We start from the raw sequence: 57290 nt of genomic DNA, 5'->3' as shown, positions 1-57290 counted from the left end.
GATGGTCTCCAATGAAAGAACGCAAGGGGCAAAACACCTTCAGTTGGCGGCCCTTCCTTGGGTTCGGTTGTGTTTTGACCGGCGTTTGCGCCGATCGGCTAAATCTCTTCCGTCCGCAGGATGGAGTTGTCCTTCGGTTATTGAACCGATCTCCACCTGTAGACGCGCCGGTGAATGCGGGAAGAGTTTCGGGCCGTATTACGCGCCTAGTCGGGTGCTGACGTCTGTCCGGCCTTTTGCGCGACCGTTCATCCGTCGCTGGCCCGTATTGGAGTTCTCCAAATCAATGCGGCGCTCGAAGCACTCCGGAGCATACTGGTTTTCCCGACCCCGTCTCATCGACTGTTGCGCCATACCTTCCGTTTGACCTTCCTACATCTCGACGACCTCCTCTGGCCGGGCGGTTATGCCGCCACAGCTGGAGCTTTATAGACGCGCCCCTTTGCCATAAGTGCCCATACGATGCGGGCCATCTTGTTGGCGAGAGCGACTGTCACAAGCATGGGTGGCTTGCGGGCAAGTATGCGTAACGAACCTTCTGGAGTGCCGAGCTCGCGAGATCTGAGCTGACATCCATCGCATCGCGAACACCAGCCTCGACAAAAGCGTCGAGATGGACGCCCTTATCAAGTTGCCGGCAACTTGTCCGAGACCACCGCGGGCAAACGCTGGGTCTGCAATGCGATCGCTTAGCGCAGCAATCTTCACTGCAGAGAACGTAAGGCTGTCGATCTTGCGTTAGCCAAACCTAATCGCGGGTTCCCAATCCGATTATTGATTGGCGCTGGGACAGTCGCTCTAATCCTTTTGTCTGTAATACCATGCCGTCGGTTGCCGTGGCACAATGCCTGCCGGGGCAACGGTGTATGCAGAGTGGTTCGTTCCGTCCTAAGGTTCCTAATAACGCAGTTCCGCCCGGGAGAATGGCCTCTCCCAATCCAATGCTGCCGGGGACAAACTTCACCCCAAATACAGTTCCGCCCGGGGCAATGGCTTCCCCTCCGCCCGGGGCAATGACATATCCTACTACGCAATGGACTCCGGGACCGCAAACAAGATTTCCCCCTCAGCCCAACGGCCAAGGGTACAGCACTGGCAATCCAGCGCAGGGTTACGTTGGGCAGTGGGCACAGGTTCCACCTGTTCCAATGCTACGACAGTATATTTGCTGGATTAGCCAAACACAATACTGTAGGTTTCGAAGTTCTTCCGATTATTATAGTGGTGATGATTGCTATTGTCCTGACGCGTATGGTCAGGAATATTCCGGTTCGGTACAATGAGGCAAGTCTGTCCGTTTTATTTCGCACGAGGATCAAAGAACAGAAAATCGTTGAAGGAAAATAGGTGATGAGCGGAGAGGTATTGCCGCAATGCACGGGCGAGATTGTTAAAACCGTCGGGCTAGATGGCGATAAATTTCAGATCCTAGGTTCCGCGCTTAACTATTGCTATGCACGCAGCTATTTTGAAGCTGAAATCAGCCGCGAACAGGTCAGGCAGGCACTCTATCTTCGCCAAATCTTTGAGAATGAGGTAATGCTCTGGATGGTTGTCATAATCACCCTTTCCGGCGTGGTCTTGGCAGCCTTTCAACTACTCGCATCATACAAACTAGCGGTTCTTGGAAAAGATTCACTCAGTTCCGCTAGCGACTTAACAATAGAACACAATAAGATTGCGCTAAAATCGTCTGTGACAGGGTTGCTTATACTTACAGTTTCGCTAGCTTTCTTTGCTATATACGTCACGTTCGTCTTCACGCTGAGGGATCCGACAGCCGATGCGCACCAATCCAAGGCCGCCGAGCACCAAAGTTTGGTACAGCTTCCGGACGGCGCTGGCGGTAGCATTCAACCTGGTCGTGGGGCAGATGCGGCCCGGGGCGCCAAAGTACCTGACACAACGACTGTAAAAGCTACAGGCTCGCAGTGAGGGTGCCAATATCCGGTTTGAGTTTCGTCGCTCATAGCAGCGTCGACTCCTGACTAGGCGCCGACGCCATGACATCTCCTGGCAGCAACAGCAATTCGTCATCCGGTAACGGCCGCTGCAGCCGTTTCGCTTCCTCCCACGGCATGGTCATCCATAGTTCGAGTTCTTCCACGTTCCGAAGTATGACTGGCATCGCCTTTTCGTGAATTTCGCCGACGACCCGGTTGGACTCGGTCGTCAGGAATCCGTAGAGATCGATCGTTATCTCTCCCTCCTTGACCTTCCGAACCGATCGCCATTGCGGCACCCATATGCCGGCGAAGAACATGAGCGGCTGGTCCTCGCTTGCAGCAAACCAAGCGTTCGGAACACGGCTGCCTTCTACTCGGCTCCCGTAGTCCGGTTCAGCAAAGCGCGTGAACGGTACAACACAGCGGTTTTCGACGCCAAGCCAGCGCGTCCAATGTTTGCTGTCCGTGCGCCGGACGTTTGTCGTTCCGCCGTCTGGCTCCATCCTCAACAACTGGCCGAAATCAAATGGTGTGCCCTTTGCCTGGAGCTTGTCGGCGCGTTTTTTGGTGGCCTGCATGAGCGCCTGTTGCGAGCTGGGCAATCCCCATCTCACCATTGCCATTTCGCGGCCGGCCGAGGTGTTGCGCACGATCGGACCAAAGCGGTCTGGATAGACATCAAGCGATGGCTCAAGATTACCGATGCTGTCGATCATCGCTCTGGTGAACTGTCGGATGGCTTCTTGGTTCGTCGTGACGTTGTAGAGATTACACACTGCTTCAAGCTCCTCCGTTCGTTTGGGCCATCATCATCAAAAATGGTAGATGGTGTCTAGGATGACGCTCGGCTGCGTTATCGCTTTACGTCTTTCCAGACAGGACGCCTGAGCGTCTTGATCCTCACAAGGCGCCGGACGGTAATGCCGACAGCCCCCGGGCCGCTAACGGATTGCAGATCCGACGCCAGGTATTCTTTCTTACCGCATCGACTGCACCGAAACTGTCGCTCGATGCCCATGATCGGAAGATCACCGAAAATCTCGATGAGGTCGGCCGGCTCATATAGGTGCCTAATCCGGCACCATTTACATTTGATCTCTACATATTGGCGATCTTGGAAACTCGAAAGTTTCGGAAGCAGTGCGAGCTTCGAAGGCGACAGGTAGGCTGGTGGATGCGTTTCGGGCACTGACGTGTCTCAAGCTCGGCCAGCCGGCTGGCCTTCAGCGTCCTTCGACATGTTTTGTATCGATATCATGCCAGGCTCCATCACGCTTCTCCTTCAAAACTGGGCTTCCATCCTCGGGTAAAGCCGACGCTCATTCCGGATTCCACTAAGGCCAGCTGGCCACGGACGAATTGCAGCTCTTGCAACAGCGCGCCGATCGTCGCGCGGGCATCTCCGCCGCAAAGGGCAAGGGCTGCTTCAATGGGGTCGAATTCAGATTCTTCCGTCTCGACGGATACAGCGGACATTGGGCAAACATCTTCCTTCTCCTCTGTTGGCAGAGGAGTCTTCATAGTTGAAACAACTGGTTGGCGGAATTGATTGGCAGCGATTGCTGCCGTCAATATGTTCTTATTATGTTCTCGTTTGCCCCAGAGTCAAGGCTACTTGTTGAGCCGTGCTATCAAGTCGCCAACTTCCCCGTTTTCGATCATCATGAGCAGATGACGTCGGCCACCTCAATCAGGGCAGTCGTCATCTCCATCTCCTCCCAGGCCGGCGGCCACGGCCGCGCTCACGAGATCCCGCATTGCGACATGGATCGCGCCCTGGCATTCGAGGCGACGGTCGGGACCGCCGTGGGGTAGGGTAGGTGGAGGGACTCTGCGCATATGAAATCCGAATTGTGCAGCCACCGAGCGCGTACTTGGGTAAGGGCATCGGCGGCTGCTAGCGAGGAGGTCAAAACTCTACTCCCCATTACTGAACGTCGCGTGCGCGCCTTCGGGGCGGATTGGCATACCGTAATGGGGAAACGGGTTGCCCTGCCTGTCTGAACGGGTGGCACGTCCCATGGGAGTCGTACCCCTCTTCCCAGATTGAAAATCTAGTGTCCCAACGAACGGCGGATCGGCGCGCGGTCATCAACTAGACCACTTTGTTGCTAGCGTGGGGGCGAAGGTCGGCCACGAGGGAGTGGTCCACACCCGTGAGAGCATGCGGACGGAGGTCGGCGAGTCTCGCAGTTTCGTTGCTGCTCTTCGGACCGAGGACGGCAACTCCTGCGAGGAGCGCCAACCCGCTGACAACAGCAATGATTGCGTTGAGCGAAATGTTATTTGTCATGATTAGTGTCCTTTTCTTCTTGGTTTTAGCCGCTGATTCCTGCCTTTTCTCATCGAGCCACGATCGAAAATCATCATAGTCGTCGTCGCCCTGGTATTGGACATATTGCTCGAACTTGGAATTCGCTGCGACGAGCGCGTCGAGCAGCTGGGGGTAAAGATCACGCCTTCTAAAGCGTGACGCTACCCCGAGAGCGTTGAATGCCGCGGTATCGAGTTTGGGAAACAGATTCACCTGTTCCAAAGCCCATTGAAGATAGCCGGAAGTCTCCTCACGCTTGCGCATTTCTGCACCGTCGCGCTGATTGCGCGGCGTGGCATTCCAGATGACGACGAAGATGTTGCCGGAAGCCTTGCCTTTGACCAGCAAGGCACCAGGGGAGGCGTCATGTCGGAGTTCGTCGATAACGCATTGGAAGTGATGGCAAGCAGCCTCGGCGGCGATAGCCTTCCGCTTCGCATGCACGGATCTCGTCGAACTGGCGATCGCCATTTCGTAGAGGCCCGAAAAAAAGCGTGCTCCAACCTTAAAAGCTGGGTCCACGGTCGGCGCGCCCTGTTCAAGGACGATCTTTGCAAGATCGGCCATCGCACCAAATTCATGCTCGACAATGGATGTCTTGCCCGCATAAAGCAGGTCGTACAGCCTGCTTATCGGAAAGTGCCAGTCGTCACCCCAGGGCAGCATCCCATTGCTTGACAGAATACGCATCAGAGACTGCTCGTCTTTGACCCTGTATTCCGGATCCTCGTTAAGAATACGCCGCTGAACCCGTTCGCAGGGCCCACCTTGTTCTCGGATATCTACTTGTGACCACGTCGGCTTTGCCATCTCGATGATGCGAAGCACTTGATATGGAATGGCGAACAATCTCGACCTCCCGCCTACGCGAGCTTCTGTTTCGACAAACATAATATAGGTCACGATTGTGGCGGCGTCCCGGACTCAGACTCCGTCAAGAGTCCGGTCATGTCGACAGGACTGATGTGTGAGTTTGAATCGTCGATCCACGGGGTCGAAAAATGCCAGAAAATAGACGTTCTGGCGGATGCGCCGTCGGAATGGCGCCGGGTGACCGGCGTGAGGCTGGCCGGGGCGGCAACCCCGGCCTTAGACCCCGAGACGGCTGACCGACCCGAAATCCATTGCACCTTCAGGTTACCGCCTGTCGAGGCGTCCGGCAAGACGTTTCGACAACCGTCTCGGACCCTTTGGGGGTTCGATCAATGCAATCTGTTCTCGCGCGCTTCATCCTGCTGCTCGCCCTTAACGTTCTGCCGCCGAGCGCCTTCGTTTCCAGCAAAATTCTACAAGCGAACGATGGGCACCTCGCCATGCCTATTCTCGATTACCTCGCGGAGACCGAGGGCACGGACAAGGGTCGTGGCTACGAGGAAACACTGGGATACGGCGCTTATACCGGAGGCCCTGTTGTCCTCACCACACTTTCCATCAACGAGATCGACCGGCTCCAGACCCTGATGTTGCAGCATCCTGGGAACGTCTGGCACTCATCGGCAGTCGGAAGGTATCAAATCGTTCGAACGACGCTGCGAAGGCTTCGTAAGGACCTTCATCTTCGTGGCACCGAACGGTTCGACGCAGCGCTCCAGGACCGACTTGCACAGCGCCTTTTGGAACTGCGAGGTTATCGCGAATGGAAGATGGGTCTGATCTCGGACGCCGCTTTCCAAGCCAATCTCGCTCTTGAATGGGCTTCCTGGATCAATCCGCACACCAAAGAAGGTGCCTATCGAGGCCAGCGTTCTAACGCATCGCTCGCGAAGCAGCAGGCGGCTCTCAACGCTGTACGCACTCGATAATTCAAGCCGGAGTTTGACAAGAAGCACGCCCGCCCTGGTCAAATGGGAGGGCGTGCTCACTTCGATGGGCCCAGCTGGACCGCCCGCGCGATCGGGCGGGGTCGCACCCATCTTCCCAGAATGCCTAAGGGTTAGCCGGCGACGTGAACCGCAGAGTCGACTCTTTTAGATATCTCTGTTGAACTCATTGGATGACAAGGTCTCCGCGTAAGTCGTCTAAGCCGCTGCTCGCTGATCCGGATGCAACGGCTCAGAGCCGACCCCGCAAGCCCAGAGATCCGAAACAGCCGCGCTTGCCGCTCGATCCCATGCCGAGCCGCATAGAGCCGTGCCTGGCACTCTCAAGGAGCAAGCCGCCGATCGGCCCCGATTGGCTCTTCGAGATCAAATGGGATGGCTACCGGCTGGCCGTGCATGTCGAGTCGACCGGTGTCCGGATACTAACCCGCGGCGGTCTCAACTGGACGCACCGTTTCCCGGCGATAGTGGCCGCTGCGGCCGAGATCGGCACGACAGCGATACTGGACGGCGAGGCAGTAGTCTTCGACGAACAGGGCAGACCTGATTTCGGATTGCTGCAACAGTCGCTCGGCGGCCGCGGTGGAAAGCTGAGTTCCGGCTCGGCCATCTTCATGGCGTTCGATCTCCTGTATTTCGATGGCCACGATCTTCGATCGATGGAACTGTCGTCACGTCGACACCTGCTCGAAAGCATCGTACCGGCTGGAAGCTCGAGTGTTCTGAGATTGTCGGAAGTGTTTGATGGCGATGGCGCTGCGCTCTTCGATGCCGCGTGCGAGAATGGCCTTGAAGGGATCATCGCCAAGCGGACCGATGCTCCCTATCACTCCGATCGCCGCGGCGACTGGATCAAGGTCAAATGCGTCCAGAGCGCCAGTTTCATCATCGTCGGTTATGAGCCGTCGACGGCCGCGTTGGGCGGCATCGGACGGCTGCTGCTGGCGGCTTATAAGGGCGACGAGCTCGTCTATGTCGGCGGGGTAGGGACCGGCTTCAAAGAACGCGAGACGATGAAGCTGCGCAAAGATCTTGATAGCCTGAAGACTTCAAGGCCCGCGGTCGCGCTAAAGCGCAAAGGGGTCGTGTGGGTGCAGCCGACGCTCATCGCTGAGATCGAGTATCGTGCCTGGACACATGATGGAATGCTCCGTCATGCGTCGTACAAGGGGCTGAGGGAGAGGCAGGACAACGCCGAGGTGCACAGGATCTAGCCAAACCGGCGACGAGGTTTTGCCTGCCAGACGGAATTCCGGAACGGAGAAATTCTGGGATGCAAACCGAGGTGACCACCATGCGTAATAGAGCTGAGGCCATCGACCTGATAAACGAACTACTGACCATCCCTCGTTGCCGTCAGTGACGAATATAAGGTACAATCTGCCCAAATATTACTCGGAGAATTACATCGATGGGCAAATTTTTTATTGAGTTTGGAAAAACGCTCCGGGAATTTATTACGCACTGGGTAGTTGCTGGATTAATCGTGGTGGCGACGGGTTTTGCGCCAGAGGAATGGGTGGTCGCAATCATTCACGGAACCGGCGTTCCGGAGGCAGTCGCACATACCGGGCAGCTGGGAATTGACATTCGTACGGTTTGCATTGTTGTTGGGATGCTGATTGTAATCGCTAGCGTTATTTTCACTGCCGGGAAAATAATCCCAAAGTCTATTTCAGGTTATAGTGAGATCGTAGGCACGGGCCCGCATCACGTATACTATTCTGTTCCCTTTCAGTTTATTCCCACATTGGACTTACAAATCGAACCAACAAAAAACGGGACCAGCTATGCCGTCGATTGGAAAGATCTCATTCAGAGGGCGGATGGATTTTCATTGGATGTAACCGCTATATCAAATTCTCGACAGACCCTACGGTGGAGGGCGACGGGTATACCACTATCAAAAGTCAAACTTAGTCGCGCAGAGCAATCCGACTAGCATTGCCGCACCCACTAACACTGCGGCATCTCCCTGGGACAGATGCCATCACTCGCACGTTCTTCAGCGGCAGGAATAGCAACTCATCATCCGTCTTCCCCTACGCCGAAGCCCACACCGGCACCACAGGCACTCGCCAATGCCGGCCTTCATCGCCTCTGTGAGCCGCGGTCGGCGACAGACCTTTGCGGCGTACCAGCCTTGAAGCTGGCCATCCAATTGTCAACGTCATGCACGTCATAACGCTGCATACGAACTCCGTCTCCGAGAGAGATCGGACGCACGGGGCAAACGCCACCAAACGTCGCGACGCTCAGGCCGCAGTATTGTGCGGCCTGGCTTTTGGTCAGGAGGCGAGGGGAGTTGCGGTTATTCCTGGGGAGGCTCATTGTCGTGTTCCGCCAACATCTTCTTTATGCGATCCACATTCGTACCGCGGCTTTTTACGGCCCAGTATTCGCGCTCAGCTCTGTCGAGCCATGGCTGCATTGAAGGACCATACCGGTCCACCAGTTGCGCGGCGATCAAAAGGAGCGACCCGACCTCTTTTAGGTTCGGTGGGTCGGAGATTTTTGACATCTTAACCTCCAAGCAAGAATGAACACTGCGTCGACGGCACTGATGGACAAGATCTTTTCGATGTCGGCCATGGTGGCGTGAGAAGCTTGTCGAGAATGTCTGAAGAGTTTGTCATGGATCTCCCCGCTTTGATTTGACCTTCTTTGTGCGGTCACGTTTCCACATGCCAAGCCTTTCTTCTCCATCCGGTGCAGCGGCATTGAAACCAGCCGTGATCCCGAAATACCCGTCATAAAATCTCTTCACTAGCGGTACGGGCCGGCCGTCGTGAAGCGGATCGATGCGAGGGAAGCCTTTGCGCTCGAGTTGCGGGATGACAGCTTTCACGAACATCACGGCTCTTTCCTTGCCTACGATGGCAATGGCAATTTCCCGGTCGCTCGCAAATAGGGGAAGCTTGTCAAGTAGATCCGTCATTCACCTCGCCCCCACTTCACATGCCGCCGACTGTGGGCAAGCGGATCTTCCCACCATGGCAATGCGCGCCATATGTCCGGCACCGGCAGCTTGTTTATTGCTTCGATAAGCGGCGCCTGCGGCACATTGGTGTAGTGCCGGCTCATGTCGTTGGCTGCGTGCCCCAAGATCTGGTCTTTAATGTGCGGGTGGACGCCAGCGACAACAAGTTCTGTCGAGCAGGAGTGCCGGCCGGTGTAGGGGGACACATCGGTTATATCCACTCCCTTTCTAGCAAGACGCTTCCGTGCGCCGACAATGCCATTGCTAAGTTGGCCACCCCACTCCGGAGAGATTGTGTAGGGCTGCCCCTTGAAGGTCCGAAACACTTTCTGGATGCGATCTTTCCGGGGCAGGAGAGCCTCGAATAGCGGGACAAGAAACTCGTGCATGGGGACGCCCCGAGGCTCACCTACTTTGCTATTGCGAATGATGATCCAACGGCCAGCGATGTCGACGTCTTTCTCCTCCAGTGTGAAAAGCTCGATCGGTCGCATGCCGGTGTAAAACAAGGTCGTCATGACCATGGCAGGAGCAGGTGACATGGCGGCCACGAAGTGTGCTGCACGGTCATAGGGCACGGGTCTAGTGCCGCTCCGAGTCTCTGCTCGGTGACGTGTCGTTCCTTTCGGTTTACGCGGCCGTGACCATTGCCGAATATCAGCCCAATCGTTCCTGACTGCATGGTTCCACACAGCAATGAATGGCGTGTAGCATTGCCGATTTCGCGTTTCCGGTTGCGCATTCGGATGAAGCGTGCGAGCGGCCTCATCGAGATCGTTCTGTCGGAGTTTTCGAAGATGCTTCATGCCGAGGTGCTTGCGGAGCGGTGATAGGAACCTCGGTGACCCGCCGCCCTTCAGGTACGATTCCGCCGCTTGATCAAACGTGGCGTTGACTTTCCTTCCGAATATGCTCTCGTCGAGGACCTCTTTGCTGCGAACGGTGAGAATGAGTTCGGCGGCTTCCCGGTCGGCAATTCCAGTGCTTTCATAAACCGAAATGCCACGTATCGTTCCGCGCAGCCACCAGTTCGGAGAGTCTTTTCTCCTGATAAGTTTGAGGACCACTGGACACCTCCGAGCAAGAGAAAACCAGTTGCCGCCGGCACGAATGCCGACCGCTTTGTTACTAGTCTCCTCTTTGTGGTGGTGTGCGGGTTGGTGAGGCCGCAGGTAGAAGCTATTGGCACGAGATGGCGCGGTCAAGACGCTGAGCTCAATAGAGTTATTGAACGGCCACGTGATCTCGTGGCAGCAGCGTGACGTCAATCGGCCACCCGACCCCGTTCTAAAACTAACGGCGGTCGCGTTCTGCGCTGGTCTGTATAGTATCGGTGGCGACAATCAAGTCCGACCGATCACTGAGAAAAGATTGCCTTTAGCTTCTCAATGTCGGCTTGCCTTATATCAGTCGGCACTTCGCTTGCTGGATGAGCCATGAACCACTCCCGTGCTATCCGCAAACGATCGCCATGCGGCGCTGGATAGGCACCCAGACGCAAGATCCATTCGCGCACGGTCTCTCGCTCCGTGAGACCCCTTTCGTATCGGTCGCAGACGGTTTTTGCTGATGCTATCAGATCGTTGATTTTCGACATGTCGGCGGCTCTCGTGTCAGCCACCACTGCCCGGCCCACCGTCACCTTCCAAGAATTCCGGATATTGAATAACTTCTGAGTCATCGGTGTCGACCGTGGAGCCTGACAGCTGCACCAATCGTACGCCAGGGCCGCCAGATCCGGAGTAAGCCCCGTCGAGAAAAACCACGCCGGCAGATGCTAGTGCGCGCACCACTGCGGCCACGTTGTTTGGCATGCCGCTGATTTGCGCTGCGCTGGCCTCCATGCGCCGCAGCGTGGGTGCGGAGACCTTAGCCAGTTCGGCGAGTTCGACTTGGCCAATGCCGAGCAGAGCTCGCGCTGCCGCAAGCTGTCGGCCGGTAATGTGATTAAAATCGCTCACTGTGATAAATTTCGCTTGACGCGTCCTCTGTTGATGGTATTAGTTATCACCGTGAGCGATTTTAATCAACATGAAGGAGCGCCTACTTTGACCACTCATAAGCACATAAGCGCCGCCGACAGAACTCTCCTGCCGCGCGGTCTCATTCAGAGACAGGCGGCCAAAGCCGCTTCATACGAATTTCAATTTGAGATCGGCGAGCAGGTTAGGCTGCTGGCCACAAACGAGCTCTGCATCATCTCCGGACGGATACAGGCAATGGATTGCCAAGACGAGTATGTCGTCCAGTTGGCGGACAGCGATGCTGCGCCGTTGTGGGTGCTGGAACATGAGATCGCGCGCGTTGCCACCGATCGCCCGCGGCGCCTGTATTGCGCGACGTGGAAATTTGAGATTGGCAGCCGAGTTATGATGGGTAACGTTCCTGCCATCGTTGTTAGTCGCCAACGCTCAGCCTTTGGGCGTGAAATCTACCAAATTGCAGTCACAGGTAACGCCGAGGGCAGGCCGTTCCGGCACGTCTTGGCTAGTGGCTTGGAGCCAAACTGAGCGCGGCGCCATGGATTGGTTGACTTACAAGACGTGGCGCAGGGGAGAGTTTTACGAGTTTCTAGGCGGTCTCTTTTGACCGCCGCGACGCGAGGCGAATGTGCCAGCGTCAGCCCGCTGCTGCAGCCGCATGTCGGCAGCGGGATCTTTGCCAATGGCCGGCGCGATCACCACCTGCGCCCACACAAGCAGCGCGCCGGCCATCAATTTGCCACCACAAAGCGCGCCGTCGGCTTTATCAGCCGGCGGCTTTTTTCACGATATTGTAACTCTGCCCCCAATGTCAGCGACGACTGCAGCTACTTCTGGCGGCGATCTTGCAACGCGTCAATCAATCGATGCACCTTCTCCGTTGCATAGACGATGTCCTCTCGGGCAAATGCACCGTGATTTCGCGGGCTACGGCAACATGAAGCTAATCATCCAGACCCACGCGTCGAGCTGCCCGAGCAGCCGGCCAAATGGGTCAAGCTTACTGGCGATGACCGCTTCTTCCACGCGCTCGGCTATCTCCTGCACTCGTTCCGGATCCGCGACTACGTCGCCAGCCAGGTCGAACAGGATGAGCGCCAGATGTCACTGCTTTTCGGCCTCATCTCCACAGTGCAGCAGCGTGAACCCGGGTTAGTTTCAGATCTCGCGTTCGATCGCCAACTCTACTGGCAAATCTTTAAAGGGACAGCCGTCCCGCTAAACGGCGCGCAACACTTTTCGAAGTTCATCCATCTTGGCACCCCAGGCCTTCTGGACGCCACGGGCCGCAGCAAGCTCAAGAATTGCAATGCGTTCCTTGTTCCTTTCATCCACTGGCGCCAACCCGCTCGGCGTAAACACGGGAATAGTCGGGATCTTGTCAGCGTCGGCGGCAATCTCGGCGCCGCCAAGGACAGCTGCAATAGCCTTCTCAACTACGCCTGTCCCCCAGGGCATTTTCTTGCCAGGGTTTTCAAGGCATACCCAGTCACCGCGCTCAACCGATTGGCTTCCAGAAAATCCAATGGCGAAATCTCCAGAAATATTTGTGTACGTCAAGACATCCCTGCGGCAGTGGTGGTCGCCTTCTTTTTGAGTACTTGTCAATACCTTCCTTGGTGCCGTGTTTAATGTAGAAATTCTCGTATTTATCTGAGTACCTAGGTTATTAACCGAAGCCGGCAAGCTTCTTGGATTTTTTGGATCCAGCCATCTTTCTATCTGCGCAGCAAATCGAGAATAATACTCGCGCTGAGACAGCAAGGGGAAATTTATCATCTTAAATGAAACAATCGAGATGGCGATGCCATGAGCAAAAAACGGGAAAACGCCAAAGTCCACTTCTCCAATTCGCACTGTCGTTTGCGGAGCCGATTGAGCCAGATTTACCCATCTTGCCTTGATTACTTCATTTGTTTGGTCCGGTGCATTTGCCAGCGCCGAATACTCGGTCCAGTATGCGGTTATGTCTCGCCCGTATGACTGCGCCCAGCCATTTAAGATGGCTTGGTCAATGTACAATTTAAGACTGGCAATTTGCTTTAGAATTTCGAATTCTAACTGTATAACCTCTTCCAATGCCATTTGAATATCTTTTAGTTGCTTCACCATTTCCGCGCTACTTACCAAACCAGCAATTCCGGATACTATCCCCACAATAGAGGAGATAATGCTAAGGACGAGCGGAACCTCTTCCCACCCCTGAGCGAAAACTCTAATCGGTCTAAGAACTGCGCTCCCGGCGAACGCGCCAGTGCTGGCAAGTAACTGCCGCCTCGAAAGAGAAAATGACGACATGACTATTTCCTCCACTTTAGCCGACCACCGAAGAATAGAGCCGAGATTGCTCCAAAAGGAGGATAGTCGGGCTGATGTCCCAGCGAGTGGTGTAGCTCGGTTGATCGTCGAGCTTTCCGGTCGGGCCGGGAACGGGTCAATTGCAGCGGACAAGTTGATGAGCGGATCATCGCTCATTGTGGCGATCGTCTCAAGTGGTTGTGGTTGAACAACCCAACCCTACCGGAAAAAACCGATGACCACTGCTACCCTGCTACACGCCCCGGGACGTCATCGCCTTGAGAGAATCGAATTCGACGGCGAGAGCGTCAGCAATCCAGAACTGCACGGTACAGTTCGCTTCGGCATAGTCTGAAAGGGCTTTGAGTGGATCTAGGGCCATGCAGTGAGACATCGTTGTCTGTTCGTTGGCTACCGCTACGAGGTCGCCATATCAGTCCATCAGAGCGCACCGTCGGATCTCACCAGCCGGCGGCCTCGCCTACGCACGCCTTGCTACAGAGGAAGAGAACCGGCTCACCAATCTTGCCGCAGCGATCGCAAGTCACTCCCGGCACTAGGCAGCTACTTGCAAGGGAAGACCTCTTTCATGGCATACAGCAGCACAAGGCTGTAAAAGGAGTCCCGCCCTGTGCCTGCCTGAGGGTGCTCCTTCACGTAACTGGCTAGAAAACTCACATATTGATCAGCCGTAATGGACATAGTGTCTGGCGGGCAAAAGAGCCTCGGCTGCCCGCGCTGTCCAAGAACGGCGTTCGCCGCTGCTAACCCGCTCCCAGCGCCGAGCACAAGTTCTTTCCAGGTGCCATCCTTTTGGGCGAACTTGATCACGGCGTTGATCGACTGATCATCGTCTGCGCCGGCGGGACCAGCAAGACAGAGCAGTCCGAGTATTCCCCACGCCACGAACCGCATATGCAAACCGCCCATCAATTGCGCCCGGCAACCTTCTTACAACCGGCCTCACCAACAGTCCATCCTCACTCCGGCGAAGCACCAATGCCCTGGCGAATGCGAAAACTTTCTTCTCTTCATAGTTGATTTATTTTGGCCAGTTAGCGCAGTATGTGCGGACATCAAAGGGGGCGTAGATGTTTCGTGTTCTTCCGCTGGTAGTATACATTGGCACGATCGCGGTTGCGATTGTGTGCATGTTCCCGTCATCGCCGGCGGCCGCACGCTTCGGCGATGCAAATTCCGACGGCCCACGCTCCAACGGTGGTGGTGTAGCGACACAGTATGCAGTCGTGCGCAACGGCAAGTACGAAGAGCTCTGACCCCGGGTTTGCGCCAAATTTCTCAATGTTTTCTTGCGCGCTTGCGCGCACGCGAGGGGAATCCTGTGTTAGCGATATCTGTTGTGGAGGCGGACCGCTTCGTAGGCCGCACGCCATGGAGGTGCAAGCACCCCCATGATCCAGGAGCGCGCGGCCGTCAGCGACCTTGCACGACCTTGATGATGTTTGGCGACGGTACCTGTGTTCTCACGAACGTTTCGACTTCTTCGCTCGTGATCTTGCCTGCCGTCAGACCATTGACGACCCGGCGACAGACCACCGCCATCGGATCGTTGGCGCTGACGTTTGCCATAGCGGCAATAGCCTGCTTTTGCTTTGCCGTAACATTTCCGGAGCGGCAACTAGCGTAGAAATTTTCTCTGAGCGTAGGGCTTCCTTGCAAGGCCGTCTTAACGGCTTCGGATTTTTGAGCCCGCTGCTCGGGCGTGCAGGCGGTAAGAGATGCTAAGGCAGAGGCAAAAGCCAGAATATGCAGGTATTTCATAAACGCTCCCAAGTAATTGCTTTGGAAGTGGTAGCGCGAATTGATTGGAGAAGAGTTAAATCATTGCGTGCATGTTTTGTCTTCGAATTGTTAGCTGGCGGCGGTGGAGATTGGGGGTGCGCGGTACGTCAATGCCGTAGCGGGATGTCCGAGATTACGACCTTCATCGAGGCGTCTATTACCTTTCTGCTTTCGAGAAGGCTTACTAACGCTTCCTTTATTTCGGTAGGAAATTGGGTCGGCCCAACGATTATCGAATCGATTAACTCATGCAGTTCAATGCCAAGAAGCTGTTCTTCCGGAACGTTCTTAAGTGGAATCTTGTATATTTTTTGCGGTATGCCGCCAACTGACTGAATATCGGGCTTTATCCGCGTGGATTCGAGTAGGCTCGGGCTATATATAATTCGCCATTCTCTCTCTTCGGCAAATCCAGGGTGTTTAGTGCAAAGCGTCGCCATGCGAAACATGTCGAAAAACTGGGAAATCAATCGCTGTTCTCCAAGATTGTGAACAAATTCCAAGTTCTCTACAAATCCATCTAGCACGCGGCCAAACTCTTCGCTGAACTGGATTTTGTTCAAATAGGAGACCGGTGAAGAGTAAGCACGTAACGCATCTGTGGGATTGATCAGTGGAGCGCCTTTCAAAATCATCGCCACACCTGCCGAACCGCCGTAAGCCCGCCACATCGATAACCTGCCGATTTTATCCTCAGATGCATCGTGCTCTGAAATGCAAGCAATGAATGTGCCATTTCTAAAAGCGGGGAGCCACGCGTTAAACCGCTCCTCAATTTTCGCGCAAAAGCCAGGAAACACAGATTCGAAAATTGCTTCCAAGCGGCTCTTCTTTTCCTTGTATGCAAAATTGAGACACTCGAAGCCATGTTCAATTTCCATGAAGTCGTTCATGGCTGTCGACTTTCTCATCCAAACCTCCTCGCCTTGGATGATTCTCATCGCAGTATCTGCGCTGGTATAGTGCGAGAATCGTGCCGCCGACACGAAAGTATTTACGATTTTTTCGAATGCATATGGATGAAACAACCTGAGGATTTTTAGTTCTGTTTCATCGTAGCCGGGAAGGAAGTTCGAGGTCATAGTGATCTCCGCGCCGATGCTCGGGACTCTGCCTCTGGTTGATTTGCGGCGTCAATAGAGACACGTATTGATTAACTGCTTTTTATGCGCGCCATCGACCTTCTTTTCATTATCATTCGCCGCCTCTGGCCGCGGTCTGCCGGTGAGGCGCGTGAATTCTTCCCATGACAGGCGCCGGCCGCGGAGGGGGCGATCGGGATTGATTTCGGTGTTGGTCATGCACGGCGCGTCGTGCTGTCGCCGCGTTTCAGATCTCGCAGCGTGATGCGATACGCCGTGACCGCGATTTGCAGGATGCCCCGCGCACAGGTGGCGAGTATCGCGGATTTTGTGCCAGGCAGACCCATGCGGAATGGTCGGCGTGCTTCCGAGAATGGCTTTATGTAGTTGAAAGATGGCGTCCTGCTGAATATCGATAGCCTGCATCACGCCCCAAAATTCGATGTAAGCCAGCATGGGATCAGGGGAGAAGTCGCGACCCATGTGGGTGTACACGGCTTCCGCCGTGTCCTGTACGAGGTACATAGACGTGTAATAGGCAGCGTACGCGTCCCTGTTCACATCAAGAAAGAAGTGCTGCGGACCGGCCAATGAGTTATGAAATTGGTTGTAAATCGCAGCTTGTAAGGCCATGATTCTGTTCATTGGTGCTTGGCTTCCCCGTGGAAATACCGATCCCGACCAACTTTAAGCAGGTTGCAAGAATGGATGGGGCGGTTTCTTTGGAAGGTCAGAATGTTTTGAGATCAAATAGTCAATCCATTTTTGATTGTAGGTATAGTCATTGTGCGATGCGTGATAAATACAAAAATTTCTGTCTGTTTTTTCTGGTGCTTTTGATACTTTGGCGGGCCGCACCTTTGCCACTTGCCATGCTTGCGTGTGGTCGGCCATCGTGAATTTCTTTCCTGCCTTCTTTACCGCCGCCACCACATCACCAGGCTTGAAGGGGTATAGATCATCTGCAATTTTGAATTTTTGCAGGACGTTGTGAATCTGCCTACCTTCCTCAGAATCAGGGTGGACAAACTGGATGTGAGCTTTTCCCTTAGATGCGCTATCAAGCGTGTAAACCACTTTAAACTGGTATTCGATGTCGTTTAGCTCTTCTTCCGACTTTCCAACAGCGAGCGCCGCGTCGAGCGCCCTGATGTTTTCTGGAATATCAAATTGGTGAAGGTCCACGGCTTGACCCATTGCAATTTTTCCAAATTGCAGCGCTATCGAAAGATTGTGTTGAAGGCTGACGCGCGGGCCGTGAAGATCAGTGATGGTCTTATCAAAATTAAGGCAGCAAGCTTGAAATAGGGAAAGCCATTTTCCGTCACTATGACCAAACAAATTATGCTCAACAGCGTCGCGTATTTCTTTCAATGCGCTCAGGTTCTGCTTGATGCCTTTGCTGAGTTGGCAATCAGGCCTCGATAACATATGGCTGAGGGAGAAGGTTGTTCCATCAGCATTCAGAATCGATACCTTTTTCACTCGTTCATAGTAATCGTGCATAAGATAGGTCCAAGCAACATTTGCGAGCACAGCAAATACTTCTGTCTTGAACCGATATGCGCCATTATTGAAAATGGTGACAGCCAGTATCATCGCCTCTCGGGCGCGTATAAGACGCTCATGATAATACGGGTTCAGACCCGTTACAGGATCAAAGCTCCTTTTTCTTCTCACGTAAGCCGTGATCATATCGTCGCTTGCCGGCAAGACGGCCGCTTTCTTTACTCCTGAAATTCGGCCGAAGTTTACGGTTGCATCACGCTCATAATTTATCAGTGCGTGAATATCTTGATTACGCTCGCCTTTCATCAGAAGAGCCTTGATAATGCTCTTCTCCTCCGCGGTAAGGCCATTCCCTTTTTTTGGCAAAGGTTCCTCCATCAGTCGAGACAGAGTATGCAACTAGAAAGTTATTTTTCGATCAAGGGATGCTCGGGGCGTCAACGGCCTAGCCGGCAGACCCACAAAAGGTTGCCCACTCCTGCATAAGCTTGCGTCGACGCTCCAGTGCATCCGATCTGGCGTATGAACGCTCGACCGTATCGCCGACGGCATGGGCAAGGGCAGCCTCCGCGATCTCTCTGGGGGCATGCGCGACCTCCGTCGCCCAATCGCGGAATGTCGATCGGAAGCCGTGAACTGTGAATTGCCCACCCCCGGCCGCCGTGAGCGCCTTCGCTAGTGACGCGTCGGACAACGGCTTCTTGTCGCGGACACCGGGGAAAACGAACTCGTTGACCGACTGACTCTTCATAGTCTCAAGAAGATCGACGGCTTTATCCGAAAGGGGAATGCGATGTTCTTTTCCCGGCTTGGTGCGCTCGGCAGGGATGACCCAGATTTTCTCTTTCAGATCTATCTCGGACCAGGCGGCGCTGCGGACTTCCCCAGATCGACATGCGGTGAGGATGGCAAGCTCCAGCGCCCTCGCCGAGACGCCGCCGACCTCGGCCAGCTTCTTCATGAATGCCGGCAGGGCGGGGTAGGGCATAGCGGCATGGTGCGACGTGGCGGTTAGCTGGTTCGGCTTGTGCATCGCGTGCTCAAGATTGCGCTTCCATACCGCCGGGTTCTCACCGGCTCGATGCCCTTCGACCTTGGCCGCATCCAAGACTCGCTCTATCGCCTCGCGCAGCTTCTCGGCAGTCTCCTGTTTCTCGCCCCAGATCGGGTTCAGAACAGCGATAACGTCTTTCGTCTTGATGCTGGCCAGCGTCTTCGCGCGGATCGGCTTGGCGTGGTTCTCAAGGAGATTGCGCCACCTAGCTTCGGTCTTGGCACCGCGCCACCTCCCGGCCTTCACAGCCGCGTCCACGAACGAGTCAGCATACGCGCCGAAGGTCATCAGCTTCGGCGTCTCTGCCTGCTCTTCCTTGCGCGCCGCGAGCGGATCCAGTCCACGACGGACCATCGCTCTCGCTTCCTCCGCCCTCTCGCGAGCGTCGGCGAGACTGACCGTATGAAGCGGACCTATACCCATTTCGCGCCGCAGACCGGCAAAAGTGTAGCTGAATATCCAGTAGCGACCGCCGCCCTTGGTAACGAGCCACAGCCCGCCGCCATCACGAAGCTTGACCGCCTTGCTGACAGCTATAGACTTCACAGTAAGAACGTTGCGAGTATGACTCCCCATTCCATCTTCCCCACTTTTTCCCCGCTTTCGGGTGCTGCGCTATAGATAAGCGTCTTGGACGAAATGGACAAGGACATTGAATAAATTCAACATGTTTATGTACATAGCGTTTACACTATGGATCAATATGGTCATTAAAAATAATCCGGCCCGGGGAGCCAGTTTCTAAGAGCCACATTCACCTAGCGGGGAATGTGGCTTTTTCATTTCCGGCCATTTCACTCACACCGACTGGCATTCGCGCGGCGAGGAGCGCGCTTCGCAAGATCCTCCAACGCCGCCATGGGTCGATCCATCTGGCTGGATTCGGCTCTCACAGGATTTGGATGACTGCGACCTCTAGCCTTGTTGGCGACGCGTCGGAAAACCGCTCGATCGCGAGCGTATCGAAGGCATGACGCGGGCGCTATACACGGCGTTCTGACACACTCACCCGTCACATCCGGCTGCTCTCGAAAATGTGAGGATGCATTCATGTATCGTTAATCTGGGTGGGCGCATGAACGTTGTGCGCTATCGCGCAGCATATTCCCCCAAATGCTTTAGAGGTTCGAAATGAAAAACCTGATTCTTGCTTCCGCCGTTGCCCTGGCTTCCTTCGTTGGCATCAGCACGCAGTCTGAAGCGGCCACAGTTGTGCATGTCGATGACCATCATCATCACCATCATTGCGTCGTGAAGACCGTACGGCATCACGTTCATGGCCATTGGGTTGTCCGCAAGGAACGCGTCTGCCATTGATCCGGTAGCAGCTTCGAGCCGCTGACCTTTGTCGCGGCCAAAATAGGCCCGGCCGTTGCCGAATATTTCGTCGGCAACGGCCGGAATGTTTTTAGGGTATGAGCAGAAGAATCCGCCGCTAGGGATTAGCGGATTTCGAAATAGATGCCTCCGTGGCGATGGTGGTAACGACGGTAGCGCCAGTCATCATCATCATCCCAATAGTGGCGGCGATCCCAGCGGCTGTCGCGCCAGTAGCGGTGATCATAATGATGATCACGCCAATAATATCGACGTCCCCCATACCAATCCTGGTTTCGTCGGGATCCGTGCTCCTGAACCAGAATGACGCCGGAAACGCTGGGCGAGGGCGAATTTGTCAACGGCATTGCCGTTGCTGGAAGCGCGGCCGCCAATACTGTTCCCATGGCAAGTGAGGCGGCCAAGGCCATCGAAGCAAAATGTATCAAATCACCGACTCCTGTGTTGGACCAATTGTCCCTTTGACGGCTTAACGCCGCGATGAGGGCAAATGTTCCCCTTTAAGGTTGATGTGAGTGGCGATTGCAACGTGTGATACGAGGACAACTGCGAGATTTGAGGCAATTGCCGTCTGCCGATAGCGGCATGGTCCGCTGTGCCGGTGAGGGGCAGGGTGAGACCGAGGCGATATAAAGTCGGGAGGCGGTCGACATAGAAAAGGGGCCCAGCAGGGAAAGCTGGGCCCCTCTCTTCTCTGATCGGAGGTCAATTCAGATCAGGTCAGAAGTTGCGCTCGAAGCGGAGAATGCCGGAGACGGTATCGTCCTTGGCATAATCATAGTGAACGTAGGTCACTTCCGGCTCGATCAGCAGATCCTTGACCGGATTGAACTTGAGGTTCGAGGTTGCTTCGAAGATCTTCGAGTCGGTGTAGGCGAGCTGTACGTTCCACTTCAGCTTTTCGTTGATCGGAACGCCTACGCCACCCCAAACAGCCCAGTCACCCCAACCGCACTTGGATTCGTTCACGGTGCCGTTCGGCGCCGTGCAAGCAGAGATATCCTGGTTGGTGCCGGCATACTTGTTGAGCTTGTCGCCATCGGTGTTCCAGCCGCCCATCAAGAAGGCCGAGAAGGCACCGAAGTCTGCATCGACACGAGCCTTGATAGCGCCTTCTTCGACGATCGAATCATAACCGCCGACAACCTTGAAGGACCATGCACCAGCCTTGTAGCCAGCGCCGGCCACAACGTCCGGAGCGTAGTGGTTGGCCTTGTCATCCGTCCACCAGCTTGCGCCGTAGGAAGCGCCCGAGCCGCTGGAGTTGGAGTCTTCGACCGAGACGACAGCCGTGAAGCCGTTGCCGGCATCGTAGTTGTAGGTAATCTGGTTGAGTTCGTACGGACCATCATAGATCACGTCGTCGTTGATGACGTCGCCGGCGTAACCGATGTAGAGGTTGTAGGCCGAGTCTTTCTTACCAACGGTGAAGCCACCGAGGCTGATGTAGGACCACAGCAGGTTGGTGCTGGTGGAGTTGCCGTCGTTCCAGTCCCAACGAACGATGGTTTCGGTCTTCAACGGGCCGTATTCGGTGTCCGTCGCGGTGTCGACGTTCAGCTCTGCACGGGTGTGCCACAGCGTGCCCTGCTTGCTGTCACGGTTGTAAGCATTGTACCACTCACCTTCGGTACGAACCTTGCCGCCGATCTTGAGGCAGGTTTCGGTACCAGGGATGAAGAAGTAGCCTGCACCATAGGCGTCGCAGATGCGAACGTATTCGAGCGGCTCCGGCTCAGCGGCGACGATGGCGTCGGCTGCGTGAGCGCCGGATGCTGCTGCAAGCGCGGCAGCGGAGCCGAGAAGAAGGCTCTTGATGTTCATAATAACTCCAATCTGTTCGTGATTGGGCATGAGATATCGCGCCGAAAAGTCGACGTGCCCAACCCCATCCCGTTCATGTTCCCTATCAGTAGGTGCGAAGTAATAAGCCTCGCGAACTATTTCCTGAACCCGTCTCGCTGATTTGACAAGATACTAAGAGAGGCGAACTATTCGTGCCCTACTCGAAAAAAAATCTTGTTGCAAAAATGACGCAATCCGCCAAATGGTCGCCCTCAAAGGCTTAGTTGGCGCTAATAAATCGTTAAGGTTTGGCGGCGCCTTGCCGGCCGGCGAGGGCTGGAAATCAAGTTATTTGATCATCAGCCTCGATAGGTCTTGCGCTCCAATAAGATTCGTTCTAAACGCCCGCCATCACTCGCCTTTATAAATCGGATGGCCTCGTGGCGGAGTGGTTACGCAGAGGACTGCAAATCCTTGAATCCCGGTTCGATTCCGGGCGAGGCCTCCAAATTCCCTTCTATTGAGCTTGATGCACCGGCGACAATCGATCGATTGGCGCCGTCCAAAGAAAGCGGTTTGACCTTACGCGATAAGGGGAGCGGCTGTTGTCGCGCCGCGACGTATTATCATGAATCTCTGCGCCCGTTGCTACGATGCCTTGAAAGCGCAGCCGCACGCGATTAAGACACGCTGAGCATAGCAGCAACCCCGGCTTTGCCTTTGGGCGCGAGAGGATATGATGGATTTCGAAGCAGCACGCGTGAAAATGGTCGAGAACCAGATCCGCACGACGGATGTCACCTCCCATTCCGTGTTGAATGCGTTTCTGACGGTAGCGCGCGAGAATTTCGTGCCGGAGAAGTCGAAGCTTCTCGCCTATATCGATAATGACATTGAGGTGAGCCCCGCAGCTTCGGGCAAGCCGGCGCGCTTCCTGATGGAAGCCTCGCCGCTGGCAAAGCTTCTGCAGCTCGGTGAAATCACCAAGGAAGATAAGGTTCTCGACGTCGGCTGCGGCACGGGTTACGTCGCGGCACTCCTGTCGATCCTCGCCGGTACGGTCGTCGCGCTCGAATCCGATGAGGCGCTGGCCGCTGAGGCCAAGGCCAATCTCGCCGCGCTCGGCCAGGCAAATGTGACGGTTGTCACCGGCGAGCTGGAAAAGGGCTATGCGGGCAGCGGTTCGTATGACGTGATTTTCGTCAATGGCTCGGTCCAAGAGGTGCGGCAGGTGCTTCTTGATCAGCTTGGCGAAGGCGGCCGGTTGATTGTCGTCCTCGGTTATGGCCATGCTGCGCGCGCCACGGTCTTCAGGCGCGAGCGTGGCGCTCTTTCCGAAAACGTCTTCTTCAACGCCTCGGTCAAGCCGCTGCCGGGCTTTGCCAAGGCCAAGGAATTCGTGTTCTGACCGGTTACGCCGCTGAACTGTTCCATTGAGACGGGCGCTTCGGGCGCCCGTTTTTCGTTGGGCATTGTCGGTGGATAAGTCCACAATATCAGGTGATTCGCAGCCACCGTAACAAAACTGTGCATCAGATGGCTTAGTGCTGTCGCGGTGATTTTTTTCCCAAGGCTAGTATTCTACGCTGGCCCTGATTCGGGCGCTGCTTTGGCAGGATTCGGGTCGTTGTTTGGGAAAACGGGGATGAATATGGCTCAGCCAAGTGTAGTGCGTGAACCGTCCATGGAAGAGATTCTGGCGTCGATCCGCCGGATCATCGAAAGCAACGAGCCCGGCGCCGGTAAGTCCATTTCGCCGTCCCTGCCTGCTGTTTACACCGTTGCCGACGATGAGCAGGATGACGATATCCACCTCACGGTCGACGACCAATTTGCTGCTGTTGATATAGATGATGTACCACCGGCCGCCGCTGCTGCCCCCGATCCGCGTTTCGTCGCCGCCAACTCACAGGCTCCGGCGCGCGAGCCGGAATCATCTGCCCGCACCCTGTCACTCGCCGATGTCGCCGCCCGCGTTCGCGCCGCTTCCGAGCGCAATGCCGCACAACTGAATTCGGCACGCGAAGCGCCGCAACTGCGCGAATTGCCGCCGGCCATGGCCGCGCGTCTTGCTGAGGCGCGTGTCGAACCGGTCGCCGAGGTTCCTTTGCGCAGCGCGATCGCCGAAGCGCCGGTGCCGGTCGTAACCCCGCCTGCAGCCGCTCTTCTCGCCGAAGTGATGGTATCCCCAGCCAAGGTTGAACCACAGCCTGAACCGATGGAAGAGCCGAAGGCTGCGGTCGCTCCCGCTCCCGTCGAGATGCCGGTTTTCACTCAGCCGCAGCAGGCGCCGTCTACCGCAGCCGCTGATCGGTACCTCCCGCAAGTGCAGGCTGAGCTTACATCCTCGCTGATGTCGGAAGCAGCCGGTGCGCAGGTTGCCCGTTCCTTTGGCGAGCTGACAGCCGCCATCGATGGCAGCGAGCGCCGTTCGCTTGACGAGATCGCCCAGGAAATGCTGCGGCCGATGCTGCAGGAATGGCTCGACGACAATCTGCCGACTCTCGTCGAGCGTCTCGTGCGCGAAGAAATCGAACGAGTGGCCCGCGGCCCGCGCCGTTGACAGTCTGAGCTCGGGTTAGACGATCCGCCGCTCCGGCTTCCGGGGCGGCTTTTTTATTGACTTGCCCGCGACCATCCTATTTACAACCCGCATCACCGAACCCTCCAGATCCGGTCCCCAAATGCTCGACAAAACTTATGATTCCGCCGCCGTCGAACCGAAAATCGCCCAGAAATGGGATGATGCCGACGCCTTTCGCGCCGGTGCGAACGCGAAGCCAGGTGCGGAAACCTTCGCGATTGTCATTCCGCCTCCGAACGTCACCGGTTCGCTGCATATGGGCCATGCGCTGAACAACACGCTGCAGGACATCATGGTGCGGTTCGAGCGCATGCGGGGCAAGGATGTGCTCTGGCAGCCGGGCATGGACCATGCCGGCATCGCTACGCAGATGGTCGTCGAGCGCCAGTTGATGGAGAGGCAGCAGCCGGGCCGCCGCGACATGGGTCGTGACGCCTTCATCGAAAAGGTCTGGGAATGGAAGGCGGAATCGGGCGGTTTGATCTTCAACCAGTTGAAGCGCCTCGGGGCCTCCTGTGACTGGTCGCGCGAACGCTTCACCATGGACGAGGGCCTGTCAAAGGCAGTTCTTGAAGTCTTCGTCACGCTTTACAAGGAAGGCCTGATCTATCGCGACAAGCGGCTGGTCAACTGGGATCCGAAAATGCTGACGGCGATTTCGGATATCGAAGTCGAGCAGCATGAGGTCAACGGCTATCTCTGGCATCTGCGCTATCCGCTCGAAGAAGGCGTTACCTATCAGCATCCCATCGCTTTCAATGAAGAAGGCAAGCCGACGGAATGGGAGACGCGCGACTATCTCGTCGTCGCCACCACCCGCCCGGAGACCATGCTCGGCGATACCGGCATAGCCGTTCATCCGAGTGACGAGCGTTACAAGGCAATCGTCGGCAAGCACGTTATCCTGCCGATCGTCGGCCGGAGCATCCCGATCGTTGCCGACGAATATCCGGATCCGACCGCAGGCACGGGCGCCGTCAAGATGACGCCCGCGCATGATTTCAACGACTTCGACGTCGGCAAGCGTCGCGGCCTTCGCGTCGTCAACATCTTGACGCCGGATGCCCGCGTCACCATCAAGGACAACGAGGATTTCCTCGAAGGTCTCGACAATCCGGCAGCACTACATGGTGCCTGGGATGAGCTTGAAGGCAAGGATCGTTTCGAAGCCCGCAAGATCATTGTCCGCATCTTCGAAGAGGCCGGCCTGCTCGACAAGATCGAGCCGCACAAGCACACCATTCCGCATGGCGACCGTGGTGGCGTTCCGATCGAACCGCGCTTGACCGAACAATGGTATGTCGATGCCAAGACGCTTGCCGAACCGGCGATCGCCTCCGTTCGCGAAGGGCGTACCAAGCTCGTCCCGAAGAGCTGGGACAAGACCTATTACGATTGGATGGAGAACATTCAGCCCTGGTGCATTTCCCGCCAGCTCTGGTGGGGGCATCAGATCCCGGCATGGTATGGCCCGGATGGTCAGGTGTTCGTCGAAAAGACAGAGGAAGAGGCGCTGCAGGCTGCTATCCAGCACTATCTGTCGCATGAAGGGCCGATGAAGGCCTATGTCGAGGACCTGCTGGAGAACTTCAAGCCGGGCGAAATCCTGACGCGCGACGAAGACGTGCTCGATACATGGTTCTCCTCGGCACTCTGGCCGTTCTCGACGCTCGGCTGGCCGGACAAGACGCCGGAGCTTGCGCGCTACTATCCGACGAATGTTCTCGTCACCGGCTTCGATATCATCTTCTTCTGGGTCGCCCGCATGATGATGATGGGCCTGCATTTCATGGAAGACGAAAACGGCGACCCCGTCGAGCCGTTCAGCACGGTCTATGTTCACGCCCTGGTGCGCGACAAGAACGGGCAGAAGATGTCGAAATCCAAGGGCAACGTCATCGATCCGCTCGAACTCATCGACCAGTATGGCGCCGATTCGCTGCGCTTTACGCTGGCGATCATGGCGGCGCAGGGCCGCGACGTGAAGCTCGATCCGGCCCGTATCGCCGGTTACCGCAATTTCGGCACCAAGCTGTGGAACGCCACGCGCTTCGCCGAGATGAACGGTGCCAAGAGCGATCCGCATTTCGTGCCGGAAGCCGCCGAGCTCACCATCAATCGCTGGATCCTGACGGAACTGGCCCGCACCGAGCGGGACGTTACCGAAGCGTTGGAAGCCTATCGCTTCAACGATGCCGCCGGTTCGCTTTATCGCTTCATCTGGAATCAGTTCTGCGACTGGTATCTTGAACTGCTGAAACCTGTGTTCAATGGTGACGATGAGAACGCCAAGTCGGAAGCACAATCCTGCGCCGCCTACGTTCTCGAAGAAACCTACAAGCTGCTGCATCCCTTCATGCCCTTCATGACGGAAGAGCTGTGGGCGCATACGGCAGGCGAAGGCAGGGAACGCGATGGCCTGATCTGCCATGCCGATTGGCCGGCACCGTCCTATGCCGACGATGTCGCCGCCGATGAGATCAACTGGCTGATCGATCTCGTTTCAGGTTTGCGCTCCGTACGCTCGGAAATGAACGTGCCGCCCGCCGCCACCGCGCCGCTGGTGCTCGTTGGCGCCAATAGCCTGACGCGGGAGCGGCTGTTCCGCCACGACGCGGCGATCAAGCGGCTGGCGCGTGTCGAGGCGATTTCGCTTTCCGACACAGCACCGAAGGGCGCAGCCCAGATCGTCGTCGGCGAAGCCACCGCCTGCCTGCCGCTCGGCAGTCTCATCGACCTCGCTGCCGAAAAGGCACGTCTCGAAAAGGGGATCGCCAAGAACGAACAGGAGATTGCCCGCATCGTCGGCAAGCTCTCGAACGAGAAGTTCGTCGCCAATGCCAATCCGGATATCGTCTCCGCCGAACGCGAGCGCCTGAGCGAACTCGAAGGCCAGCTTTCGAGCCTCAAAGTGGCGCTTGAAAGGGTCAGCGAAGCCGGCTGAAGAACCTGTAACAATCTTGATTTAAGGGTACGCTGCCAAGGGCAGCGTGCCCTTTTTTGTTGCGCTGCTGATTCGGCGGCAAGCGTCAAAAAAATTGCGTCGCTTTTTGGGGCGCTCCAGCTTCGCACAGGTAAGAATGGTTACCCCTAAATTGGTAGGGTTTCTTGAAAAGCAAGACTGTTGTCAGATTGTAACAGAACTGTTGCTATGAGGAATAATAATCTACTTGGGGCCCCTAATAAACATTAGAGAAGCAAAAATGCCTAAACTTGGCTGTGATTGGGCGTGCAGATCACTTTCTTACGTAAGTCAGTCAATATGTCGCAACATTGTGGATAGCCGGCGCCGCATTGCCAATTCGGGTGATCGTCGCAACAATCGGATCAACGAATACGCAAGTGGGGGAGACACAATGGCATTTCGTATTGCGCTGAGGGGCGCATTTGCATTCATTATCAGCTCGTCATTCGCCAGCGCCGCTTTTGCGGGCGGGCTCGATCGTGCTGGCTACGATATCGACTTGCTCTTCGATAAGGGGCGTTACGTTTTCGAGTCCGGCGTGACCTATGTAATGCCCGATCGCAAGCTGAAGAATGCAAAGGACATCAATGCGGCGGACGGCAACCTCAATGGCCGCCCGAATTCGGCCGATGCCACCGAAAATTACGCCGTGCCCTATATCGGCTTCAAGATCGGCATCACCGACGACATCGATTGCATGGCCGATTATTCCGAGCCGTTCGGCGCCCATACAAATCCGGGCTTGAACTGGGCCGGCGCCAACAATGAAATCGAAACCAAGGTGCGTACGCACAATTACGCGGCGACGTGCTCCTACAAGTTCGATGCCGGTCCGGGTCAATTGCGCCTGATCGGCGGCGGCTTCTATCAGGAAGTCAGCGGCTTCAAGTCCCGTCTGGTTTCCGTCGTTCCTGCTCCGTTTTCCGCTGTCTATGATGGTGTCGGCTCGCTGGATGTCGATGGCCATGGCTGGGGCTGGCGCGCCGGTCTCGCTTATGAGATCCCGGAATACGCCCTCCGTACCAGCCTCGTTTATAACAGCCGGGTCAAATACGATAACCTCAAGGGCACCGTCGATCTGACGGAACTGCCGCCCGTCCGTGCGTTCTTCGGCAAATCCACCTCTGTCTTCGGTTCAGCCGATGCGCCGGACTCGCTGGAATGGAAGGTGCAGACCGGCATCGCGCCGGACTGGCTGGCATTCGGTTCGGTCAAATGGACCAACTGGAGCGTTCTGCAGAGCATCGCGCTTTGCCCGACCTCGACGCGGGGCATATCCTGCCATACGGGTGGTGCGACTGAGCTCACCTCACTCGATCTGCTCTATCAGGACGGCTGGACGATCACCGGCGGTATCGGCCACAAGTTCAATGACCAATGGAGCGGCGCGCTCAGCTTGAGCTGGGATCGTGGCACCAGCCAGGGTTACGGCCTGAGCTCGGACACCTGGACGCTCGGCGCCGGCGTTTCCTACAAACCCACCGAGCATGTCGAGTTCACCTTCGCCGGCGCGCTGGGCCTGCTGACCAGCGGCAAATCCGGCGAAATCACCTCCAACGGCATCACCTATGGCGATGATGCGACCTATAGCTTCGGCAACGATTTGGTCGCTGCGCTGTCGACGTCGATGAAGGTCAGATTCTGAGCCTAAACCATTGAGCTGAAGCAAGTTCCGAGGGTTGATCCTCGCCGCTTCCAGCGATTCCCGCGCCGCGAGCCCTTTTCGGTCTCGCGGCGTTTTAATACCAGCTTCAGCGCTCAGCCATTCTCAAAGACGACCCGCAAAATCGTCCCGCCTACCGTTTCGTGGTTAACGAAACCTCAAGATCGGCAAACTCTTTGTGACGAATCGGCAACACTTTATTTCAACAGATTACGGGCGTGTATCCGGCGCCCAATTTGTCCATTTCCCGCCACAAATGGGGAGCACCGATTATGCGGGCAAAGGGGCAAGCCTTAGTGGAAAGTGCGTAAACGGTTGATGGGTCAGTTTACACCTCAGGAAAAAGAGCAATCCGGGATCGGAACGACGGCGTTCACGATGCCGCCGGAAACGCATTATTTCCCGAAGGAATCAAGAACTCGTTCGATCGCAAGTCTCTCTTTTTCGACAGTAAAGCGGCGGGCTGCTTCAAGAGCGAAATGTGATCGTGCCAGCGTGGATGCTCGTTTGGACATAATTTCAGACTACGCTCGGAAATGTGGCGAACGGTGTTGGGCTGGTACCCTGCAGACTTCCTTAAATGGGGATCTCGCTGGTTTACGTGCCGGTAGGGAATACATTCGCAGGCCTTACGGTGCAGGTGGGATCACCGTTGCGGATGCGAATGGAGCGAAAGAAATCGACTGTTATGTTTAAGTCCGAGTTCATATCAGCGAGAATGATGATGCTCAGCCTGTCGCTTGCCACTTCGGTGGCGCTCGCAGGCCAGGCCCTGGCATTCGACATCAATGCGGGTGTCACCAAGGAATCGGGGCCTTTCGATCTCTTCAAGTTCGGCTTCCGGGCCTACAAGAACGGCCAGAAGGAAGAGGCGGTCGAAGCCTATCGTTACGCCGCCGAGAAGGGCCACACTGGCTCGCGTTGGGCGCTCGCCAATATGTATGCCGACGGGGATGGCGTGACCCAGGACAATTTCGAGGCCTTCAAGATCTATAGCGAGATCGCCCAGCAGGGTGTGGAGCCCGGCTCCGAAGATACCGGCTTCTTCATCAACGCGCTGCTCGCACTCGCCAACTATTACAAGACCGGCATTGCCAACAGCCCGGTCAAGATCGATCTCAATCAGGCACGCCAGCTCTATTTCCAGGTCGCATCGACCTTTGGCGTTCCGGAGGCGCAGTTCCAGCTTGCGCAGATGATGCTGGCGGGTGAGGGCGGCGCAGCCAATGTGCAGCAGGCCAAGAAGTGGCTGAACCAGGCCCGTAAGAGCGGCCATCCCGGCGCAATGGCCGTCTTCGGCAATATTCTCTTCCAGGAGGGCCAGTCCGTGCGTGGCCTCGCCTTCATGACGGCGGCGCTCGACAAGTGCAAGCCGAAGGATTGTACGTGGATGCAGGACCTGCAGGAGCAGGCCTTCTCGATCGCCAACGAGGATGACCGTCGCGTCGCCGTGTCCATGGCGCATCAACTGGATGTCGCCGGCGCCGAATAATCTCCGATTTCAGGCCTAGAGCGGTTCAGCGTTTAACGGAATCGCTTTCCCGCTCTATCTCTTTGTTTTTACGCATTCCAGGCGGAAAACCGCTTCGCACTTTTCCTGGAATTGCTCTAGAAATCGAAGTGCGCGATGACGGGAACGTGGTCCGACGGCTTTTCCCAGGCGCGCACATGCTTTTCGATTGCAGCCGAGGTCAGGCGATCGGCCGCTTCCGGCGATAGCATCAGGTGATCGATGCGAATGCCGTTGTTCTTCGGCCAGGCGCCGGCCTGGTAATCCCAAAAGGAATAGAGCTTGATCTCATCCGTTGTGGCGCGCACCGCATCGGTGAAGCCGAGATGTTCGAGCTGTCGAAAAGCCTGCCGGGTTTGCGGCAGGAACAGCGCATCGTTTTCCCAGACCTTGGGATCGAAACAATCATGCGGTTCCGGAATGACGTTATAGTCGCCGGCGAGGATTGTTGGCTCCTCCAGTGCCAGGCGGCTGACTGCGAATTTCCGCAGGCGCTCCATCCAGGCGAGCTTATAGGGATATTTTTCCGTATCGATGGGATTGCCGTTCGGCAGATACAGGCAGCAGACGCGAAACGCGCCATGTTCCGGCACGGAAAACACCGCTTCGATGAAGCGGGACTGTTCGTCGGCCTCGTCGCCGGGCAAGCCACGGGTCACTTCGTCGGGCTTCATCTTGGACAGGATCGCGACGCCGTTGAAGCCCTTCTGGCCATGCGTTTCGACGTGATAGCCGAGCGCCTCGATCTCGAAGCGCGGAAATCCTTCGTCGACTGTCTTGATCTCCTGCAGGCAAACGATGTCCGGATCGGAGTCCTTCAGCCACTGGCATAGGTTCTCGATACGCGCCTTGACGCCGTTGATGTTCCAGGTGGCGATCTTCATGAAGGGAAGGCTCCTCTGCTTTGATTTTTCTTTTATCCGCAGCAGACGGCCTTGGCCACCCGTTCAAACGAAAACCGGCCGTAAGCAACAGCTTCCGGCCGGTGATTCATCGTTGGAAAAACAGGAGCCTTAGATCGAAAAACTCGTGCCGCAGCCGCAGCTTGCGACCGCATTCGGATTCTTGATCTGAAAGGACTGGCCAAGCAGATTGTCGACGAAGTCGATCTCGGAGCCCGCCATGTAAACCAGCGACAATTGGTCGATCAGGACCGTAGCGTTGTCTTTTTTGACAACGATATCATCGTCTTGTGGTCCGTCGACAAGATCGAATTTATAGGAGAATCCGGAGCAGCCGCCACCTTCGACGGCGACGCGGAGCGCTCGCTTGCCGGCCTCGGCGCTGACGATCGCGGCGATTCGCTTTGCCGCTGCGTCCGATAGAGTTACACTTGTCTCAGTCATGCCTTCCTCCTGCCGGGGTCAAGATCCGGAGAGAACCAATGGGCCGTCCGACTTTCAAACGGCTGATATCCATAGCCTTTATCATGAAAGTGCGCTCGGTGACAGCTATGGTTATAGGGTTGAGCCATGCGCCATTTTGCTGTTTCTCTCCGGTATAGGTATGAAGGCCGTAAAGCGGCGTCAATGGGCCAGAGCATCCCGTATTGGAATGGCATCATCAAAATGCGGAGACGATGCTTTGGATTAGAGGGAATGGAGCGGCCTTTGCGCGTTCAATCGAATGCGGCGTTCTGAAGCCGGAATGGATGGATAATGACGATCGACAGGCATGCATTGGGTTTCGGTTATGGTGAGCGGGCTATCTATGCGACCGATCCCAGGGAATCGCGTGGACGGCTTTACGAAGAGGGGTCGAGCCCGACGCGTTCCGATTTCCAACGCGACCGCGACCGCATCGTCCATACGACCGCTTTCCGGCGGCTGAAGCACAAGACGCAGGTCTTCATCGCGCAGGATGGCGATCACTACCGTACGCGTCTGACGCATACTATCGAGGTGGCGCAGATTGCCCGCGCCTTGGCGCGCGCACTGAAGCTCGATGAGGATCTCGCCGAAGGCGTGGCGCTCGTCCACGATTTTGGCCACACCCCCTTCGGCCATACCGGCGAAGACGCGCTGCACGAGGTGCTGCTGCCCTATGGCGGCTTCGACCACAATGCGCAATCGCTGCGGATCGTGACTAAGCTCGAGCGGCGTTACGCCGAATTCGATGGCTTGAACCTCACCTGGGAGACATTGGAAGGACTGGTCAAGCACAACGGTCCGCTGCTGACATCAGATGGCCAGGGAACGCGCGGCCCGGTGCCGCAACCGATTCTCGATTATTGCGAAATCCACGATCTGGAAATCGCGACTTTTGCCAGCCTCGAGGCCCAGGTCGCGGCGATCGCCGACGACATCGCTTACAATACGCATGACATCGATGACGGCCTGCGCTCCGGCTATCTGAACTTCGATATGCTGGAGGAAATTCCATTTCTTTCGGCGCTGATGGCCGAGGTGAGGGCGCTCTATCCGCATCTGGAGCCGAGCCGCTTCACCCATGAGATCATGCGCCGGCAAATCACCCGCATGGTGGAGGACGTGATCTCCGTTTCGCAACAAGCGCTCAGCGAGATCAGACCGGGCAGCGTTGCCGATATCCGCGCCGCCGGCCGCATCATCGCCACCTTCTCTGCGGAAATGGCCGAGACGGACAAGCAGATCAAGCAGATGCTCTTCAAGCGCATCTACCGCCATCCGGATATCATGCGCATCCGCGCCGGTGCCGCGCAGATCGTCACTGATCTGTTCCAAGCCTATATGGGCAATCCGCAGGAGATGCAGAGCCACTATTGGGTAGACCATATTGCCGGCCTCGCCGTTGCCGCCAAGGCCCGTCATGTCGGCGACTACCTGGCCGGCATGACCGATACCTATGCCATCAGTGCCCACAGGCGTTTGTTTGACCAGACTCCCGATTTGCGGTAGGCAGCGGCGGCGTCGGGCCGACAGGGCCCGCCCAAGCTATGCGTGGACAATATGATGAACCTTTTCACCGATTTCGAAGTCAGAATTAAGAACGCTCTGGAACAAATTGATATTGTGAAAGAAAAGCGATCCGAACTCGACTTCGGACGTGTCGGCGTGGAGCCGCCGCGAGACGCTAGCCATGGCGATGTCGCCACCAATGCGGCCATGGTGCTGTCGAAGCCGCTCGGCACGAATCCGCGCGCGCTCGCTGAGATCATCATCACCAAGCTGAAAGAAGATGCCGATGTTGCCGAGGTTTCGGTAGCCGGCCCAGGCTTCATCAATATTCGCCTTTCGGTCGGTTATTGGCAGCGCCTGCTGGCGACGATGATCTCCGAAGGCCAGAATTTCGGGCGCTCGACCCTTGGTGCCGGCCAGAAGGTCAATGTCGAATATGTCTCCGCCAATCCGACGGGGCCGATGCATGTCGGCCATTGCCGCGGCGCCGTCGTCGGCGATGCGCTGGCGAATCTGCTCGGTTTTGCCGGCTATGATGTCACCAAGGAATATTACATCAACGACGCCGGTTCGCAGATCGACGTGCTGGCGCGCTCGGTCTTCCTCCGTTACCGCGAGGCACTCGGCGAGCAGGTCGGCGACATCCCGGCGGGCCTTTATCCCGGCGACTATCTTGTTCCGGTCGGTGAAGCGCTGGCGAAGGAATTCGGCACCAAGCTTCGGGGCATGCCGGAAGACCAGTGGCTGCCGATCATCAAGGAGCGTGCCATCGATGCGATGATGGCGATGATCCGTTCTGACCTGGAAGCGTTGAACGTCCATCATGACGTCTTCTTCTCCGAGAGGACGTTGCACGCCAATGGCGCGGCCCTGATCCGCACTGCGATCAACGACCTGACCTTTAAGGGATATGTCTACAAGGGTGCGCTGCCGCCGCCGAAGGGACAGTTGCCGGAAGATTGGGAAGACCGCGAGCAGACCCTGTTCCGTTCGACGGAAGTGGGTGACGATATCGACCGGCCGCTGATCAAGTCGGATGGTTCCTATACCTATTTCGCCGCCGATGTCGCTTACTTCAAGAATAAGTTCGACCGCGGCTTCAACGAGATGATCTATATTCTCGGCGCCGACCATGGCGGCTACGTCAAGCGGCTGGAAGCCGTGGCGCGCGGGGTCTCGGATGGTCAGGCGAAGCTGACGGTGCTGCTGTGCCAGCTCGTCAAGCTGTTCCGCAACGGCGAGCCAGTGAAGATGTCGAAGCGCTCCGGCGATTTCGTCACGCTGCGTGATGTCGTCGAAGAGGTCGGCCGTGATTCCGTGCGGTTCATGATGCTGTACCGGAAAAATTCAGAGCCCTTGGACTTCGACTTCGCCAAGGTGACGGAACAGTCCAGGGACAATCCGGTCTTCTACGTGCAATATGCCCATGCGCGCTGCATGTCGGTCTTCCGGCAGGCTAAGGAAGCCTTCCCGGATCTCGATATTGCCTCGCTCGATCTGGCAAAAGCGGTCAGCGGCACGATCTCCGATCCGGCCGAATTACAGTTGATTGCGAAGATTGCGGAATTCCCGCGAATCGTCGAGGCTGCAGCTCAGTCGCAGGAGCCTCACCGCATCGCTTTTTATCTTTACGATCTGGCAAGTTCCTTCCACGGACATTGGAATAAAGGTAAAGATTTACCTGAATTACGATTTGTTAACGATAAGAACCGAGAATTAAGCATTGCCAGACTTGGGCTGGTGCACGCTGTCGCGTCGGTTTTGAAGTCAGGTCTTGGTATAACCGGGACCGCAGCACCGGATGAAATGCGATAAACGTCACCATTTACCCACATTGCGCTGGCATTTATCTGTAGCGTTTGCGAGTGGATTGGGTGATGGCAGAAAAACAGTTGGCGTATCGCGCAAGCGGAAACGACGAGTTCTTTGCGGATGATGATCCGCTTGCCGAACTCGCCCGCATCGTCGGTTTCGAGCCGCGGCCTGCCGCGCAGGCGGCGCCCGCAACTCAGCGACAAGAGCCGGCCTTCGATCTCGAAGATGAACTCTTGCGAGAATTCGAACGCTATGATGCGCCTCGTTTGAGTCCTGCTGATGACATTCCGGTTTCGCCGGAAGATCAGCCTTTTGCCGGCGAAGCTCAGCTCTCGCATCCGGTAGAGCCGGCGCGCACGGAACCCCAGTTTGTCGAGTTGCCACAGGCCGTGGCTCCAGCCAAGCCAGTGGTCGGTGCACGCGATCTGATCGACGAACTCGAAATGTCGATCGCGCCGGCCTTGCAGCCCGCACCGGCTCCGCAGCCTGTTCCGGCCCCGCAGGCGGTAGCTCCGGCTCCAAAGCCTGCGCCGACGCCGCAGTCCGCTGCCGCCACCGTGCGGCTGCCGATTGCCAATTTCACCGTCGCGGCTCCGGCGCAAGCAAAGCCTGTGGCGCAAGCTCCGGTCGCGCCGCCTCTTGTCCAGGCGCAATCACCCATCGAAACGGCGCTCGATTTCGATCTGCCGATGATGCTGGACGCCCCTCAGTCCCAGCCAGTCGCGGCTCAACCGGACGTACCGTTCGCCAAGGCGCCGGAGCCCGTCGCGCCGGTCCCGATGGATGCTGCGGCTCTTTCTGCTGAAATCGACGATCTGCTGGCCGATGTCGACCGCTATCCGGTTCCTGCCAGAGGCGTCGCACCGGAAGCGAAGGTTGAACCGAGCTTCGATATTTTCGACCTGCAGCCCAAGGCGCCGGCAGCACCTGTGCACGTCCCCGCTGCAGTAGTGACTGCTCCCGTTGTTTCGGCTCCGCAGCGCGAAGAGCCGAAACCGATCGCTCTGGAAGCCGACGATCCCTTCGCCGGCCAGGACTTCGAGTTCGACCTCGCGGATATCGAGATGGAGCTCGCCGAGCTCGATTTCGCCGAAACGAGCAAGTCTGCTCCGATCCCGCAGCCGGCGCCTGCTCCCATGGCCGCGCCGCAGCCTGCTCCAGTTGTCTCTCGGGCGACGCCGATGGCTGCGCCTCTAGCGGCTCCCGTCGCCACGGCCGCCGCAATGACTGCCGCAGCGGCTGCGCCCAGCCTCATGCAATCCCCGCGCCCAGAGCCGGCTCCGCAGCATACGGCTCCGCCGGCTGCCGTTGCCGCAGCGCCGGTGACGCGCAAGGCCGTGCCTGTTCTCGATGCCGATCAGGCCCTGCCGTTCGATCCGTCCGAAATCTCCGATACCGAAGAGCGCGTCGAGAATTTCGAAGGCTCCCATGTTCCGAACCTGCCGCCGGTCGAGCCGGAAGAGCCGATCGTGGTGCCGCCGGAATATGATTTCGACATCGATTCGGAGATGGCAAGCCTATTTGGCTCGCCCGCCAAGGAAGTTGCTCCCGAGCCGATCAAGCCGGCTGTAGCCGCGGCCCTGGGCAGCACGACGACTCCATCCTGGTCCAAGAATGCGGCTGCAAAACCCGCTCCGACGGCCAAACAGCCTGCCGAAGAGTTCGACGAGTTCGAACGGGCGTTGGAAGAGGACTTCCGCCGCAGCTACCGTGAAGCCTCCAATCCGGTCGACAACGTCGCCCGCATGACGCTGAACCCGGCGGCTGTAGCCGGCCGTCGTCCGGCGCGTTCGTTCCGTGGCATGGCGACCGCCGCTGCGGTCATCGCTGTTCTGGGTCTCGGCGCCTACGGCGTCTACGGCTGGGTTCGTCACGGTTCGCCGATTTCGAGCTTCTCCGGCGAGCCGCGCGTCATCACGGCCGATGCCGATCCGGTCAAGGTCGCTCCGGAAAATCCAGGCGGCACGGTTGTTCCCAATCAGGACAAGGCTGTTTACGACCGCGTAGCCGGCGACAGCACTGCTGCGCCGAAGCAGAAGGAACTGGTTTCCTCCAACGAACAGCCGGTAGATGTCGTCCAGAAGACCTTGATCCCCGAATCCGTGTCGCCTGACGATGGCAGCGAAGATCAGGTCACTCCGACGCCGGTCGGCGAAACCGAGGATCCGAGGCTGCTGCCGAACCAGAACGGCAACAATGCCAACACTGCCGCCAACGACGACGCCCAGGTCCCCTCGGTGTCGCCGCGCAAGGTGCGCACGATGATCGTCAAGCCGGATGGCTCGCTGGTTGCTCGTGAGGAGCCGGCTGTCGACAATACGACGACGGCAGCGTCTCCGGCTTCGACACCGAAGACGCCCGCCGTAAAACCGCCGGTCGGTAGTCAGGTCGCTTCCGCCGATCTTCGCCCGTCGACGGCAGACACGCAGGCCTCGCAACCGGCCGCTGCTCAGTCGGACGATGGCGATGCGGCCAGTGCCGAAAGCACGCCGATCCGTGTTGTGAAGACCACTCCGGTTCCCACATCGCGTCCGGCACAGCAGCCCGCCAAGGCTCCCGCGGCTGCCCCTGCCGTTGCCACGAATAATGCCGCCGCTCGCCCGGCTCCGGCTCAACCGAAGCCTCAGCAGGTCGCATCGGCGACCCCGGCTGCGGCCCAGCCGGCTCCGGCTGCATCGGCAAGTGCCGGTGGTGCTTACGGCGTGCAGATCGCTTCGCTGCCTTCCGAGGCGGAAGCGCAGAAGTCGCAGGCCAACCTGAAGACCAAGTTCGCCAGCGTTATCGGTGGCCACCCGCTCGAAATTCGTAAAGCCGATATCGCCGGGAAAGGCACCTACTATCGCGTCCGCGTCGTCGCCGGCTCCAAGGATGAAGCTGCCGACATCTGCCAGCGTTACCGCGCCGCAGGCGGCACCTGCCTGATCTCGAAGTAAGAGATCAAGGCCGAACGATTGTGGAAAACGGCGGGCTAAGGCTCGCCGTTTTCTTTTGTGTATCTCGGTTTGAGGTTATTCGCATTTCGCGGGGCGGCCTTTATGATTCGAACATGACCGAATCAAAATCCATGATCCTCGGCTGTAGCGGCCATTCCATCACGCCCGAAGAGCGTTCCTTCTATCAGTCGGAACAGCCATGGGGCTTTATTCTCTTTGGACGCAACATTTCCGAGCCTGCGCAGATCGCCGATCTCGTCGCTTCGTTGCGCGACAGCGTCGGCCGCGATGCGCCGGTGTTGATCGACCAGGAAGGGGGCAGGGTGCAGCGCATCCGCCCGCCGATCCTACCGCACTATCCGTCCGGTCAGGCGCTGGGCGATATCTATAGCCAGAACCGCGAACAGGGCCTGCGCGCCGCCTGGCTGATGTCGCGGCTGCATGCTTTCGATCTCCTGAAGTTCGGCATCAACGTTGATTGCCTGCCGGTGCTTGATGTCCCGGTCGAAGGATCGAGCAACGTCATCGGCAATCGCGCCTATGGCGGCGATCCCGTGACGGTGACGGAGATGGGACGCGCTGCCGCCGAAGGGCTCAAGGCCGGCGGCGTGCTGCCGGTGATGAAGCACATGCCGGGCCATGGCCGTGGTTTTGCCGATTCGCATCATGAATTGCCGGTCGTCACGGTCTCGCGCGCGGAGCTGGAGGCGCATGATTTTCCGCCTTTTGTGGCGCTTAAGGACGAACTGATGGCAATGACCTGCCATGTCGTCTTTACCGATATCGACCCCACTAATCCGGCGACCACGTCGCGCAAGGTCATCGACGAGATCATCCGCGGCCATATCGGCTTCCAGGGGCTGCTGCTCTCCGACGATACCTCGATGAACGCTCTTGCCGGCACAATCGGCGAGCGTGCGGCGAATATTGTTGCGGGCGGATGCGATATCGTGCTGCATTGCAACGGCGTCATGGATGAGATGCGGCAGGTGGTGCGCAATGTTCCGGCATTGACCGGCACCTCGCTTTCGCGCGCGAAAGCGGTCGAGGCGGCTTTTGGCCGCAATGACGGCGCCGACGAGGCTTCGATCCGCGCCGAATTCGACGCGATGTTTGCAGTGGCATAGGACCGAACTCCAGGGATCTGACGGGTGAACAAGGTGGACGGCACGGAAAAGAGCCTGCATGCGCAAGCGCCGATGGACAAGCTGTGGCAGGACAATGGCACCGAGCGCGGCATGCATGAGCCGGCGCTGGTGGTCGATATTGCCGGCTTCGAAGGCCCGCTCGACCTTCTGCTGCATCTTGCCCGCAATCAAAAGGTCGATCTGTCGCGCATCTCCGTGCTGGCGCTTGCCGAGCAATATCTGTTGTTCATTGAACGTGCCCGCCGGATCCGGATTGAGCTTGCGGCCGATTATCTCGTCATGGCTGCCTGGCTCGCCTATCTCAAGTCGAAGCTGCTCATTCCGCAGCAGAGCAAGGAAGACGGTCCGACCGGCGAAGAAATGGCCGCGACGCTCGCTTTCCGGCTGAAGCGTCTCGAAGCCATGCGGGATGCGGCGACTGGCCTCGTCAACCGCAATCGTCTCGGCCGCGACGTCTTCGCCCGCGGAGCGCCCGAACATATCCCCGACCGTCGCCAATCGGCCTATGACGCCAGCCTCTACGATCTGCTGACCGCCTATGCTGGCCTGCGCCAGCGTCAGGCGATCACGCAGGTGACGATCGAGCGCCGCCGCGTCTGGTCGCTGGTCGATGCCCGCACGATTCTCAGCCGCATGATCGGTGAGATCACCGATTGGACGGCCTTGGAACACTATCTGCTGCGCTATATGACCAGCGCGAGCGAGCGGGTTACCGCCATCGCGAGCGCCTTTGCGGCCTCTCTGGAGCTCGTGCGCGAGGGTAAGCTGGAAATTCGCCAGGACGGCGCGTTTCAGCCGCTTTATATGCGGCGCGGACCGAACCATGCTGAACTCGAGGCGGCGGAATAAAACAGGAGCGAATGTGAGCGGCCCGGACGACGATCACCGCATGGACGATGAACCGGCTGCACCGGCAGTGCGGGACGATGACACCGGCCTTTTCCGTGAGGCCGAACGCATCGCAGAGGCCCTTGTCTTCGCGTCCGCCCAGCCGGTGTCCGAAGGCTTCATCGCTGATCGCGTCCCGCGCGGCGTCGATGTCCACTCCATCATGCAGCGTCTGAAGGCTGATTACGCGAGCCGTGGCGTCAATCTGATACAGATCGACGGCGCCTGGGCGTTTCGCACCGCCGCCGATCTTTCCTTCGTCATCCGCCGCGATGACAATGAGGTGCGGAAGCTCTCGCGTGCCGCGCTCGAAGTCCTGGCCATCATTGCCTATCACCAGCCGGTGACGCGCGCCGAGATCGAAGATATCAGAGGCGTCCAGACGTCAAAGGGGACGCTGGACGTGCTGATGGAATCCGGCTGGGTGCGCTTTCGCGGCCGGCGGCGCACGCCGGGCCGGCCGGTGACGCTGGGTACGACACGAGATTTTCTCGATCATTTCGGTCTGGAAGAGCTGCGCGACCTGCCGGGTCTCGAGGAATTGAAGGGGGCAGGGCTGCTTTCGGGCCGTATTCCCGCCAATTTCAATATTCCGTCGCCATTGATGAGCGACGAATTGACCGAGGACGAAGATCCGATCACGCAACTGGATCTGGAGGAACTCGGTCTCCTGGCGCCAGGCGGCGCTTCGGACGACTGAAGCGGGCATTGCCAGCACATCCACGGGCCGATCGGCTGCGGTAAAGCTTTTTTCCAGGCAGTAATGTCAAGTCTCGGTTTTGCCATTAGAAGAGACTAATATGAAAGTCGTTCTCTTCAGTTGGGGATGCTCGGCCGTGGCTTTGGCGTTCGCTATCCCCATATGCGCCGATGCAGTACATTTTGGTGTTTGAAAAACATCTGTAAACGTCTTACATCGGGAAGACGTTGAAATTGGGAGTTATCGCAATGGGTTCTCTAAGCATATGGCACTGGCTGATTGTCCTGGCCATCGCGCTGTTGTTGTTCGGCCGTGGAAAGATCCCGGAGCTGATGGGTGACGTAGCCAAGGGCATCAAGAGCTTCAAAAAAGGCATGAGCGACGAGGATGAGACGCCAACTCAGACGACGTCCCGCACGGTTGAACACAAGGCCGACGAATCGAAATAATCATGTCGGGCACGCAGGGAGCTGAAATGCTCGCTGTCGGCCCAGGAGCCTTTTCATGTTCGACGTAGGCTGGTCTGAGCTGCTGGTTATCGCTGTCGTGGCGCTTGTGGTCATTGGCCCTAAGGAACTGCCGACAACGCTGCGGACAATCGGCAAGATGACGTCGCGGGCGCGAAAAGTGGCGGGCGAGTTCCGTGCACAATTCGATGAGGCCATGCGCGAGGCGGAGCTGGACGATGTGCGCCAGACGATCTCCGATGCTCAAAAGCTCAATCCGGTCAATTCATTGCGGGAAGCAATGAACCCGCTGCGGCAGATGGGCAACGAGATCAAGGCCGACCTGCAGCGTTCGACGCCTGCTGCGGCAACATCGACGCCGGGGGAGCCCGTTTCCGAGCCATCAATGGGGCTGCCGGAAATGCCTCCGATCATTCCCGCAGCCAGTGAGGCAGCGCCGGTTGCTTCGCCAGCTTCGGTGACGCCGCCGCAACCGGTCGTCGTTGCTGAACAAGCACCTGCCAAGCCGAAAACCGTTCGCAAGCCTCGGGCAAAAGCGCCGGGCAAGACCGACGAGGTCGCCGCTGCGGTGGTGGACACCTCGGTTGTCGCGGAAAAGCCGAAGCGTGCGCCCCGCAAGGTGGTCGCGGCGGCCACTGTCGATGCTCCTGCTGCCGCCGCTGTAGCTCCCAGGAAGCGCCCGACGGCGAGCAAAACAACGCCTAAGAAGAAGGACCAGGCATGACGGGTGATATCGACGATAAGCCGCAGCCGCTTATCGAACACCTCATGGAATTGCGCACGCGGCTGATCTGGTCGCTGGTGGCGTTTTTCATTGCCTTCATCGGATGTTTTGCCTTTGCCAAGCATCTCTTCAACTATCTGGTCTACCCCTATAAATGGGCTGTCGTCTGGGCGCATCTCGATGTCACCAAGGCCGAGCTGATCTATACCGCGCCGCAGGAGTTTTTCTTCACGCAGGTGAAGGTCGCCATGTTCGGTGCGCTAGTGATCTCTTTCCCGATCATCGCCGCACAGATCTATAAGTTCGTTGCGCCCGGGCTCTACAAGAATGAGCGTTCTGCCTTCCTGCCGTTCCTGATCGCATCGCCGATTCTGTTTCTGATGGGCGCAGCGCTCGTCTACTTCTTCTTCACCCCGATGGTGATGTGGTTCTTCCTGAAGATGCAGCAGGCGCCGGCCGAGGGTCAGGTGGGCATTGCGCTGTTGCCGAAGGTCTCGGAATACCTCAGCCTCATTATGACGCTGGTTTTCTCCTTCGGTCTCGTCTTCCAGCTTCCGGTCATCACCACGCTGCTGGCGCGCGTTGGCCTGCTGACCTCGCAGTGGCTGGCGCAAAAGCGCAAGTTCGCGATCGTCTTCGCCTTCATCGTTGCCGCGGTGCTGACGCCGCCGGATCCGATGTCCCAGATCGGCCTTGCACTGCCGACAATCCTTCTCTACGAGATTTCCATCTACGCGGCGCGACTCGTGGAACGCCAGCGTGCCCGGCAAGCTCTCGAGGAGAGTGGCGAAAGGTCCGATGTCGCCAAGACGGATAGTGTCTGAGCGGCAGGTCTGCATCGTCTTTTCATAGGGTTTTGCCGGTTCGATCTCCGACCGAAATCTCGGTCGGAGCTATGCTCATGTGCAACGACCTGGAACGACGATGCTTGATATCAAATGGATTCGTGAGAATGCCGAGGCTTTGGATGCAGCGCTTGCCAAGCGCGGGGCCGAGCCTTTGTCGCAAAGCCTCATTGCGCTCGACGAGAAGCGCCGCTCCGTCATTCAATCCGTCCAGGATATGCAGTCTCGCCGCAACGCCGCTTCGAAGGAAATCGGCGCGGCCATGGCGCAGAAGAACACCGAGCTTGCCGAAAAGCTGAAGGCCGAAGTCGCCGAGATCAAGACGTTGCTGCCGGCAGCGGAAGAAGAAGAGCGCGTTCTGACGGCCGAACTCAACGACGCCCTGTCGCGCATTCCCAATATTCCGCTCGATGACGTGCCGGTCGGCAAGGACGAACATGACAATGTCGTCAAGCATGCCTGGGGCGCCAAGCCGACCTGGAATCACAAGCCGAAGGAACACTTCGAGATCGGCGAAGAGCTCGGCTACATGGATTTCGAGCGCGCTGCCAAGCTCTCCGGCTCACGTTTCACTGTGCTGACCTCGCAGCTTGCGCGCCTGGAACGGGCGCTCGGCCAATTCATGCTGGATCTTCATACGGGTGAACACGGCTACACCGAAGTCAGCTCTCCACTGATGGTGCGCGACGAGGCCATGTTCGGCACCGGCCAATTGCCGAAATTCGCCGAAGACCTGTTCAAGACCACGGATGGCCGCTGGTTGATTCCGACCGCCGAAGTGACGCTGACCAATCTCGTCTCCGGCGAAATCCTCGATCAGGAGAAGCTGCCATTGCGCTTCACCGCGCTGACCCCGTCCTTCCGGTCAGAAGCGGGTTCGGCCGGCCGCGATACACGCGGCATGCTGCGTCAGCACCAGTTCTGGAAATGCGAACTCGTCTCCATCACCGATGCCGAAAGCTCGATTGCCGAACACGAGCGCATGACCGCCTGCGCCGAGGAAGTGCTGAAGCGCCTTGGCCTGCATTACCGTGTCATGACGCTCTCGACCGGCGATATGGGTTTCGGCGCCCGCAAGACCTACGACCTGGAAGTCTGGCTGCCGGGGCAGGACACCTATCGCGAGATTTCCTCCTGCTCGGTCTGCGGCGATTTCCAGGCGCGACGTATGAACGCCCGCTATCGCGGTAAGGACGACAAGGGCACGAAATTCGTGCACACGCTGAACGGTTCCGGCACCGCCGTCGGCCGCTGCCTGATCGCAGTCGTCGAGAATTATCTCAACGAGGATGGTTCGGTCACTGTTCCGGACGCACTGCTGCCATATATGGGTGGTCTGAAGAGAATCGAGCGCGCAGCCTGATTTGACGTGACATGATCTTGTCCGAAAACCGCTTCGCACTTTTCGAGGTCATGTTTTGAGCGGTGGGGGCAATGCGGATACTTCTGACCAATGACGACGGCATTCATGCCGAAGGACTGGCCGTGTTGGAGCGCATCGCCCGCACCATGTCCGATGACGTCTGGATCGTTGCGCCGGAGACGGATCAAAGCGGCCTTGCCCATTCGCTGAGCCTTTCCGAACCGTTGCGCTTGCGCAAAGTCTCCGACAAGCAATATGCTTTGCGCGGTACGCCGACGGATTGCGTCATCATGGGCATCCGTCAGGTTATGGATATCAAGCCGGACCTGGTGCTCTCGGGCGTCAATTCCGGCTCCAATGTTGCCGACGACGTCACCTATTCGGGCACTATTGCCGGCGCCATCGAAGGCACGTTGCAGGGCGTGCGCTCCTTCGCGCTAAGCCAGGCCTATGTGTACGAGAATGGGACACGCGTCGTTCCCTGGGAAGTGGTCGAGGCGTATGCGCCGGCGCTTCTCGGCAAGCTCATCGATATTGATTTGCCCGATAGTACCTTTCTCAATCTGAACTTCCCGAACTGCCGGCCGGACGAAGTTTCGGGCACCGAGGTCACTGCGCAGGGCAATCTTGCCTTCAACCTCCAGGTCGAGGAACGGGCAGACGGCCGTGGTTTCCCCTATTACTGGTTGCGCTTCGGCGAACGCAGCGGCATCTTTCGGCCGGGCACCGATATCCATGCCTTGAAACAAAATCGTATTTCGGTAACTCCTTTGAAACTCGATTTGACGGATTATTCAGCGCAAGACCGCGTGGCGCGGGCGCTCGGGTACGGAGTAGCGGATTGACAGCTCGTTTGCTCGAGAAGGAAGGCTTTGCAGCCGTTGTGCTGCGGCTGCGAGCCGAAGGCATTTTGGACATCGATCTGATGACGGCCGTCGAACAGACGCCGCGCCTTCCTTTTGTGCCGCCGCAATTTTCCGATGATGCCTATTCCAGCCGAACGATTCCGATCGAATGCGGTGCCTTCATGGAAGGCATCGATCTCGTCGTCCGCATTCTGCATAGTCTGAAGGTCAAGCCCGGCCATCGCGTTCTCGAGGTCGGCACCGGCAGCGGCTTCACTGCCGCCGTCATGGGCCGCATCGTCGAGCGGGTACTGACGGTCGATCGCTACAAGACCCTGACGACGGCAGCGCAGCAGCGCATGGATACGCTCGGCCTGCGCAACGTCATCATCCGCCAGGCTGACGGCAGCGTCGGCATGCCGGGTGAGGGTACCTTCGATCGTATCCTGGTGACCTCGGCCTTCACCACCATGCCACGCTTCTTTGCGGAGCAACTGGTTTCCGGCGGGTCGATGATTGCGCCGTTGATACTTTCAGACAATGTTTGCCGTATGGTGCGTCTCACCAAGACCGGCAGCCGCTTTGAGCGCGAGGAACTGTTCGACGTTCCCTATCAGCCGATCGTGCCGATGCTCGCCTCTTATCTTTGAGGCCTAATTTAGATTGAAATCCTTCGAAGGATCCCTGCGAATGCGGGATTCATCTTCTATGGTTAGCAATTCCTCAAAAAAACACATGCGGCACCAGTGCTTTAACCGCATGGTAAGATTAACGCGCTTTAATTGACCCACAAATCGGTTGCGTCTCAAGTGGGTCGAGTCATGGGTTTCAGTCTTTCGTCAAACTTCGGTAAATCGGCAGGGAAAGTCCTGGTGGCCATTCTCCTGGCGAGCACCGCGACAGCTTGTAGTTCGGACACGACGCGCTTCAGCGGGCTCTTTGCGGGCTCTCCTGATCAGGTGACGACCGGTTCGATCAACCGTCGCGGCTTGAATGGGCCGGACGGCGATCCCGTGCCGCGTGTCGATCTCGCTCAGGGCAGCGGCTATCAGCAGCAGGATTACTCGCAGCAGAACGCACCGGTTACGCGGCCTTATCCGAATTCTCCGGCCCGGTACAATCCATCCTATTCGAGTGCTCGCGTATCGACCGCTCCCGTTGCGATCCAGCGTACCGAGCTTGCAGCCCCGACTGCCTCCGCAGCGCCGGTGCGCACGCATGTCGCCTCCAAGGGGGAAGCCGAAGCGCTGGCGCAGCCGTTCCCCGCATCGCGTGGCAAGGCAGCAGTTTCCCGCGCTGAGCCGGCTCTGGCTCCTGATGCGATGCCGACCGGCACGATCAAGGCTGCGCCCGCCGCGGCATCTTCATCCGGCTGGACAGCGGTCAATGCGCCGAGCGTCACGCTGCGTCCGGGCGAAAACATAAACCTGCTGTCGCGCCGCTATGGCGTTCCGGAAAAGGAAATCCTGCGCGCCAATGGCCTGAAGAACAGCGCCAGCGCCCAGCCGGGTCAGCAGATCATCATCCCGACCATGAACGGCGCAGGCGCCCCGAGCCCGGCCAAAATGGCCTCGGAAGCGACCGACCTTTCTAAGGGCGGCAAGATGCCGGCGCCGGTCAAGACTCCGGAGCAGGACGCCGTCGTGCTACCTTCCAACGGCCAGATGCGCGGCAAGTCACAGGCTGGCCTCGCCGATCCCAGCAAGCTCGCTGCCGGCAACGGCAAGGGTCCGCTGCCGAAGGGCGACGGTACCTATATCGTCAAGCCGGGTGACTCGCTCGCCAGGATCGCCAAGAGCGCTGGCGTCAGCGTCGATGAGCTCAAGCAAGCAAATCACATGCAGCAGGGCGGCGGCATTCGTATCGGCCAGACGCTGAAGCTGCCGCATGGTGGCGCGATCGCCGAAGCCGCGCCGGTCAAGCCCGATCCGGTGAAAACCGCCTCGATCGAGCCGCAGAAGTCCGCTGTCAAGTCGGTTGCCGTTCCGGCTATGGAGCCGAAGCAGGCCGCTGCTGAGCCGACCGCAAAGCCGGGTGCGAAAACCGCCGCTGCGAAGACCGCAGCCGCAGAACCGGCAGCAAAGGCAGCGCCCAAGGCCATGGCCGCAGCGCCGGCATCCGATGCCGCCAAGCCGCAGGCGATTGCATCCGCAGCGCCGACCCAGTCCGTCGGCGACGCCGCCGCCAAGGCCGACGTGCAGGCTGATGCACCGGAAGCGACCGGCATCGGCAAATATCGCTGGCCGGTCCGTGGCGCGGTCATCGCCGGCTATGGCTCCAACGTCAACGGCAGCCGCAACGATGGTATCGACATCTCGGTTCCGGAAGGTACGCCGATCAAGGCCGCCGAAAACGGCGTCGTCATCTATGCCGGCAACGGCCTGAAGGAACTTGGAAACACCGTCCTCGTCCGTCACGACGACGGTACGGTCACGGTCTACGGCCATGCCGATGCGCTCAGCGTCGCCCGTGGCCAGAAGGTTCAGCGTGGCCAGACGCTCGCCACCTCCGGCATGAGCGGTGATGTCAAGCAGCCGCAGCTTCACTTCGAAGTCCGCAAGAATTCGGCCCCGGTCAACCCAATGACGTTCCTTGAATAGGTAGTGCGTCTCAAGGAGTCTGCAAAAAGCCCGGCTACCACCGGGCTTTTTGTCGTTCTGAGCCTTGGAAGGCGGAGGTCAATCCCGCTCCAGCATGATCCGCTGCCGGCCGGCGAGATCCTGGATATACTGCCACGCCACGCGCCCGGAGCGGGCGCCGCGTGTCGTTGCCCATTCCAGCGCCTCGTGGTGCATCTGGGCGCGGTCGAGGGTGAGCTTGAAGTAGTCGGCATAGCCGTCGATCATCTGTAGATAATCTTCCTGGCTGCATTTGTGGAAACCGAGCCAGAGGCCAAAGCGATCGGAGAGCGATACCTTTTCCTCGACGGCCTCCGAAGGGTTGATAGCCGTCGATTGCTCGTTTTCCATCATATGCCGAGGCAGCAGGTGACGGCGGTTCGATGTGGCGTAGAACAGCACATTGTCCGGCCGGCCTTCGACACCGCCGTCCAGCGCCGCCTTCAGCGACTTGTAGGCGGTATCATCGTGATCGAAGGAAAGGTCGTCGCAGAAGACGATGACGCGATGTGGCGCGGCTTTTAGGATATCGAGCAGCACCGGCAATGAGGAGATGTCCTCGCGATGCACTTCGACCAGCTTCAGCGAGACGCCGGTGGCGCGGCGTACATCCTCATGCACGGCCTTGACGAGCGACGACTTGCCCATTCCGCGCGCGCCCCAAAGCAACACGTTGTTGGCGGCGAAGCCTTCGGTGAAGCGCAGCGTGTTCTCGTGTAGAATATCGCGCACATGGTCGACGCCTCGGATAAGGGTCAGTGCCACGCGGTTCGGCCGGGCAACGGGCTGCAGATAGAGCCGGGCAGGTACCCAGACGAAGCAATCGGCGGCGTTCCAATCGTTGACAGCCGGCGCCGGGCCGGCGAGGCGTTCAAGCGCGTCGGCGAGACGGCGGACTTCTGCAAGGATCAGCGTGTTTTGATCTTCGGTCACCGTTTTTCCTCCAGAACGTTAGTCGGGAAAAGAGTAAAATGCTCCCTGTGCTGCCGGGTACCATGCTCCTTCTGGCCCCGAAAGGCTAAGAGGCCTGGAAAACAGTACGGTTCGCGGCTGTTTTTGTTGCATTCGCAATGATCACAACTATATTCCGGCCACCTGACGCGGGGCCTGTTCCCGCAAGGAGTTCAAGGGAGTTCTCGATGTTTATCACCAACGCATATGCGCAGAGCGCGACAGATTCAGCCGCAGGCGTCTTCGGCGGTTCCGGCTTTGAAATGATCATCCTGTTTGTGCCGCTGATGGTGGTTTGGTATTTCCTTCTTATCCGCCCGCAACGCGCGCAGCAGAAGAAGCGTGAGGAAGTCCTGAAGAATATCCGCCGCGGCGACCAGATCGTCACGAGCGGCATCGTCGGCAAGGTCACCAAGGTCGTCGACGACAAGGAACTGGAAGTCGAAATCGCCGAAGGCGTCCGCATCCGCGTTGTCCGCAGCGCTATCTCGGAAGTCCGCGTCAAGGGCGAGCCTGTCAAGGCTGACGCTGCGTAAGCTTGGCGGGTAGGCGGGCCGAAGCGGCTTGCCACGTTAGCGCGCAGTTTCGAAAATCGGATTCGACTTTCGTAGAGAACTGTGCGCAAATTCAAAGTGTTACTGCGCCTTTATGCGCCCCGGTGGTTGTGGGGCGCAGTAAGAAGCCAAAACTCGAGAGAGCGATGCTGCACGTCTCCTGGTGGAAGACCGTCCTGATCTGGTTCGCCGTTCTCTTGAGCGTTCTCCTTGCCGTGCCCAATCTGCTCGGTGATCAGCAGCTTTCTTCTTTTCCGGCATGGTTCGCGCAACGGAAAGTCGGGCTCGGACTCGATCTTCAGGGCGGCTCGCATATCATGCTGAAGATCGAGCGTGGCGATGTCGTCCGGAATCGACTGGAGACTGTGGTCGGCGATATCAGCGCCAGGCTGCGCACGGTCAATATCAGCTATTCCGGTCTGACCGGTACCGGCCAGAAGATCCAGCTCCGCATCAATGATCCCGCTCAGGTTCAGGCGGCGGTTAACGCCCTGAAGCCAATCACCAGCGGCAAGGCGGAAGCGACCTTGTCGCAAGGCGACAATGGTGCCCTTACCATCGATATCACCGATGCCGGCATCAATGAGCGTGTCTCCGCATCCATGACGCGCTCGCTCAACGTCATCCGCAATCGCATCGCTCAGTTGGGCGTCGGCGAGCCGATGATCCGCCGGCAGGGCGCGGATCGCGTCATCATTCAGGTGCCTGGCCTTGCCGATCCGCAGCGCCTGAAGAACCTTCTAAACCAGCCTGCCCAGCTCAGTTTCCGTCTGGTCGATCAATCCATGCAGGTGCAGGATGCCATCAATGGCCGACCGCCTGCCGGTTCGGAAGTGCTGTTTTCCGATGATGATCCGCCGGTCGGCTATCTCGTCCAGAAGCAGCCCCTCCTTTCGAATATCGACTTTGCCGATGCCGTTGCGGTATCCAATACCCAGAACAATGACGGCAATATCTCCGTCAAATTGACGGCGGAAGCGACCAGCCGTTTTGCGCAGGCGACGGCTGCCAATCTCGGCAAGAATGTCGTTGTCGTGCTTGACGATCAAGTCATTTCGGCGGCCGCATTGAAGACGGCAATCACCACGGGCGATATCGATATACCCGGCGATTTCACGGCGCAGGGCGCTCAGGATCTCGCCGTCATGCTGAAGTCCGGGCCTTTGCCCGCGACGCTCACCACGGTCGAAGAGCGGACCATCAAGCCCGGCCTCGGCAATGAAACGATGCGCTCTGGCATCACCGCCTGCATTGCCGCCGGTATTTTCGTTGCCGCGCTGATGATCGGCTTCTATGGCTTGCTCGGTGTTGCCGCGACGATTGCGCTTGTCATCAACATCATCATGGTTCTGGCGATCATGGGGCTTTTCGGCATCACGCTGACCCTGCCTGGAATTGCCGCCATCGTTCTCGTCATCGGCATTGCGCTTGACGCCAATGTGTTGATCTACGAGCGCGTCCGGGAAGAAGAAAAGAAGACCCATCTTCTCGTCGATGCGTTGCGCCATGGCTTCAACCGGGCGGCCGCCACCGTAGCCGACGCCAATCTCACGGTGCTCATCGTCGCCGCCATCCTCTTTTATGTCAGCAGCGGCGCGGTTCGCGGCTTTGCCGCAACGTTGATAACCGGCGTTTTCACCACCTTCTTCACCGCCTGTTTCGTCACGCGCTCCCTCGTCGACGCCTGGATTTCGCATCGCAAGCCGCGCGTGTTGCTGGCGGGTGTGCGAAGCGGCATCTTCGATGGCGCGAACATTCGCTTCATGGGTATCCGCCGCTATTCATTCACGGTGTCGGCGGCGCTGTCGGTCGCAACCCTGCTTGCCTTCGCAACGATCGGCATGCATCTCGGCATCGATTTTACCGGCGGGTCGATCATCGAAGTTCGCGCCAAGCAGGGTGTTGTCGATCCGGCCAATATTCAATCGCGCCTGCAGAACGTGGTTCCGGGCGATGTGCAGGTCGAACGGCTGGACGATCGGCTGAGTGCAGTGATCCGGGTGCATGCGCAGCAGGGCGGCGAGAATGCCGAACAATCGGCCGTAACCCTCGTGCGCGACGAACTGGGCAAGGATTACGATTTCTCCCGTGTCGAGGTCGTCGGCCCCGCCGTCTCCGGCGAAATCAGCACGAAGGCTTCGCTTGCGGTTTTAGCGGCACTGGCTGCGATCCTCGTCTATATATGGCTGCGTTTCGAATGGCAGTTTGCGGTTGGCGCGATCGTCGCCACACTGCATGACGTCATCCTGACGCTCGGCCTTTTCGTGCTGACCGGCATGGAATTCAACATGACGGGCATTGCCGCGCTTTTGACCATCGTCGGCTATTCGTTGAACGATACGGTCGTGGTCTATGACCGGATGCGTGAGAATCTGAGGCGCTATTCGCAGATGCCATTACCGATTCTCATCGACGCCTCGATCAATCAGACGCTGTCACGCACGGTTCTGACCTCGGCGACGACTTTGCTGGCGCTGCTTGCACTCTCTATGTTCGGCGGCGAGGTGATCCGCTCCTTCACCTTCGTCTTACTCTTCGGCGTCGCGGTCGGCACCTTCTCGTCGATCTATATTGCGGCCCCGGTCCTGATCGTCTTCAAGCTGCGCCCGGACAAATTCCAGGCTGGCGGTGAAAACAAGGGACAGGCAGGAAACGACGTGCAATCAGGCAAACCAGCGGTGTGACAGAGTGGCAAAAGGCATAGAAATACGGAACGCGCATTTTCCCGGCCGCGCACCGATCGACGCTTATGGCAATGGCGGCTTCCGGTTTGCCGATATGTCACATCGCGGATCGCTGCTCTGCCTGCCCTCGGGCATCTATGGCTGGGACATGACGTCGGAGGATGCACTGACGCCGGCGCATTTCCAGAAAGTGCTCGATGAAGCTGCCGAGATCGAAGTGCTGCTGGTCGGCACCGGCATGGAATTGCGGCCCTTGCCTTCAGAACTGAGGGCGGTGTTGCGCGCCAAGCAGATTTCTTCCGACTCGATGAATACGGGAGCGGCGGTGCGCACATTCAACATCATGCTGTCCGAGTCGCGCGCCGTGGCCGCGGCGCTGATCGCCGTTTGACGAGGATCAGACTGGGCATGACGACATTAGCTGCGCCCCGTAGCAACCAGGATCTTTGCCTGGCGACGCTTCGCGACACCGATCGTGATCGTTATCTCGCTTGCCTGCTGGCACCGGAGGATAAGCGTGGCGCACTCGCCGCACTCTACGCCTTCAATGCCGAGCTGGCGCGCATCCGCGATCTCGTGCACGAGCCATTGCCGGGCGAAGTGCGCATGCAATATTGGCGCGATTTGCTCGAGGGGCAGGCGCATGGGTCGAGCGCGGCCAATCCCGTGGCAGCCGAGCTGCTTGCCGCGATCGAACTGCATCGCCTGCCGCGTCAAACGTTGATCGATATGATCGATGCGCGCATCTTCGATCTCTACGACGACCCGATGGAAACGCGCGGCATATTGGAAGGCTATGCCGGCGAGACGGCGTCGGCGCTGATTCAGCTCGCGAGCCTGGTGCTGTCGCCGGAGGATGCCCGTCGCTCGGCGGAAGCCGCCGGTCATGCCGGCGTGGCACAGGCGATTGCCGGGCTGCTGTTGCTGATGCCGCTGCACCGCCGCCGCGGGCAGCTCTATCTGCCGTTGGAAATCTTGACGGCAACGGGCCTTGATCGTAATGCCTTCCTCGCTGGCGAGGACAAGGCACGCATTTCCGCCGCCATTGAGGCTTTCGCCGGCCTCGGCCGCGAACATCTGGCGAAGGTGAGAGCTGCCGGTGGTATTTCGCCGGCGGTGTTTCCGGCTTTCCTGCCGGTCGTTTTGGCGGAGCCGGTGCTGAAGCGCGCGCAGGCGCTGGGCGCCAAGGTGTTCGAGCAATCTTTCCTACAGCCGCAATGGCGCCGGCAGATGCGCATGGCGCTCGCCTCCATGACCCGGAAAATCTGAAATCGACCACGCTCGCGCAAGTCTCGGGGTCTATAGAGACCGCTGAACATCTGCCCGCATCCCAGGAGAGCCGCTATGGGCATCATCGTCTGGTGTATACTCTTTGCGATCGTCGTTTTCTTTGCCTTCTTCGCAACGCGCATGGCGTCGCAGAACAAGGAGGACGGTTTGCACGATACCGGTCTTGCCATTCTTGAATTCGGCCGCGCTTTTCCGACGGAGGCGATCCGGCAATTGCAGACCACGGCCAACGGCCAGGCGGTTTTCGTGCGTCTGCATGATGACAAGGCCGGCTTCATGCGGAGCCTGCGCAATCATTTTGCCGTTCATCTGATCGAGCCGGGCAGGGCGCGTGCCAAGGATTCGGGGACTGGCCGCGGCTTGACCGTCGATTTCCTAGACGCTCCACACCATAACGGCACATTCGAATTCGCCACGCCCGCGGACGCCGCCGAGGTCTCGCTCTGGCTGCTCGGCAATTATGTTGCGAGCGATGATCCCAAGTCCTCGGCAACCAAGCCGGCTGCAAAGGCCTGAGAAAGGCTCAGGCGCTTTTGGTGATCGCCGGCGCCTGAACGCCCAGCCACCCGGCGCAATCCGCCAGCGCCCGCTTGGCGATCAGTTGCCGTTTCATGATCGTCTTGTCCTTGCCACGAAAGCGTTTGACGCCCTCCGGCTTGACGATCGAACCCGGCTCCAATTCCGGAAACAGCCCGAAATTGATATTCATCGGCTGGAAGGAGCGCTTGCCCGGCTCTTCATCGGAAACGATATGGCCGCCGGTAATGTGATTGAGCAGCGAACCCAGCGCCGTCGTGTGCGGCGGCAGGGACGGTGACTCGCCCTTGCGCTCGGCAGCGGCGAAGCGACCGGCGAGCAGGCCGATGCTAGCGCTTTCGACATAACCCTCACAGCCGGTGATCTGGCCGGCAAAGCGCAGGCCCGGCCGCGATTTCAGCGTCAGCGAGCGGTCGAGCAGGGTCGGCGAATTGATGTAGGTGTTGCGGTGCAGACCGCCAAGCCGCGCGAATTCGGCATTCTCCAGGCCTGGGATCAGCCGGAAAATCTCGGCCTGCGCACCATATTTCAGCTTCGTCTGGAAACCGACTATGTTGTAGAGCGTGCCGAGCGCATTGTCCTGGCGTAGCTGGACGACTGCATAGGCTTTGACGCCGGGGTTGTGAGCATTGGTCAGGCCCATCGGCTTCATCGGTCCGTGGCGCAGCGTCTCGCGCCCGCGCTCGGCCATGACTTCGATCGGCAGGCAGCCGTCGAAATAGGGCGTGCCTTCCCATTCCTTGAAGCCAACGGCATCGCCGGCGATCAGGGCGTCGACGAAGGCGTTATATTGGGCTTCGTCCATGGGGCAGTTGATATAGTCCTTGCCCGTGCCGCCCGGCCCGACTTTGTCGTAGCGAGACTGATACCAGCAAATATCCATATTGATGCTGTCGCGATAGACGATCGGCGCGATGGCGTCGAAAAAGGCAAGCGCGTCCGCGCCGGTCTCGGCCTGAATGGCGCCGGCAAGCGACGGTGCGGTCAACGGCCCGGTGGCGATGATCGCCTGATCCCACTCTTTCGGCGGCAGGCCTTGAATTTCTTCGCGCACGATCGTGATGAGCGGGTGGCTTTCGATCGCCTGTGTGACTGCCGCCGAAAATCCATCACGATCCACCGCCAGCGCGCCGCCGGCAGGAACCTGATGCTTATCCGCCGAAGCCATGATCAGCGAGCCGGCCAAGCGCATTTCCGCATGGATGACGCCGACCGCATTGCTGGTCGCATCATCGGAGCGGAAGGAGTTGGAACAGACGAGTTCCGCCAGTTCGTCGGTCTTGTGTGCCTCGGTGCCGCGCACGCCGCGCATTTCGTGCAGGATGACGGGCACGCCGGCGCTGGCGATCTGCCATGCGGCTTCCGAGCCGGCAAGACCGCCGCCGATGACATGGATGGGAGAAAAAGAGCTGCTATTTGTCATGCGCGCGTCATTACCACGGGCACGCCGGTGATCCAATTGCTTTGCTAGAGCATCTCGCGCAAAAGTGTGCTGCGGTTTTGCGATACGACATGCGCAAGATCAAAAACTTAAAGCGCAAAGAGCGAATCTGAAAGATCGCAGTGCGCTTTAGTCGCCGGAATCAAAAACGGCGCCGAAGGGCGCCGTCTTGAGGCAGTCCACTTGGTCCGTTGTATTAACGGAAAGAGCGGGAAGCGATATTGCGGATTTCGTAGCGGCTAACGCCGATATCCGACAGGGTCTGGCTGGAAAGGTTGCCGAGCTCGTTCAGGGTGCGGCGGTAGCTGATCCAGTTCTTGGCGATACGAAGCGGGTTCATTGTTTTGTCCTTAGTCATTCTAGTTGCGAGCGGCACGATTGCCGCCTCAGCGCTTGGCACTTATATAGGCGCGCGCACGAATATTTTGCAGTGCAAATAAAATGCGTCTGCTATGCATTTGTGCAATATGACGCCCAAAAAGCCATCAGTGCCCAAAATTTATGTGACCTGTGCGAGGCGCATGGCTTGAAGCAGCTTGAGGGTTACTGCAGGCGCGAATGACGGCAAAAAAACAACGCAAAAAAGAACGCCCGCCGCGGTTGTCCGCAACGGGCGTTGTGTAGGCTGTCGCTATTTAGCGAAGCCAATCCGGTAGTTAGAGGCCGGTGGCTTCGCGAGCTACGCGACGGATGTCCGAACGATCGATACCGAGGTCGTGCAGTTCGCGGGTGCTCATGCGGCCGAGTTCGTTAACGGTCTGACGATACTTGCGCCAGTTATTGAAAGAGCGGGTCAGGTTCATTTTAAATCCCTTTCGAGGGTCTGGAGATCTCGCCGGTTCCGCGATTGGTTCCGTCCTTGATCTGATGATTGTGAATATATGCTGCGCTGCAAGAACTAAAAGAGCGAATGCATCATGCCACCTATGCGTATGATGCAATTCACTATGGTGATTTGGTTAAATGGGTGACTGCTTTATGTGCACATCGCAATAGTATGAAAGCAAGCATTCGACGGGATATCGGTCGAGATTGTGATCTTGTGCGTAGATCGTGAGCAATTGCTCAATATTGTCAGCCGTCGGGGGCAATTCGTGCCATCCCGTAAGCCTTGCTGGTTTGGAGCATTTGCCGGGGCATTCAGTGAGCGAAAAAATCCCGTCGCCGCACTCTCTACGCTCTTCCAATGTCCTAGACGGCAGAAAAGGAGCGTGCCGACTGTGTCGGGCGATTCTCCGGGAGTTAAGCGATTTAACTGGATAAAAAAATAACGCCCACCGCGGGAGGAGGATGCGGTGGGCGTCATTTGTGGTGATTGACGACTGGGAGGAGGAGTGTCGTCAATCCATCGGAGCGCACTGGGAGGAGGAGTGTGCGGCTCCGAATTCTGTATGAGGAATACATCCTCAGGCTCTTTCCGGCTTTCGCCGAAGCGGCGCGGCACCGCCGTCCTTCAATGCTTATAAAATAGTATGACTTTTGATTTTTGTGCAGCGCAATAATTTCATGGGAGATATGTCAATTGCGCATAGCTTGAGACGGTATCTTTGGGCAATCCGTGAGTCTAGGGCATGAAGCCTTAATCCCGCATTAACGGGGTGCGGCTTTGCTGAAAACTCGCCCTGATCTGAGACACGAAAGAGCGACCTCGAAGGTCCTCAATATGTGATAAGACACTCTGGGATGAGGGAATCGCTGTCAGGGGCGCGCGATGTACCGGGCTAGGCTGGAACGCGATATAAAGATCTGGGTGGACAAGGGGCTGGTTGACGCACCGACAGCGGCAGCGATTCTCAGCGAATATGACAGCCGTCCTGCAAGCTTCAGCCTCGGCCGCGTGCTGGCCGTCATGGCGGCGCTGCTGGTCGGCGTCGCGATCCTGCTTTTCGTCGCGTCGAATTGGGAGGCGATTCCAAGGATCATCAGGCTCTTCGGGCTTATAGCAATGATCTGGGCCTTTTATCTCGGCGGCGCCTAT

Annotated in this window: 54 protein-coding genes, 1 tRNA gene and 1 pseudogene (1 of these 56 only partly in view); 33 read left to right on the top strand and 23 right to left on the bottom strand. The window is 57.9% G+C overall.

The window, feature by feature from the left end; genetic code table 11:
• Window positions 1–404 precede the first annotated feature (404 nt).
• Window positions 405–524 (bottom strand): annotated as a pseudogene (locus QD357_RS01930) (IS110 family transposase); the annotation flags it as partial.
• Window positions 525–1350: 826 nt separating this feature from the next.
• Between QD357_RS01930 and QD357_RS01925 the strand changes: the two are divergent.
• Window positions 1351–1935 carry a hypothetical protein gene (locus QD357_RS01925; RefSeq protein WP_414123962.1) on the top strand — a complete coding sequence of 195 codons (585 nt, stop codon included), beginning with the start codon at window positions 1351–1353 and terminating at the stop codon, window positions 1933–1935.
• Between the two features lie 31 nt (window positions 1936–1966).
• Here the strand turns inward: QD357_RS01925 and QD357_RS01920 are convergent, their stop codons facing one another.
• The 3 genes from QD357_RS01920 to QD357_RS01910 all read right to left on the bottom strand — a co-directional run bounded on the left by QD357_RS01920 (window position 1967) and on the right by QD357_RS01910 (window position 5109).
• Entirely contained in the window at window positions 1967–2722 is a 756-nt protein-coding gene (locus tag QD357_RS01920) for an SOS response-associated peptidase family protein (RefSeq protein ID WP_414123961.1), read from the bottom strand.
• A gap of 493 nt (window positions 2723–3215) precedes the next feature.
• Window positions 3216–3518, bottom strand: coding sequence for a dehydrogenase (locus tag QD357_RS01915; protein WP_414123960.1), 303 nt, complete (start codon window positions 3516–3518; stop codon window positions 3216–3218).
• 523 nt (window positions 3519–4041) lie between these two features.
• Window positions 4042–5109, bottom strand: coding sequence for a hypothetical protein (locus QD357_RS01910; protein ID WP_414123959.1), 1068 nt, complete (start codon window positions 5107–5109; stop codon window positions 4042–4044).
• Window positions 5110–5465: 356 nt separating this feature from the next.
• Between QD357_RS01910 and QD357_RS01905 the strand changes: the two genes are divergently transcribed.
• The 3 genes from QD357_RS01905 to QD357_RS01895 all read left to right on the top strand — a co-directional run bounded on the left by QD357_RS01905 (window position 5466) and on the right by QD357_RS01895 (window position 8022).
• Window positions 5466–6062 (top strand): hypothetical protein, encoded by a 597-nt coding sequence (locus tag QD357_RS01905; protein WP_414123958.1) that lies wholly within the window; start codon window positions 5466–5468, stop codon window positions 6060–6062.
• 191 nt (window positions 6063–6253) lie between these two features.
• On the top strand, window positions 6254–7294 hold the full coding sequence (ligD, locus tag QD357_RS01900; RefSeq protein WP_414123957.1) for a non-homologous end-joining DNA ligase: 1041 nt from the start codon (window positions 6254–6256) through the stop codon (window positions 7292–7294).
• Between the two features lie 197 nt (window positions 7295–7491).
• Entirely contained in the window at window positions 7492–8022 is a 531-nt protein-coding gene (locus QD357_RS01895; protein WP_414123956.1) for a hypothetical protein, read from the top strand.
• A 369-nt stretch (window positions 8023–8391) separates the two neighbouring features.
• Here QD357_RS01895 and QD357_RS01890 read toward each other — a convergent pair whose 3' ends face one another.
• From QD357_RS01890 to QD357_RS01875, 4 genes are all read right to left on the bottom strand, one after another.
• Entirely contained in the window at window positions 8392–8601 is a 210-nt protein-coding gene (locus QD357_RS01890; protein ID WP_414123955.1) for a hypothetical protein, read from the bottom strand.
• Window positions 8602–8712: 111 nt separating this feature from the next.
• Entirely contained in the window at window positions 8713–9018 is a 306-nt protein-coding gene (locus QD357_RS01885; protein ID WP_414123954.1) for a hypothetical protein, read from the bottom strand.
• Window positions 9015–10127 (bottom strand): tyrosine-type recombinase/integrase, encoded by a 1113-nt coding sequence (locus QD357_RS01880; protein ID WP_414123953.1) that lies wholly within the window; start codon window positions 10125–10127, stop codon window positions 9015–9017. Before QD357_RS01880 ends, QD357_RS01885 begins: the two co-directional genes overlap by 4 nt.
• 290 nt (window positions 10128–10417) lie before the next feature.
• Window positions 10418–10657, bottom strand: a complete 240-nt coding sequence (locus QD357_RS01875; protein WP_414123952.1) for a hypothetical protein — start codon at window positions 10655–10657, stop codon at window positions 10418–10420.
• Window positions 10658–10952: 295 nt separating this feature from the next.
• Here QD357_RS01875 and QD357_RS01870 point away from each other — a divergent pair, with 295 nt between their 5' ends.
• Window positions 10953–11570: a hypothetical protein gene (locus QD357_RS01870; RefSeq protein ID WP_414123951.1), complete on the top strand. Its 618-nt coding sequence runs from the start codon at window positions 10953–10955 to the stop codon at window positions 11568–11570.
• Window positions 11571–11645: 75 nt separating this feature from the next.
• A complete protein-coding gene (locus QD357_RS01865; protein WP_414123950.1) occupies window positions 11646–11930 on the top strand; it encodes a hypothetical protein in 285 nt (94 codons plus the stop codon).
• A gap of 330 nt (window positions 11931–12260) precedes the next feature.
• Here QD357_RS01865 and QD357_RS01860 read toward each other — a convergent pair whose 3' ends face one another.
• Both QD357_RS01860 and QD357_RS01855 read right to left on the bottom strand, forming a co-directional pair.
• Window positions 12261–13517, bottom strand: coding sequence for a hypothetical protein (locus QD357_RS01860; RefSeq protein WP_414123949.1), 1257 nt, complete (start codon window positions 13515–13517; stop codon window positions 12261–12263).
• A gap of 387 nt (window positions 13518–13904) precedes the next feature.
• On the bottom strand, window positions 13905–14270 hold the full coding sequence (locus QD357_RS01855) for a hypothetical protein (RefSeq protein ID WP_414123948.1): 366 nt from the start codon (window positions 14268–14270) through the stop codon (window positions 13905–13907).
• 161 nt (window positions 14271–14431) lie between these two features.
• Between QD357_RS01855 and QD357_RS01850 the strand changes: the two genes are divergently transcribed.
• Window positions 14432–14617, top strand: coding sequence for a hypothetical protein (locus QD357_RS01850; RefSeq protein ID WP_414123947.1), 186 nt, complete (start codon window positions 14432–14434; stop codon window positions 14615–14617).
• 157 nt (window positions 14618–14774) lie between these two features.
• Here the strand turns inward: QD357_RS01850 and QD357_RS01845 are convergent, their stop codons facing one another.
• From QD357_RS01845 to QD357_RS01825, 5 genes are all read right to left on the bottom strand, one after another.
• On the bottom strand, window positions 14775–15122 hold the full coding sequence (locus QD357_RS01845; RefSeq protein WP_414123946.1) for a hypothetical protein: 348 nt from the start codon (window positions 15120–15122) through the stop codon (window positions 14775–14777).
• Window positions 15123–15250: 128 nt separating this feature from the next.
• Window positions 15251–16225, bottom strand: a complete 975-nt coding sequence (locus QD357_RS01840; protein ID WP_414123945.1) for a DUF2971 domain-containing protein — start codon at window positions 16223–16225, stop codon at window positions 15251–15253.
• Window positions 16226–16276: 51 nt separating this feature from the next.
• A complete protein-coding gene (locus QD357_RS01835; protein ID WP_414123944.1) occupies window positions 16277–16870 on the bottom strand; it encodes a hypothetical protein in 594 nt (197 codons plus the stop codon).
• Window positions 16871–16912: 42 nt separating this feature from the next.
• On the bottom strand, window positions 16913–18100 hold the full coding sequence (locus QD357_RS01830; protein WP_414123943.1) for a DUF3644 domain-containing protein: 1188 nt from the start codon (window positions 18098–18100) through the stop codon (window positions 16913–16915).
• Between the two features lie 79 nt (window positions 18101–18179).
• Window positions 18180–19364, bottom strand: coding sequence for a tyrosine-type recombinase/integrase (locus QD357_RS01825; protein ID WP_414123942.1), 1185 nt, complete (start codon window positions 19362–19364; stop codon window positions 18180–18182).
• A gap of 555 nt (window positions 19365–19919) precedes the next feature.
• Between QD357_RS01825 and QD357_RS01820 the strand changes: the two genes are divergently transcribed.
• Window positions 19920–20105: a hypothetical protein gene (locus QD357_RS01820; protein ID WP_107107869.1), complete on the top strand. Its 186-nt coding sequence runs from the start codon at window positions 19920–19922 to the stop codon at window positions 20103–20105.
• Between the two features lie 125 nt (window positions 20106–20230).
• Here the strand turns inward: QD357_RS01820 and QD357_RS01815 are convergent, their stop codons facing one another.
• On the bottom strand, window positions 20231–20554 hold the full coding sequence (locus tag QD357_RS01815; RefSeq protein WP_107107870.1) for a hypothetical protein: 324 nt from the start codon (window positions 20552–20554) through the stop codon (window positions 20231–20233).
• Between the two features lie 292 nt (window positions 20555–20846).
• Complete coding sequence (locus QD357_RS01810; RefSeq protein WP_107107871.1) at window positions 20847–21950, bottom strand: porin; 1104 nt, start codon at window positions 21948–21950, stop codon at window positions 20847–20849.
• A 395-nt stretch (window positions 21951–22345) separates the two neighbouring features.
• Between QD357_RS01810 and QD357_RS01805 the strand changes: the two genes are divergently transcribed.
• From QD357_RS01805 to exoR, 6 genes are all read left to right on the top strand, one after another.
• Window positions 22346–22419, top strand: a tRNA-Cys gene (locus QD357_RS01805).
• Window positions 22420–22647: 228 nt separating this feature from the next.
• Window positions 22648–23319, top strand: coding sequence for a protein-L-isoaspartate O-methyltransferase family protein (locus QD357_RS01800; protein WP_181316042.1), 672 nt, complete (start codon window positions 22648–22650; stop codon window positions 23317–23319).
• Between the two features lie 243 nt (window positions 23320–23562).
• Window positions 23563–24474, top strand: coding sequence for a DUF2497 domain-containing protein (locus tag QD357_RS01795; RefSeq protein WP_107108133.1), 912 nt, complete (start codon window positions 23563–23565; stop codon window positions 24472–24474).
• A gap of 121 nt (window positions 24475–24595) precedes the next feature.
• Window positions 24596–27439: a valine--tRNA ligase gene (locus QD357_RS01790; protein ID WP_107107873.1), complete on the top strand. Its 2844-nt coding sequence runs from the start codon at window positions 24596–24598 to the stop codon at window positions 27437–27439.
• Window positions 27440–27851: 412 nt separating this feature from the next.
• Entirely contained in the window at window positions 27852–29105 is a 1254-nt protein-coding gene (locus tag QD357_RS01785) for an OmpP1/FadL family transporter (protein WP_107107874.1), read from the top strand.
• Between the two features lie 706 nt (window positions 29106–29811).
• On the top strand, window positions 29812–30615 hold the full coding sequence (exoR, locus tag QD357_RS01780; protein WP_107107875.1) for an exopolysaccharide production regulator ExoR: 804 nt from the start codon (window positions 29812–29814) through the stop codon (window positions 30613–30615).
• Between the two features lie 116 nt (window positions 30616–30731).
• Here exoR and xth read toward each other — a convergent pair whose 3' ends face one another.
• Both xth and erpA read right to left on the bottom strand, forming a co-directional pair.
• On the bottom strand, window positions 30732–31517 hold the full coding sequence (gene xth / locus QD357_RS01775; protein WP_107107876.1) for an exodeoxyribonuclease III: 786 nt from the start codon (window positions 31515–31517) through the stop codon (window positions 30732–30734).
• Between the two features lie 129 nt (window positions 31518–31646).
• Window positions 31647–31979, bottom strand: a complete 333-nt coding sequence (gene erpA, locus QD357_RS01770) for an iron-sulfur cluster insertion protein ErpA (RefSeq protein ID WP_107107877.1) — start codon at window positions 31977–31979, stop codon at window positions 31647–31649.
• A 312-nt stretch (window positions 31980–32291) separates the two neighbouring features.
• Here erpA and QD357_RS01765 point away from each other — a divergent pair, with 312 nt between their 5' ends.
• The 13 genes from QD357_RS01765 to QD357_RS01705 all read left to right on the top strand — a co-directional run bounded on the left by QD357_RS01765 (window position 32292) and on the right by QD357_RS01705 (window position 47837).
• Entirely contained in the window at window positions 32292–33509 is a 1218-nt protein-coding gene (locus QD357_RS01765; RefSeq protein WP_107107878.1) for a deoxyguanosinetriphosphate triphosphohydrolase, read from the top strand.
• 54 nt (window positions 33510–33563) lie between these two features.
• Window positions 33564–35324: an arginine--tRNA ligase gene (gene argS / locus QD357_RS01760; RefSeq protein ID WP_107107879.1), complete on the top strand. Its 1761-nt coding sequence runs from the start codon at window positions 33564–33566 to the stop codon at window positions 35322–35324.
• A gap of 62 nt (window positions 35325–35386) precedes the next feature.
• Window positions 35387–38257, top strand: coding sequence for an SPOR domain-containing protein (locus tag QD357_RS01755; RefSeq protein WP_107107880.1), 2871 nt, complete (start codon window positions 35387–35389; stop codon window positions 38255–38257).
• Between the two features lie 113 nt (window positions 38258–38370).
• Complete coding sequence (gene nagZ, locus QD357_RS01750; protein ID WP_107107881.1) at window positions 38371–39384, top strand: beta-N-acetylhexosaminidase; 1014 nt, start codon at window positions 38371–38373, stop codon at window positions 39382–39384.
• Window positions 39385–39408: 24 nt separating this feature from the next.
• On the top strand, window positions 39409–40254 hold the full coding sequence (locus tag QD357_RS01745; protein WP_107107882.1) for a segregation and condensation protein A: 846 nt from the start codon (window positions 39409–39411) through the stop codon (window positions 40252–40254).
• A 40-nt stretch (window positions 40255–40294) separates the two neighbouring features.
• On the top strand, window positions 40295–40993 hold the full coding sequence (gene scpB, locus QD357_RS01740) for an SMC-Scp complex subunit ScpB (protein WP_107108134.1): 699 nt from the start codon (window positions 40295–40297) through the stop codon (window positions 40991–40993).
• A 248-nt stretch (window positions 40994–41241) separates the two neighbouring features.
• Window positions 41242–41442, top strand: a complete 201-nt coding sequence (locus tag QD357_RS01735; protein WP_107107883.1) for a twin-arginine translocase TatA/TatE family subunit — start codon at window positions 41242–41244, stop codon at window positions 41440–41442.
• Between the two features lie 55 nt (window positions 41443–41497).
• Entirely contained in the window at window positions 41498–42184 is a 687-nt protein-coding gene (tatB, locus tag QD357_RS01730; RefSeq protein WP_107107884.1) for a Sec-independent protein translocase protein TatB, read from the top strand.
• Window positions 42181–43008, top strand: a complete 828-nt coding sequence (gene tatC / locus QD357_RS01725; RefSeq protein ID WP_107107885.1) for a twin-arginine translocase subunit TatC — start codon at window positions 42181–42183, stop codon at window positions 43006–43008. Before tatB ends, tatC begins: the two co-directional genes overlap by 4 nt.
• Window positions 43009–43108: 100 nt before the next feature.
• Window positions 43109–44392, top strand: coding sequence for a serine--tRNA ligase (gene serS, locus QD357_RS01720; RefSeq protein WP_107107886.1), 1284 nt, complete (start codon window positions 43109–43111; stop codon window positions 44390–44392).
• 71 nt (window positions 44393–44463) lie between these two features.
• Window positions 44464–45237, top strand: coding sequence for a 5'/3'-nucleotidase SurE (surE, locus tag QD357_RS01715; RefSeq protein ID WP_107107887.1), 774 nt, complete (start codon window positions 44464–44466; stop codon window positions 45235–45237).
• The gene (locus QD357_RS01710; RefSeq protein ID WP_107107888.1) at window positions 45234–45887 is read left to right on the top strand and encodes a protein-L-isoaspartate(D-aspartate) O-methyltransferase; all 654 of its coding nucleotides are present in this window, start codon (window positions 45234–45236) and stop codon (window positions 45885–45887) included. The genes surE and QD357_RS01710 overlap by 4 nt, the downstream gene beginning before the upstream one ends.
• A 171-nt stretch (window positions 45888–46058) precedes the next feature.
• A complete protein-coding gene (locus QD357_RS01705; protein ID WP_414123941.1) occupies window positions 46059–47837 on the top strand; it encodes a peptidoglycan DD-metalloendopeptidase family protein in 1779 nt (592 codons plus the stop codon).
• Between the two features lie 78 nt (window positions 47838–47915).
• Here QD357_RS01705 and QD357_RS01700 read toward each other — a convergent pair whose 3' ends face one another.
• Window positions 47916–48788 (bottom strand): ATP-binding protein, encoded by an 873-nt coding sequence (locus QD357_RS01700; RefSeq protein ID WP_107107890.1) that lies wholly within the window; start codon window positions 48786–48788, stop codon window positions 47916–47918.
• A gap of 206 nt (window positions 48789–48994) precedes the next feature.
• Between QD357_RS01700 and yajC the strand changes: the two genes are divergently transcribed.
• From yajC to QD357_RS01675, 5 genes are all read left to right on the top strand, one after another.
• Window positions 48995–49342, top strand: a complete 348-nt coding sequence (gene yajC / locus QD357_RS01695; RefSeq protein ID WP_107107891.1) for a preprotein translocase subunit YajC — start codon at window positions 48995–48997, stop codon at window positions 49340–49342.
• 164 nt (window positions 49343–49506) lie between these two features.
• Window positions 49507–52044 carry a protein translocase subunit SecDF gene (secDF, locus tag QD357_RS01690; RefSeq protein ID WP_107107892.1) on the top strand — a complete coding sequence of 846 codons (2538 nt, stop codon included), beginning with the start codon at window positions 49507–49509 and terminating at the stop codon, window positions 52042–52044.
• Window positions 52045–52048: 4 nt separating this feature from the next.
• Entirely contained in the window at window positions 52049–52435 is a 387-nt protein-coding gene (locus QD357_RS01685) for an Mth938-like domain-containing protein (RefSeq protein ID WP_107107893.1), read from the top strand.
• Window positions 52436–52452: 17 nt separating this feature from the next.
• Window positions 52453–53313 carry a phytoene/squalene synthase family protein gene (locus tag QD357_RS01680; RefSeq protein ID WP_107107894.1) on the top strand — a complete coding sequence of 287 codons (861 nt, stop codon included), beginning with the start codon at window positions 52453–52455 and terminating at the stop codon, window positions 53311–53313.
• A gap of 75 nt (window positions 53314–53388) precedes the next feature.
• Window positions 53389–53850: a hypothetical protein gene (locus tag QD357_RS01675; RefSeq protein ID WP_107107895.1), complete on the top strand. Its 462-nt coding sequence runs from the start codon at window positions 53389–53391 to the stop codon at window positions 53848–53850.
• 7 nt (window positions 53851–53857) lie between these two features.
• Here the strand turns inward: QD357_RS01675 and trmFO are convergent, their stop codons facing one another.
• The 3 genes from trmFO to QD357_RS01660 all read right to left on the bottom strand — a co-directional run bounded on the left by trmFO (window position 53858) and on the right by QD357_RS01660 (window position 56115).
• Window positions 53858–55294, bottom strand: coding sequence for a methylenetetrahydrofolate--tRNA-(uracil(54)-C(5))-methyltransferase (FADH(2)-oxidizing) TrmFO (trmFO, locus tag QD357_RS01670; protein ID WP_107107896.1), 1437 nt, complete (start codon window positions 55292–55294; stop codon window positions 53858–53860).
• 214 nt (window positions 55295–55508) lie between these two features.
• Window positions 55509–55652: a DUF1127 domain-containing protein gene (locus QD357_RS01665; protein WP_065091553.1), complete on the bottom strand. Its 144-nt coding sequence runs from the start codon at window positions 55650–55652 to the stop codon at window positions 55509–55511.
• A 316-nt stretch (window positions 55653–55968) separates the two neighbouring features.
• The gene (locus QD357_RS01660; protein ID WP_107107897.1) at window positions 55969–56115 is read right to left on the bottom strand and encodes a DUF1127 domain-containing protein; all 147 of its coding nucleotides are present in this window, start codon (window positions 56113–56115) and stop codon (window positions 55969–55971) included.
• A gap of 908 nt (window positions 56116–57023) precedes the next feature.
• On the opposite strand from QD357_RS01660, the gene QD357_RS01655 reads away from it, so the two are divergent.
• Window positions 57024–57290, top strand: the 5' portion of a protein-coding gene (locus QD357_RS01655) for a DUF2157 domain-containing protein (RefSeq protein WP_107107898.1). It continues 888 nt past the right edge of the window; the window shows 267 of its 1155 coding nt (coding positions 1–267); its start codon is at window positions 57024–57026; the stop codon falls past the right edge of the window.

This window comes from Rhizobium sp. BR 317, from assembly GCF_047445835.1.
GTDB classification, from domain to species: domain Bacteria; phylum Pseudomonadota; class Alphaproteobacteria; order Rhizobiales; family Rhizobiaceae; genus Rhizobium; species Rhizobium paranaense.
This window is presented reverse-complemented; position numbering and strand designations above follow the sequence as displayed.

Excerpts from the sequence above, each read along its gene's own strand:
- QD357_RS01925 (WP_414123962.1), top strand. The coding sequence starts at position 1,351 with ATGAGCGGAGAGGTATTGCCGCAATGCACGGGCGAGATTGTTAAAACC.
- QD357_RS01905 (WP_414123958.1), top strand. The coding sequence starts at position 5,466 with ATGCAATCTGTTCTCGCGCGCTTCATCCTGCTGCTCGCCCTTAACGTT.
- ligD (WP_414123957.1), top strand. The coding sequence starts at position 6,254 with ATGACAAGGTCTCCGCGTAAGTCGTCTAAGCCGCTGCTCGCTGATCCG.
- QD357_RS01895 (WP_414123956.1), top strand. The coding sequence starts at position 7,492 with ATGGGCAAATTTTTTATTGAGTTTGGAAAAACGCTCCGGGAATTTATT.
- QD357_RS01890 (WP_414123955.1), bottom strand. The coding sequence starts at position 8,601 with ATGTCAAAAATCTCCGACCCACCGAACCTAAAAGAGGTCGGGTCGCTC.
- QD357_RS01885 (WP_414123954.1), bottom strand. The coding sequence starts at position 9,018 with ATGACGGATCTACTTGACAAGCTTCCCCTATTTGCGAGCGACCGGGAA.
- QD357_RS01875 (WP_414123952.1), bottom strand. The coding sequence starts at position 10,657 with ATGTCGAAAATCAACGATCTGATAGCATCAGCAAAAACCGTCTGCGAC.
- QD357_RS01860 (WP_414123949.1), bottom strand. The coding sequence starts at position 13,517 with ATGAGCGATGATCCGCTCATCAACTTGTCCGCTGCAATTGACCCGTTC.
- QD357_RS01855 (WP_414123948.1), bottom strand. The coding sequence starts at position 14,270 with ATGGGCGGTTTGCATATGCGGTTCGTGGCGTGGGGAATACTCGGACTG.
- QD357_RS01850 (WP_414123947.1), top strand. The coding sequence starts at position 14,432 with ATGTTTCGTGTTCTTCCGCTGGTAGTATACATTGGCACGATCGCGGTT.
- QD357_RS01845 (WP_414123946.1), bottom strand. The coding sequence starts at position 15,122 with ATGAAATACCTGCATATTCTGGCTTTTGCCTCTGCCTTAGCATCTCTT.
- QD357_RS01840 (WP_414123945.1), bottom strand. The coding sequence starts at position 16,225 with ATGACCTCGAACTTCCTTCCCGGCTACGATGAAACAGAACTAAAAATC.
- QD357_RS01835 (WP_414123944.1), bottom strand. The coding sequence starts at position 16,870 with ATGAACAGAATCATGGCCTTACAAGCTGCGATTTACAACCAATTTCAT.
- QD357_RS01825 (WP_414123942.1), bottom strand. The coding sequence starts at position 19,364 with ATGGGGAGTCATACTCGCAACGTTCTTACTGTGAAGTCTATAGCTGTC.
- QD357_RS01820 (WP_107107869.1), top strand. The coding sequence starts at position 19,920 with ATGAAAAACCTGATTCTTGCTTCCGCCGTTGCCCTGGCTTCCTTCGTT.
- QD357_RS01810 (WP_107107871.1), bottom strand. The coding sequence starts at position 21,950 with ATGAACATCAAGAGCCTTCTTCTCGGCTCCGCTGCCGCGCTTGCAGCA.
- QD357_RS01800 (WP_181316042.1), top strand. The coding sequence starts at position 22,648 with ATGATGGATTTCGAAGCAGCACGCGTGAAAATGGTCGAGAACCAGATC.
- QD357_RS01795 (WP_107108133.1), top strand. The coding sequence starts at position 23,563 with ATGGCTCAGCCAAGTGTAGTGCGTGAACCGTCCATGGAAGAGATTCTG.
- QD357_RS01790 (WP_107107873.1), top strand. The coding sequence starts at position 24,596 with ATGCTCGACAAAACTTATGATTCCGCCGCCGTCGAACCGAAAATCGCC.
- QD357_RS01785 (WP_107107874.1), top strand. The coding sequence starts at position 27,852 with ATGGCATTTCGTATTGCGCTGAGGGGCGCATTTGCATTCATTATCAGC.
- exoR (WP_107107875.1), top strand. The coding sequence starts at position 29,812 with ATGTTTAAGTCCGAGTTCATATCAGCGAGAATGATGATGCTCAGCCTG.
- xth (WP_107107876.1), bottom strand. The coding sequence starts at position 31,517 with ATGAAGATCGCCACCTGGAACATCAACGGCGTCAAGGCGCGTATCGAG.
- erpA (WP_107107877.1), bottom strand. The coding sequence starts at position 31,979 with ATGACTGAGACAAGTGTAACTCTATCGGACGCAGCGGCAAAGCGAATC.
- QD357_RS01765 (WP_107107878.1), top strand. The coding sequence starts at position 32,292 with ATGACGATCGACAGGCATGCATTGGGTTTCGGTTATGGTGAGCGGGCT.
- argS (WP_107107879.1), top strand. The coding sequence starts at position 33,564 with ATGAACCTTTTCACCGATTTCGAAGTCAGAATTAAGAACGCTCTGGAA.
- QD357_RS01755 (WP_107107880.1), top strand. The coding sequence starts at position 35,387 with ATGGCAGAAAAACAGTTGGCGTATCGCGCAAGCGGAAACGACGAGTTC.
- nagZ (WP_107107881.1), top strand. The coding sequence starts at position 38,371 with ATGACCGAATCAAAATCCATGATCCTCGGCTGTAGCGGCCATTCCATC.
- scpB (WP_107108134.1), top strand. The coding sequence starts at position 40,295 with ATGGACGATGAACCGGCTGCACCGGCAGTGCGGGACGATGACACCGGC.
- QD357_RS01735 (WP_107107883.1), top strand. The coding sequence starts at position 41,242 with ATGGGTTCTCTAAGCATATGGCACTGGCTGATTGTCCTGGCCATCGCG.
- tatB (WP_107107884.1), top strand. The coding sequence starts at position 41,498 with ATGTTCGACGTAGGCTGGTCTGAGCTGCTGGTTATCGCTGTCGTGGCG.
- tatC (WP_107107885.1), top strand. The coding sequence starts at position 42,181 with ATGACGGGTGATATCGACGATAAGCCGCAGCCGCTTATCGAACACCTC.
- serS (WP_107107886.1), top strand. The coding sequence starts at position 43,109 with ATGCTTGATATCAAATGGATTCGTGAGAATGCCGAGGCTTTGGATGCA.
- surE (WP_107107887.1), top strand. The coding sequence starts at position 44,464 with ATGCGGATACTTCTGACCAATGACGACGGCATTCATGCCGAAGGACTG.
- QD357_RS01705 (WP_414123941.1), top strand. The coding sequence starts at position 46,059 with ATGGGTTTCAGTCTTTCGTCAAACTTCGGTAAATCGGCAGGGAAAGTC.
- yajC (WP_107107891.1), top strand. The coding sequence starts at position 48,995 with ATGTTTATCACCAACGCATATGCGCAGAGCGCGACAGATTCAGCCGCA.
- secDF (WP_107107892.1), top strand. The coding sequence starts at position 49,507 with ATGCTGCACGTCTCCTGGTGGAAGACCGTCCTGATCTGGTTCGCCGTT.
- QD357_RS01680 (WP_107107894.1), top strand. The coding sequence starts at position 52,453 with ATGACGACATTAGCTGCGCCCCGTAGCAACCAGGATCTTTGCCTGGCG.
- QD357_RS01675 (WP_107107895.1), top strand. The coding sequence starts at position 53,389 with ATGGGCATCATCGTCTGGTGTATACTCTTTGCGATCGTCGTTTTCTTT.
- trmFO (WP_107107896.1), bottom strand. The coding sequence starts at position 55,294 with ATGACAAATAGCAGCTCTTTTTCTCCCATCCATGTCATCGGCGGCGGT.
- QD357_RS01665 (WP_065091553.1), bottom strand. The coding sequence starts at position 55,652 with ATGAACCCGCTTCGTATCGCCAAGAACTGGATCAGCTACCGCCGCACC.
- QD357_RS01660 (WP_107107897.1), bottom strand. The coding sequence starts at position 56,115 with ATGAACCTGACCCGCTCTTTCAATAACTGGCGCAAGTATCGTCAGACC.